The sequence below is a fragment of the Bacillus cereus group sp. MYBK95-2 genome (genome assembly GCF_051915225.1).
Classification (GTDB): Bacteria; Bacillota; Bacilli; order Bacillales; family Bacillaceae_G; genus Bacillus_A; species Bacillus_A cereus.
In genome coordinates, this window is sequence record NZ_JBQAEH010000002.1 from 115343 (window position 1) to 172041 (window position 56699).

A 56699-nucleotide genomic window follows, 5' to 3' on the forward strand; every position below is an offset into this window, starting at 1 on the left:
ATGGGTTGGAAGGAAAATTATAATTGCAATTACGAAGCCACTTTCGCAAATGGAGCGGGTTGCAAATCATTTGGCTACGGGAGATTTTTCGGAGCGGATTACAGTTTCTTCAGAGGATGAAATTGGACGATTAGGAAAAGCATTTAATAAAATGGCAAATTCATTAGAAACAGAAGATGTAAAGCGTAAGGAATTTTTAGCAAATGTTTCGCATGAACTTAGAACACCACTTAGTTATATAAAAGGGTATAGCGAGGCTATTTTAGATGGTGTTGCAAAGGGACCGCAGCAGGAAAAAGTAACGCAGCTAATTCATAAAGAAGCAGGTCGTATGCAGCGTCTCGTTCATGACTTGTTAGACTTAGCACAATTAGAAGGTGAGCACTTTCCGTTAAAGAAGCAACCTATCGTTTTTTCACAGCTGATTGAAGACGTATTAGATACGTATGAGATTAAGTTTATAGAAAAGGAAATTCATATTTCAACCAATTTAAATCCAGAGGTCATTGTCATGATTGATGAGGATCGTATGCAACAAGTGCTTCATAATGTGTTAGATAATGCGATACGGTATACAAATCAAAAAGGAAATATCGTTATAACTTTAGAGCAAATCGATGATTACTGTGAATTAAAAATAAAAGATACAGGAATTGGTATTGATATAGAACATTTGGAGAATCTTGGAGAACGCTTTTACCGAGTTGATAAAGCGAGAAGTCGTCAACACGGTGGAACAGGTTTAGGCCTTGCTATTGTGAAACAAATTGTTCATATACATGGTGGACAGTGGAAAATTGAAAGTGAAAAAGATAAGGGAACAACGGTTATTATTAAACTGAATGTACAGGATGAGGGGAGCATGTTCTAATTTTTAGGACATGTTCTTTTTATTGAAGAAAATATTTATCCCGCTATTCGCCGGGCAGTAAGACACTCACCTCAAAATTCAACGGAAGCAAAGAAGTTAGGTGGAGGCCCTGCTGCCCGTAAAAGCCCGATTGGTGAGAGCTAATAATCAGTGGGCGATGAACAAAACCCCACTGATTAAAGTTTCACTTTACACGTAAAATATAAATTAATATGTAATAAATATCGAAAATTTGACTATTTTATGAACAAAACATTTGTACTTCTTATCAATTCGGTCTAAAATAGTTATGATGCAAAGTTCTTATAAATCGTTTCAATTGTTGTTTGGAAGATACTGAGGTGATTTAACTGGAGTACAAATCTATTAAACCGAAAAAAATTTACGAAGAAGTATCTGAAGCTATTTTAACAATGATTAAAAATGGTACGTTAAAACCTGGTGACAAACTACTCCCTGTGCATCAATTAGCTGAGCAGTTTCAAGTTGGCAGATCTGCTGTTCGTGAAGCGCTAAGTGCGCTAAGAGCGATGGGCTTAATTGAGATGAAACAAGGAGAAGGTACATATGTGAAGAACTTCGATTCTTCTTCATTAACGAAATCATTAAACAATAGATTATTAATGAAGAAAGAAGATATTTTGAATTTATTAGAAGTACGAAAGGTGCTTGAAGTGGGGGCAGTTCGAGTAGCGGCGGCAAAACGTACGGAAGATAACTTACAAAATATGAAACATTGGTTAGATGAAATGGCAAAGAGCATTGGAGATGAAAAGGCTGGCGAAAAAGCCGATTTTCAATTTCATATGGGAATTGCAGAGTCTTCGCATAATAACATTTTGCTTGAACTCATGAATCATGTTTCAGAGATGATTGCTGAAACAATTGGTGAATCAAGACGCATTATTTTATATGGTGAACAAACGACATCAGAACGACTTATAGAAGAGCATCAAGTTATATATGATGCGGTGTTAAAACAAGATGTAGAATTAGCGCAGCAAGCAATGCTAGATCATTTAACAAATGTAGAACATATTGTCACAGGTAAAAACGATATAAATTCGTAATTTAATCTTTTAAAAATTTAATTTTCTGATAAAATAGAGAAAGATTAAGTAAGCGTTTTCTTTAGAAGAGGGAGAGGATAGGCCATGGTTGAGCCTATTTCTTCTCTACTAAGTCATCTGATGACCATATGTTTGTTGGTGAAGTTGTAAAAAGGGGGAGTAATAGTTATGAAAGTTACTTTATTTGTTACTTGTTTAGTCGATATGTTTGAAACAAATGTCGGCAAAGCAACAGTTGAAGTGTTGGAGCGTTTAGGTTGTGAAATTGAATTTCCAGAAGCACAAGTTTGTTGTGGGCAGCCTGCTTATAATAGCGGCCATGTAGAAGCAGCAAAAGAAGCGATGAAACATATGATTGAAACTTTCGAAGATGCAGAATATATTGTTACGCCATCTGGTTCTTGTGCGACAATGTTTCATGAGTATCCGCATGTTTTCAAAGATGATCCAAAGTGGGCTAAACGTGCACAAAAAGTTGCTGATAAAACTTATGAATTTACACAGTTTATTGTAGATGTTTTAAAAGTTACAGATGTTGGTGCAAGTTTACCAGGGATAGCTACTATTCATAAATCATGTCATATGACGCGTATGCTTGGAGTAAAAGAAGCACCAGGAATTTTATTATCAAATGTAAAAGGATTAACTGTGAGAGATTTGCCAAACGTGCAAAATTGTTGCGGGTTTGGGGGAACGTTTTCAGTTAAGATGACTCCAATTTCTGAGCAAATGGTAGACGAAAAAGTAGATAGTGTCATGGAAACAGGTGCAGATTATTTAATCGGTGCAGATTGTGGGTGTTTGTTAAACATTGGCGGACGTATTGAGCGTTTAGGAAAAGAAGTAAAAGTAATGCATATTGCTGAGGTACTGAATAGTCGCTCATGAAGGGGGAACATAAGCTATGTCTATGAAAATCAGTGAGAAAAAATTTAATGATCGCGTTGGTGATGGAATTCAAGATTCGTTTATGCGCGGAGCAGTATCTTCTGCACAAACGCGTTTATATACGAATCGCTTAAAAGCTGCAGATGAATTAGGAAACTGGGAAGAGTGGCGTGAACTAGGTGAACAAATTCGTCAACATACGTTAGAAAATCTGGATTATTACTTAATGCAGTTAAGTGAAAATGTATCAAAAAGAGGCGGACACGTGTACTTTGCGAAGACGAAAGAGGAAGCTGCAAAGTATATTCAAGACGTTGCCAAAAAGAAACAAGCGAAAAAAGTAGTAAAATCAAAGTCGATGGTAACAGAAGAAATTAGTATGAACCATGCGCTTGAAGAGATTGGCTGTGAAGTATTAGAGAGTGACTTAGGAGAGTATATCTTGCAAGTAGATAATGATCCACCTTCACATATTATTGCACCTGCACTTCATAAAAATAGAACGCAAATTCGCGATGTATTTAAAGAAAAGCTAGGCTATGAAAATTCTGATGACCCATATGAAATGACAAAGTTTGTTCGTAAACAACTTCGTGAGAAATTTATGGATGCAGAAATTGGTGTAACTGGTTGTAACTTTGCTGTTGCCAATACTGGATCTCTTTGTTTAGTAACGAATGAAGGTAATGCAGATCTTGTTATGTCAATTCCTAAAACACAAATTGCGGTAATGGGTATGGAACGTATGGTTCCGACAATGGAAGAATTAGATGTTTTAGTTGGTTTACTATGTCGTAGTGCAGTAGGTCAAAAATTAACAAGTTATGTAACAGTAGCAGGACCAATTCAAGAAGAGGAAGTTGATGGACCTGAAGAATTCCATTTAGTGGTTGTTGATAATGGTCGCTCTCAAATTCTTGGATCTGAATTCCGTTCCGTATTACAATGTATTCGTTGCGCTGCTTGTGTTAACGTATGTCCTGTATATCGTCACGTTGGTGGACATTCATATGGATCGATTTACTCAGGACCAATCGGTGCGGTATTAACACCGCTTCTAGGTGGATATGATGATTACAAAGAGCTTCCTTATGCATCTAGTTTATGCGGAGCATGTACAGAAGCTTGTCCAGTAAAAATTCCATTGCATGATTTATTATTAAAACATCGTCAAGTCATCGTTGAGCAAGAAGGTCGTGCACCACTTGCAGAAAAACTAGCGATGAAAATGTTTAGTATGGGTGCTTCTTCAGCTGCTTTATATAAAATGGGTTCAAAAATGGCACCAGCGGCAATGAGTCCATTTACATCTGGTAATCGTGTATCAAAAGGTGTTGGACCACTTAAAAACTGGACGGATATTCGTGAATTCCCAGCTCCAAGTAAAGAACGATTCCGTGATTGGTATAAAGATCATAAGAAAGGCGGGGATAAATAATGACAGGATTAATTCAAAACCGTGATGCCTTTCTAGATAACATTGCAAAAGAACTTGGGCGCGCACGTAAAACAGAAGGTGTAGAGCGTCCAGTATGGAAAAGTAATGTGAATATAGAAACGTTAAAAGATTATTCACAAGAAGAATTACTAGAAGTGTTTAAAAAGCAATGTACAAACATTCATACAACTGTAGTAGAAACGACAAATGACCGTTTAGGTGAAGACCTTCAAAAAGTAATCATGGAAAACGGCGGGGGACCTATTTTATTATCAGCAGATGATCGTTTTGATGCATATGGTTTAACATCTTTATTTAAAGAAGAACTTCCAAAGCGAGACGTTGAAGTAAACGTATGGGATCCAGAGAGAAAAGACGAAAATATGCGTTTAGCTGAAAAAGCGAATATTGGTATTGCATTTAGTGATTATACATTAGCCGAATCTGGTACAATTGTTGTACAAAGTCATAAAGGGCAGGGACGTTCTTTACACTTTTTACCGACTGTATATTTTGCTATTATTCCACGTGAAACACTTGTGCCTCGTATTACACAAGCAGTTCAGGATATGAACTCACGCGTAGAAAATGGGGAGACAGCGGCATCTTGTATTAACTTTATTACAGGGCCAAGTAACTCGGCTGACATTGAGATGAATCTTGTTGTCGGAGTACATGGACCATTAAAAGCAGTATATTTCATCGTATAAAAGAGGGGAAAGCAGGCCGGAAAATGGCCTGCTTTTTTAGTAGAATAAAGGATAATATGAAGTAGAAGTTCTCTCCTTTTTTTGCTATGTTTTTTGGGAAAGGAGAGGAAGGGATGTTCACTTATTTATATGCACTGTTAGCAGGGATGGTGTTTGGTTCTTTTTTTATGTTAGTTGCGGTGAGGGTTCCATTAGGTGCGTCTATTATTACCCCGCGTTCACATTGTTATTATTGCAAATATGTGCTAAGGCCAAAAGAACTAATCCCCATCATTTCATTTTATATACAAAGAGGCTGTTGTACGAATTGTAAGAGGAAAATTCCAATTATATATGTAGCATTTGAATGTATAACAGGAAGTATATTTCTTCTTACCGTGTATATGATTGGAATAGAACGAGAACTTATTATCATTTTATCCCTTTTTTCGCTACTTCTTATTATTTCAGTTACAGATTACTTATATATGTTAATTCCTGATTGTATTTTAATTTCGTTTGCGGTTTTACTCATTCTCGAAAGTGTTTTTGTACAATTAGTTACTTGGACAGATAGTATAGTTGGTAGTGGTGTTATATTCCTTTTGTTATATTGCATGCAAAAGATATATCCAGAAGGGCTTGGCGGAGGAGATATAAAACTACTTTCGTTACTTGGTTTTATAGTAGGAGTGAAGGGAGTTTTTATCGTTTTATTTTTAGCATCTTGTTTTAGTCTTTGTTTTTTCGGGATTGGTATCGGATTAAAACGTATAGAAGTACGAAAGCCAATTCCATTTGGTCCTTTTATTAGTCTTGGGGCAATGTGCTATGTATTAGCTGTTTATTCAAATTAGAGAGGGAATCGAAAATGAACGTATATATGGATGATCAAAGAAGTTGCCCGTTCGGGTATGTGTCCGCAACTACAGTAGAATGTGCCTTGCAAATGGTTCGGGATTATGATGTGAATATTCTTTCCCTTGATTATAATATGGGCTGGGGAGCAAAAAATGGACTAGATTTTGTAGAAGCTTTTTGTACAGAGGGATTATATGTAAATGAAATTCACCTTCATACGAATGATGTCATCGGTATGCACAAGATGAAACAGAGAATGGATAAGGGAAAGGAAGAAGGAGAAATTAATCCTCACCTTGTTGTTAAATACGTGGGAAGCTAAAAACTCCAAAGTAAAACTTTGGAGTTTTTAGTGTTTCATATGTGCTTGTAAAGGAATAATCTCTTCTTGTTGAGCTACTGCGATTTCAGTTTCTTCCTGTTGAACTTCAGGTGTTTTCTTTGTTAAGTAGTGGTATACCATACCGACAAATACTGATCCGCCAATAATGTTACCGATTGTAACAGGAATTAAGTTATGAATAGCACCTGAAAAAGAAATTGTCTCAGGATGCGGTGAAACTAAAGATAAAGCAAAGAGTGATAAGTTTGCAATACTATGTTCGTAACCAGATAAGAAGAATGTGAAAACAAGTAGCATCATGACTATTATTTTTGCTGTGTCACCTTTAACCTGAGAAGGTAAGAAACAAGCAAGACATACGAGCCAGTTACATAAAATGGCTTTAAAGAATAACTGCATTGTAGGTGTGTTCATCTTTCCTTCAACGACTTTATTCATTAAGTGACCGTGATCAATTGCTTCAAAAATTCCAGTTGCGTAAAATAGTAAGGCAAAGAATAACGCGCCGGCTAAGTTACCTGCATAACAAGCAACCCAGTTACGTAGTGTATCAGAAATCGTTGTTTCTTTTCTTAAAGTTGCTACAGTAAAGTACATTGTGTTCCCAGTAAACAATTCAGCACCGCCATATATAATAAGTACGAGAGCAATCCCGAAAAACATAGAAGCAGCTAAATAAGTTGCTGGTGAATCTGCAATGTGAAAAAAGTTACCTAATTTAAAACATAGTACAATAATAAAACCGATATAAATACCCGCAAGTGCAGCACGAATGAAATATTGCATTGGGTTTGTATCTAGTATTTTCTTTTTGCTTTTAGCCAGTTTGACAACATAATCTAGTCCTTGTTCTAGCATGAGTAATACGCTCCTTTAGTAAATCTTCTATAAATACTCCTTATATGAATAAAGTACATGGAATTGTTCTCACTTTCAATAAGTTTGTGCAATGTTTCACAAAAAGGACATACATACATTAAGAAAACGTTTACAAAAGGTAGTATAATGGAATTTTTTCTGGACATTGAGAGGAAGAAAGAAAAAAGAAAAAGCGCTGTAATTACAGCGCTTTTTCGTCTAAATTCTTTTCTACTTTTACTTCTACTTCTTTTGAGAAGAACCAACCACCAACTGCGATTCCGACTAATACAATCCAGAATGTAAGCTTCCACGGAGTGGATTCTGGGAATGAATGTGGAATTACATTTAATGCAGGGTGTGCTAATGTATAAACTGCTAGCTTCACACCAACCCAACCTACAATTAAGAATGCTGCGGTTTCAAGTCCTGGTTTACGTTTTAAGATTTGTACGAAAGCAGTTGCTGCAAATCGCATAATGATTAATCCGATAAGTCCACCTACAAAGATAACAGCGAATTGCCCAGTATCAAGACTACCAATTGTACCTAATCCTGTTTTTGGTAAAGTCATTGCTAGTGCAACAGCAGCTAAAATTGAATCAACTGCGAAGGCGATATCAGCAACCTCAACTTTAAATACAGTCCACCAAAAGTTCTCTTGTTTTTTCTTTGCTTCTTTTTCTTCTGTTTCTTCATCTGTATTCTTTTCAACATATGTTTTAAATAAGTGATTACCAGCGATAAACATAAGGTAGATGGCACCAATTGCTTGCACTTGCCATACATCGACTAAGAACGAAATCATAAATAACGATCCAAATCGGAAAACAAATGCCCCCGCTAATCCATAAAATAGTGCTTTCTTTCGTTTTTCTTCTGGTAAATGTTTTACCATAATTGCAAGAACAAGAGCGTTATCAGCCGCTAAAATCCCTTCAAGTGCAATTAGGATGAGTAATACCCAACCATACTCCAATAATAATGATACATCCATGTACATTCTCCTCTCATTTCTATAAGTTCTAAATAAGTGAAGAATTTCCCCACTATTTAGTTTCCCCATACTCCTGCCTATTAACTTTGGAAAAATCTGGAAGTGAATGCAAAAAAGACCTCTGCCGTTAATAGGCAAAGGTCTTGCTAGACATATGTAATAAAAAATGCCAACAAAGCCGGAAGAACTAAGTTCTACGTAATGACGACTTTGTTTCCAAGAAATATTCTTGGACGCTACTCCCCTTTGGAGATATGTTATTGTATTCTCATTATATGGATAATTTATACGGTTGTCAACCTGTTAAAATATCTTCATTCGGATATTTTATTTTCAGGTTCTTTTTACGAGCAAATGAAAAAGCCAATGTTAAAGGACCCATTTTCCCGAAAAACATCATAAAGATAATAATAGCTTTTCCGATTATAGTTAAGTGGGGTGTTAAATTCATACTGAGGCCAACAGTCCCAAATGCTGAAAATACTTCGAAAGCACTCATCAATAGAGGAACTCGCTCAGTAATACTCAAAATTAAAATAGCAAAAAAGATAAATGAAATGGAAATAATAGTAATGGTTAATGATTTGACAATGAGAGTATCTTTAATGGATTTTTTAAATACGACAATATCCTCTTGTTCTTGTAAAAATTTAAATACGCCAAAAAATATGATTAAAAATGTTGTTAACTTAATCCCACCACCAGTTGAAGCGCTACCAGCACCAATAAACATAAGGAGCATCATTAATAGGAGAGAAGGTTTTGACAATGTAGAAATATCAACAGTATTAAACCCGGCAGTTCGCGTTGAAATTGCTTGAAAATAAGAGGCCAATCCTTCTTCAAATGGGGTAAAACCTCTCATAGAAAGGGAGTTATGGAACTCGAATATAAAAATAAAAAGGGTAGCAATAATGTTGACGATTAGAGTAGAAGAGAGCATAAGTTTTGAATGTAGTGTAAGGTTTTTAAAGTTTTTCTTTCTTTTTATGTCTACGATTACTGTAAAACCAATTCCACCTAAGATGATGAGAGAGGAAATGACGAGATTGACAAGAATGCTATGAGAATGGGACATTAAATTATCGCTCCACACAGAAAAGCCAGCATTGTTAAAGGCTGAGATTGAATGGAAAAAACTATAATAGATCCCTTTCATAACCCCATATTTTGGTACCCATTCAAAAGAAAGAATTATAGTAGCGATACATTCGACTGTAAAAGAGAATAAAAATAATGCTTTGGCAAGACGGATGATGCCGCCGATATTCGTTTGATTTAATGCTTGTTGCAGTAAAATTCGATTTTGAAGACCGATTTTTCTTCCGAGCATAATCGCAATTAAGACAGCAAAGCTCATAATGCCAAGCCCGCCAACTTGTATAAGCGTTAAAATGACACATTGTCCAAACAAAGTAAATACTTTTCCAGTATCTACAACACCAAGCCCAGTAACAGTACAAGCGGAAACGGTTGTAAATAAGGCATCGAGCCATGAAATGGACGTTGTCGTAGCAATGGGTAGTTTTAATAAACATGTGCCGACAACTGATAATACAAGAAAAGACAAAGTAAGAACGCGGGGAGGGCTCATGCTAATATTAATCCGTTTCATTTTACAGATCGCTCCTTTCGTTTTGATTAGTATGTGAAAAAGCACCATTATGTATGTTGAAAATAGAAAGAGGCAGAGAATATCTGCCTCTAAGCCATATGTTATATTATTATCCACGTAATTGTTGTTGAGCTAAAGCAACAAGACGTTTTGTTACTTCACCGCCAACTGAACCGTTAGAACGAGATGCTGTATTAGATCCTAAGCTTACACCAAATTCTTGTGCAATTTCATATTTAAATTGTTCAAGTGCTTGTTCTGCACCTGGAACTAATAATTTGTTTGTTTTTACCATGTTGATACACATCCTTATGAGTAGTCCAGTTCAGCTAAGTTCTTATCTAAACTGGTAACGTTATTTTATGTGGAAACGACGTACTCATACGCGGAAGTAATCGGTGCGATTAGAAGTTCTTGGATAGAAAAAAGAGTAGCAAATTTGCTACTCTTTTTTTAGTATTGTCGCTGTTCCTTCCACGACAATATCATCTGATTGATTATATATGTTTGTTTGCAGCGTAATGATTTTTTTATCATCACGCTTTTTAATAACCTCTGCCACAACGCGAAGTGTATCACCGATTTTGACAGGGGCACGGAATGAAACATTTTGGGATAAATAAATCGTATTTTTGCCTGGGAGTTTCGTTCCAAGGATGGTAGAAATAAAACTCGAAACGAGCATACCGTGAGCAATACGTTCTTTAAACATTGTCGTTTTTGCAAAAGAATCTAAAATGTGAATAGGATTCACATCCCCAGTCAATTTTGCAAAATTGATAACATCTTCATCTGTAATTGTTTTTGTAAGGGATGCTTGATCACCGACTTGAATCTCATCATAGCGAAGCTCCGGAACAGTTTGTGCTTCTTGAAATGGATTCATTTTGTCCTCCTTCTTTTCCATATCGAAAAATGTTAGCCATCTTGATGTAGTAGGAGGAAGAAAGAGTTTTGTTTGTGCTGCGGTTAGCTCCCACATTTTTCTTACTTGATGGAAGTAAATAGATTTTTTGAGTTTTCCTCGAACTTTTTTGCGAGTTCCAACTGTTTTGACTTGAACTCTTCCAAAAAACCCTCTAACTGTTTTTGAGCCTCTTCACGTTGTAATTGTTGTTGCTCAATAAATTGTTTTGTTGTTTCTTCAAATTGGCCGCTTGTTTGGGTAAGAATTGACAATGATGTTTTTGTAGGAGAAACAGTAAGCTGATGCATATGAGCAGAAAGTTCCTTCCATTTGTCCTGCCACTCGTTAATTTGATCATTTAAGGAGTTTCCAGTTAATTGTTTCACGTAATCTGTATATTGGTTATTGAACTGAGCAGTGAGTTGTTGTAGTTCTTTTTCTAGTTCATCTACTCCTGATGTTAATTTATGCAAAGCGTCTTGTTGTTGTTTTAATGTTTCTAAAGTAAGTTGCTCTAATTGCTTCCCAGCTGAAGAGAAAAGGGAAAGTGATTGAGACCAGTTTTTCCAAAATGCATCGACTAATTCGTATGGTTTAGTTTCCATTGTTTGACCCCCAAATGTTTTTTTGCATATTGTGAACGCAGATTACTCTGCTGTACCACCAGGTGAAGATGAAGAATCCTTTTCATCCTTTTCTGGAGAAGTAGAAAATGGAAAGAATGCATTGGTGTATAACGTGAAAAACGTTCGCAACATATTTTGATAATGTTCAAAAGAAGTCGCACATGTTGTTAAATATTGCTCTCCATATTCAGTTAAAGAATAAATTCTTTTTGCCGGCCCTCCATCGCTTGTATCCCAAGTAGAAGAAATAAGGTTTTCTTTTTCTAATTTGCGTAGTGTTCTATAAACATTACCTTGGTCAACAGAAGAAAAGCCGATATCCATTAGCATTTGAATAAGTTTGTAACCATGAAGACTCCAGTCTTTTAGACAGAGAAGTAAGAAGGGAACTAAGAAGTTTTTTGGCATGGAGTTTGGTTGTTTCGCTTGGTTGCTCTCCAAACTTTCGCGTTGTTCTGGTTCATTTTGTAGCATGATTGTGCATCACCTCATGAATCAGTTAGATGGAATTTTTTGCTTATAAGTGCAATTTACACCTATCTGTTTTTAAAGTCAACACATTTGTTAGAAAATAGAAAAAAATAAAATATAGACTTGAAGTTTTATTCAGAATATTAGAAAATAGTGAATAGGTTGAATTGTTTCAAAAACGAAAAAGGGAGTGTAGGTAAAGTGATTGATCAAAAATTCGATCCACTACAAGCATGGAAAAATGCTTATGAACAAACCGAAACATTTTGGGGAAAAGCGCTCAATGAAACAATTAAAACAGAAGAATATTCTGCTTGGATGGGCAGCGTTCTAGATTTGAATTTGTTTTATCAAAAAGCATTAAATGATACGACAAAAAACTATTTAGAACAAGTAAATGTGCCGACGAAAGAGGATATCGCAAGAGTGGCTACGCTTGTTATTAACTTAGAAAATAAAGTAGATAACATTGAGGAGTTTCTAGAGGAGAAAGTAGATTCTTTAGGGCAAGCTCCTACATTAAAGCGTGATGTAACGAAAGTAAAACAAGATATTCGTACGCTTGAAACAAAAGTAGATCAAATTTTAGAATTGCTAGAAAAGCAAAATGCAGTACTAGCTAAACTACAAGTACCTGTAAAAGAAGAGGTAAAGCCTGCGAATAAACCAGAAAATAAAAAATGATAAAAGCGCTTGTTTATAACAGATAAAAGAGAGAGGGAGAATCTCTTTTCACGTATAAACAGCGAAACATAATTATATATGGACTCTATAGTATGAGTACCAAAATGATTCATAACAATCGTTCACAAATTCATTTAAGGGGGAAAAGAAATGGTTCAATTAAATGGAAAAGTAGCAATCGTAACAGGTGGAGCAAAAGGAATTGGAAAAGCAATTACAGTAGCATTAGCACAAGAGGGAGCGAAAGTAGTTATTAACTATAATAGCAGTAAAGAAGCAGCTGAAAATTTAGTAAATGAATTAGGAAAAGACGGACATGACGTTTATGCAGTGCAAGCGGATGTTTCTAAAGTAGAAGATGCAAACCGACTTGTAGAAGAAACTGTGAATCATTTTGGTAAAGTTGATATTCTTGTTAATAATGCTGGTATTACAAGAGACCGTACATTCAAAAAGTTAAATCGTGAAGATTGGGAGCGCGTAATTGACGTGAATTTAAGCAGCGTATTTAATACGACAAGTGCGGTTCTTCCATACATAACGGAAGCAGAAGAAGGAAGAATTATTAGCATTTCTTCTATTATTGGTCAAGCAGGTGGATTTGGCCAAACAAACTACTCAGCAGCAAAAGCGGGTATGTTAGGATTTACAAAATCATTAGCGTTAGAACTTGCAAAAACAAATGTCACTGTAAATGCTATTTGCCCAGGATTTATTGATACTGAAATGGTAGCAGAAGTACCAGAAGAAGTACGTCAAAAAATCGTTGCAAAAATCCCGAAAAAACGTTTTGGTCAAGCTGATGAAATTGCAAAAGGTGTAGTATACCTATGCCGTGACGGTGCGTATATCACAGGTCAACAATTAAACATTAACGGCGGATTATATATGTAATGAAGTAAGAAAAAAGTGCATATCCATAGCAGGAATGCACTTCTTTTTTTTAAGAAGGAAATCGACCAAAAAGGAGATAGAAAAATGACTACATTCGCAACAGAATGGGAAAAGCAATTAGAGCTATACCCAGAAGAGTACCGAAAAGCATACCGCCGAGTGAAAAGGGCGAGTGAAATTTTATTACGTGAACCAGAGCCGCAAGTCGGATTAACGCCGAAAGAGGTTATTTGGACGAAGAATAAGACGAAGCTTTATCGCTACATTCCAAAACAAGAAAAAACACAAAGAGTTCCAATTCTGTTAATATATGCTCTTATTAATAAACCATATATTATGGATTTAACTCCTGGAAATAGTTTAGTGGAATATCTAGTGGATCGTGGTTTTGATGTATATATGCTTGATTGGGGCACATTTGGTTTAGAAGATAGTCATTTGAAATTTGATGATTTCGTGTTTGATTATATTGCAAAAGCAGTAAAAAAAGTAATGCGAACTGCAAAATCGGACGAGATTTCTTTACTTGGTTATTGCATGGGTGGAACGCTAACTTCTATTTATGCAGCGCTTCATCCGCACATGCCAATTCGTAATTTAATTTTCATGACAAGTCCTTTTGATTTCTCTGAAACAGGATTGTATGGTCCTTTATTAGATGAGAAATACTTCAATTTAGATAAAGCGGTTGATACATTTGGAAATATTCCGCCAGAAATGATTGATTTCGGAAACAAAATGTTAAAGCCAATTACGAACTTTGTTGGTCCATATGTTGCTCTAGTAGATCGTTCAGAGAATGAACGCTTCGTCGAAAGCTGGAGATTGGTTCAAAAGTGGGTTGGTGATGGTATTCCGTTCCCAGGTGAATCATACAGACAGTGGATTCGTGATTTTTATCAAAATAATAAATTGGTTAAGGGTGAACTCGTTATTCGCGGACAAAAGGTAGATCTTGCAAATATTAAGGCGAATGTCTTAAATATTTCCGGGAAACGTGATCATATCGCTTTGCCATGTCAAGTAGAAGCATTACTAGACCATATTTCTAGCACAGATAAACAATATGTATGTTTACCAACAGGGCATATGTCTATCGTTTACGGTGGAACAGCTGTAAAACAAACATATCCGACGATTGGAAATTGGCTTGAAGAGCGTTCTAATTAAAAATAAAAAATCCAACTAGCCTATGTTAGTTGGATTTTTTTATGAAAAATAACAAAACATAGAAAGGAGAAATTTATATTTTAGGAGTATAATTATGAAACTTATGACAGGTAAGTTGTTTTGGAATACAGGAGTTTCAGTACCTTGTTATCCACCGTTAGGAAATGATATGATATGTGATGTGCTTGTAGTCGGAAGTGGCGAAGCAGGTGCCCATATAGCGTATTCTTTAGCGAAAATAGGTATGAGTGTAATGCTTATTGAAAAAAGAGAAATTGCATGTGGTAGTACATTTGCAAATGTAGGTGTATTACAGTTTCTTCATGATAAATCGTTAACCTCACTTATCCATACATTTGGTGAAGAAAAAGGGGTACGAGCATATAAACTGTGTTACGAAGCGTTACGGACAATGGAGAAAGTGGTACCTACTCTCGATATTGATCCCTATTTTATTCCGAGAAGTAGTTTATATTATGCAAGTAAAAGTGAGGATGTCTCATTTTTACAAGAGGAGTACAATACGTTACAGAATTATGGATTTCCTGTTGAGTATTTTACAGAATCTGATATTAAGAAACGTTATCCTTTTATAAAACAAGCGGCATTATATACACACGGTGATGCCGAGGTGAATCCGTATTTATTAGCGCACAGTCTTTTGCATAAAGCAAATCAAATGGGAGCTAATATATATGAACATACAGAGGCAATACATATAAAAAAACGTAAAAATGATTTAATTTGTTACACGAAAACAGGAAATCAAATTGTAGCAAAGAATATTATTATGGCGACAGGTTATGAAGCGCTTTTTGGAAAGAAAGAAAGAAAAAATACAACAGTAGACACCTCTTATGCAATTGTAACAAATGAAATAGATCAGTTTGAAGGCTGGCATGAGCGATCGTTAATTTGGGAAACGGCACGGCCCTACTTATATTTTCGAACGTATCGAAACCGCATTATTGTAGGCGGATTAGATGAAGCGCTGCAAATTCAAACAATTGGTGATACGAAATTATTGCATAAGCGTGATATCCTTATTAATATTGTAAAAGAGATGTTCCCGCAGTATAAAAATATACAGGCAGACTACTATTGGGCAGCCGCGTTTGGTGGTACTCATGATGGTCTCCCCATTTTAAAAGAAGACGAAAAGATACATAATTTGTTTTACGCATTGCCGTATGGAGGTAATGGAACTGTATATGGAATGGTCTTTGCCAAATTATTTGAGCAGTTATTTACAAATAAAGAAAGTAAAGATTTTTCTTTATTTAATCGATAGAAAAAAGGTAGCGAAGTGATGGAATGAGAGATATAAAAAAGTTTTTACAAAAATTACGTCCTGTACAACTCATCGTTTTGTTTTATTTGTTAGCAGTAGTTGTATCGGTGATATTGCTTAGTTTACCGTTTGTTACGAAGCCTGGTGTGAAATGGACATTTATAGATGCGCTTTTTACATCGGTTAGTGCGGTAAGCGTTACGGGACTGTCTGTTATTACGATTTCAGATACGTTTACTACAGCAGGAATTATTGTCTTAGCCCTTATTCTACAATTAGGCGGCTTAGGAATTATGGCGCTTGGTACATTTGTTTGGATCATTACGGGGAAAAAGATTGGTTTGCAAAGAAGAAGATTAATTATGGCAGACCATAATCAAGGGAATTTATCGGGTCTTGTAGAATTGATGCGTTCTATTTTGATTGTAATTATTTCAATAGAACTTATTGGAGCAATCCTATTAGGTACAAGATTTTTACTTTACTTTCCGACTTGGCAAGAAGCTTATTTTCACGGTTTCTTTGCAGCTGTTAGTGCGACTACGAACGGCGGATTTGATTTAACAGGACAATCATTAATTCCTTATAAAAAAGATTATATTGTTCAAATGATTCATATGTTACTAATTATTTTAGGAGCGATTGGTTTCCCTGTGCTAATGGAAGTGAAACAATTCCTTAGTAAAAGGAGACAACAATTATTCCGTTTTTCATTATTTACAAAATTGACGACAACAACATTTTTTGCACTCGTTGTTGTTGGTACAATTATGATTTTTTTACTGGAGAGAAATCATTTTTTAGTAGGAAAGTCATGGCATGAAACTGTATTTTATACATTATTCCAATCTGTGACGACGCGAAGTGGTGGACTTGCTACGATGGATATACGTGAATTGTCACAACCGACGCTTTTATTTATGAGTATATTAATGTTTATAGGGGCATCTCCAAGTTCGGTTGGGGGCGGAATACGTACAACAACATTTGCTGTTAGTATATTGTCACTATATACCTTTGCAAGGGGTGGTAGAACAGTTAGAGTCTTCAAACGTCAGCTACATGAAGAGGATGTACTGAAAGCATCTGTCGTTATGACGATGGGGATTTTGTTATGTGCTACTGCGCTATTCATTTTATCTATTACGGAAAATGTACCGCTTATGAGCTTAATTGTTGAAGTTTGTTCTGCTTTCGGAACGACGGGACTATCAACAGGTGTTACGCCTGATTTAACAACTGTTGGGAAACTTGTACTTATTGTGCTTATGTTTATCGGACGCGTTGGTATTTTAACATTTATTTTAGCTAGTGGTGGAAGGGAACAACCACCTCGCTATAAATACCCGAAAGAGCGGATTATTATTGGATAGTATGAAACCATTCTACCTACGTTAGGTAGAATGGTTTTTTAGTCGTTAATTCCAAATTGTGGATGCATAAAAGCTTCATTTTTATTATCCGCTTCGTTTTTTAGCAACTCTTGATTTTCTTCTGAAATCCACCCAATATCATTTGTAGGATGGATCCACTCATCGCCAGCCATAATGGCAGGATCTATTTTATCACTCCAATTGTTAAGTGGACTGTTCTCGGAATTATATTTACTGTCTCCAATTACAACATCATATTGATTCACAAAAGGTTGTTGCATCGTTTTTCCTGTTCCTTTAAAAGATGGAAAATTCATTTGATGCGGGAGCGTTTCGTCTAAAATTGGTGATTGAATCTTTTCTTTTTTCTTCAAAATTATCGCTCCTTTTTATAATGATTTCTTCATACGTAGTATTTCCATCTAACGCCTCTTATGTACTTGTTAACACTTGCCAGTAATAATTATTTTAAGTTGTTTCAAACTAGAGTAGAAAGTGATTTCTTGAGAGCAGGTGAATGTATTGGTAAAAAGAAAAGTGAAACAAAATGCGGCAATCAATAATAATAAAACTCCGAAAGAAAGCTTACCAGATGCAGAATTTGCATTAGAGTATGAAGGAGAAAATAGCGCAAAGTATGCTAATCGTAATTCAAAAAAAGGGAAACAAAAATGAGGCGTTTTTTACAAACGCCTCATTTTTTTGTGGGATTATAAAGGTTTTTTTAATTATTTGTAAATTTAGTGTTTTCTATTAGCAGAAAAATGCGAAAAAACATAGAAGTAGCAACGTATTACACAAAAACAAACAACAAACAAAAGATTAATGTTGGTTTAATACTGCTTTTACACTAGTTGTTTATATTTGAGTTGTACATAAGATTTGTAAAAGGAGAGAGAAACAGTGAAAAAAACAATCTTTAAAGCTGTAGCGACTGGAATGGTATTTTCGTTATTAATGGGGTGTGGTGCAAAGAAGGAAGAAAGTGCTGGAGCGAAAGTGAAAGATGACAAATTATCTGGATCATTAACTGTTTACACAGCAATTGAAGAAGAGCTTGTACCAATTTATCTTGATTCCTTTAAAAAGAAATATCCTGATGTGAAATTGAACATTGTACGTGATTCAACAGGAGTTATTACTGCGAAATTGCTAGCTGAAGGGAAAAGTACACAAGCAGATGTTGTATGGGGAACTGCGGCATCAAGTCTATTAGCTTTAGATAAAAAAGATATGTTAAAAGGATACTCTCCAAAAGGAGCAGATCGTGTTCTTCCGCAATTTAAAGATGATAAGCAACCTGAAAAATGGGTAGGAAATACTGCATTTATGACGGGGATTGCTGTAAATAAAGAAGAGTTAAAGAAGAAAAATTTACCGATGCCAGAATCATATGAAGATTTAACGAAACCAGAGTATAAAGGAACACTTGTTATGCCACATCCAGCATCATCTGGAACAGGATTTTTAACAGTTTCTGCATGGCTACAAATCATGGGTGAAGATAAAGGCTGGGATTACATGAAGAAACTTCATGATAATATGGCAAGTTATACGCATTCAGGATCAAAACCAGCGAAATTAGCAGGAGCAGGTGAATATCCAGTCGGTGTATCAATGGTTTATAGTGCTTTAAAAGAGAAACAAAAAGGTGCACCAGTTGAAGTTGTACTGCCGAAAGAAGGATTAGGGTGGGAAGTAGAAGCGAACGCACTTATTAAGAAAGATAATGCGAAAAATGATAAATTAGCACAAGCATTTTTAGATTGGGCAATTACTGATGATGTAATGAAGTTATACTTTGAGAAAAATGGATTTGCGACAATTAAAAATGATTATAAACTTCCAGAGGGATTCCCGAAAGATGTTACTGAAAAATTATATAAAAAGAATGACTTTAAATGGGCAGCAGAAAATCGTGACAAAATTTTAGAAAAATGGGAAAAAGAGTTTGGCCAAAAAGCAGAACCGAAAAAGTAAGTGAGTGGGAGAGAGAAAAATGAGCGAATATTTATCAATTCAACACATTCAAAAACAGTTTGATGCATTTACAGCGTTAAAAGATATTTCTTTTACTGTGAACAAAAATGAGTTTGTTTGTTTATTAGGCCCGAGTGGCTGTGGGAAAACGACGTTGCTTCGCATTTTAGCGGGACTAGAGGAACCAACGACTGGCAGTATAGCTGTGAATGGAAAAGATATTACAGCATTGCCTCCTGGAAAGAGAAACTTCGGAATGGTTTTCCAATCGTATGCTTTATTTCCGAATTTAACAGCACTTGAAAATATTGAATACGGCTTAAAGACAAAAAAATATGGGAAAGCAGAAGTGAAAGAGAAAGCGCTAGATGCGTTAAAACTTGTAGATTTGCTGAATGTAAAAGATAAATATCCTGCTCAAATGTCTGGTGGACAACAGCAGCGAGTAGCACTTGCACGTGCGCTCGCTCTGTCTCCAGATATTTTGTTACTCGATGAGCCGTTATCAGCTTTAGATGCAAAAGTGCGTGAAAAATTACGTAGGGAAATGCGTGATTTGCAAGAGAAAATAGGAGTAACGACGATTATGGTAACGCATGATCAAGAAGAGGCATTAACAATGGCTGATAAAATTGTTGTAATGAATCATGCGGAAATTATGCAGATTGGAACACCAGAGGAGATTTATCAAAGACCAGCCAATCCGTTTGTGGCAGATTTTATTGGTTCTATTAATTTCTTTTCGAAAAATAACGAAGAACATGCAATTCGTCCTGAACATGTAACAATTGTACAAAAGGACGGTATTAAAACAGTTGTGGAAAGTATGGAATTTCGCGGATCTGTATATCGGACGGAAGTGCGAGTCTTAGAAGAAAACACACACCTTTATAATGAGAAAATTGTAGTGGATATATTAGCATCAGAAGTAGAAGCAACGGCTATTAGAAAAGGAAAGCCGATTCAAATCTCTTTCTCAGAAAATCATATGTTGTCATATGGAAAGAAGGTCATTGTATAGATGGAGATGTTAGAAAACTATAAGGTAGAAAGTACGAAAAAAAAGATTAAGAGAAGTATAGGGAAAGAGGAATGGATCCAACGGCTCGTAATTATCGGTATGATTTTTTCTTTCCTTATCATACTTGTATTACCGCTATTACAACTATTTACACAGGCTTTTTATAATAAAGATGGAGTTTTCGTTGGTTTAGCGAATTTCAGTAAATATTTCACAACACCAACTTTAGTTCAGTCTTTACAAAATACAGTATGGATTTCGGGCGCAACAACAATTATTTCAGTTGCAATCGCATTCGTTTACGCATATGCAATTGCCCGTACGAATGTTTTTGGAAAGCGTGTATTTCAGTATGTAGCGTTATTACCATTGTTCGCACCAACGATGATGCACGGTATAGCACTTACATATTTATTTGGTAATCAAGGGCTAGTAACGAAAGGAATGTTTGGTTTATTTGAAGGTATACAAATCCCTTTATATGGACCAGTAGGAATTGTAATAGCTGAAGTTATGTATACATTTCCACAAGCCTTTCTTATATTGCTAATTGCCTTCCAAGGATCTGATTATCGTTTATATGAAGCTTCTAATATGTTAGGGGCGAGTAAAACAAAGCAATTTTTCACGGTTACTTTACCTAGTGTAAAGTACGGATTAATTAGTGCAATGTTTGTTGTGTTTACACTTAGTTTTACTGATTTTGGGGCACCAAAAATTGTTGGTGGTCAATATAATGTGCTTGCTACTGACGTATACAAACAAGTAATTGGACAGCAAAATATGCCGATGGGTGCAACTGTCGGAATGATTTTATTAATCCCAGCTATATTCGCATTTGTAGTTGATCGTATTACGCAAAGAAAGCAGGCGAATTTCTTATCTTCAAAAGCAGTACCATACAGAATAATAGCTAATAAGAAAAGAGATGTAATCTCATTCATATATTGTAGTGTGATTACACTTATGATCATTCTATTATTTGTTGCAGTTGGTATTGCTGCAAGTGTGAAAGTATGGCCATATAATATGAGTTTTACATTTGAGCATTTTAATTTTTCAAGTTTAACAGGAGATGGACTTGAAGCATTTAAAAATAGCGTAATTGTTTCAGCAGTTACAGCAGTTATTGGGGCGATTTTAACATTTGTATTCGCATATGCAATTGAGAAAATAGACCAGCTACAATTTTTCAGAAAAACAGGTTACTTTTTCTCTATAGTGCCGTTAGCGATACCAGGTTTAGTACTCGGATTAGGATATGTCTTTTTCTTTAGTCAACCAACGATTCAAATTCTTGGACTATCAGTAACGAATCCGTTTCATTCTTTATACGGAACAATCGCTGTATTAGTACTAGTAAATATCATTCATTTTTATTCTGTAACATTTGTCACGGCAACGACTGCCTTAAAGAAATTAGACCGAGAGTTTGAGCTTGTTTCGCAGTCGATGGGTATTCCGTTTTATAAAACATTCTTCCGAGTAACAGTACCAATGTGTTTACCAGCAATTTTAGAAATGGTAATGTACTACTTCGTAAATTCAATGGTAACTGTATCGGCAGTTGTATTCCTATATGCAGCTGATTTTAAACTAGCTGCCGTATCAATCGTAAATATGGATGATGCAGGAAATGTAGCACCAGCAGCTGCAATGAGTGTACTTATTGTTGTTACAAATATTGTAGTGAGAGTTGTATATGAATGGGGAACGAAAGCACTTCGTAACCGAACTTCACAATGGCAAAAAAGATAAGTAAGAAGGGTGATGGACAGAATGAAAATTGAAGCAGTTATTTTTGATTGGGCAGGTACGACGGTTGATTACGGATGTTTTGCACCGCTAGAAGTATTCATGAAGATTTTTCAAAAACGCGGCGTTGAAATTACAGCAGAAGAAGCACGTAAGCCAATGGGATTATTAAAAATAGATCATGTAAGGGCACTAACAGAAATGCCTCGTATTGCGGATGAGTGGAAGCGTGTCTTCGGTCAATTACCAACAGAAGCAGACATTCATGAGATGTATGAAGAGTTTGAAGAAATTCTCTTTTCTATTTTACCAAGTTATGCTACGCCGATTGATGAGGTAAAAGAAGTAATCGCTTCTTTACGTGAGAGAGGCATTAAAATCGGTTCAACAACGGGCTATACGAGAGAAATCATGGAAATTGTAGCAAAGGAAGCAGCGTTACAAGGATATAAACCTGATTTTCTTGTTACGCCAGATGATGTTCCAGCAGGCCGTCCATATCCATGGATGTGCTATAAAAATGCAATGGAACTTGGTGTGTATCCGATGAACCATATGATAAAAGTAGGGGACACAGTATCAGATATGAAAGAAGGTAGAAATGCTGGAATGTGGACAGTTGGTGTAATTCTTGGAAGTAGTGAGCTTGGTTTAACGGAAGAGGAAGTGGAGAGTATGGATTCGGTAGAGCTTCGTGAAAAAATAGAAATAGTTCGTAATCGGTTTGTTGAAAATGGGGCTCATTTTACGATTGAAACGATGCAGGAGCTCGAAAACGTAATGGAACATATCGAGAAACAAGAACTTATTATTTCATAAAAGGGGCACGGGATCATGAATGAAAATCACTACTTATTATTAACACCAGGACCATTAACGACAACAAAATCAGTAAAAGAAGTTATGCTATGCGATTGGTGTACGTGGGATGATGAATATAATACGATGGTACAAGAAGTAAGAGCTAAACTTGTATCGTTAGCGACGAAGGAAGAAGAGAAATATACAACAGTATTAATGCAAGGAAGCGGTACGTTTTCAGTTGAAGCAGTAATTGGTTCTGTTATTCCGGCAAATGGGAAGCTTCTCGTTTGTACAAATGGTGCGTACGGTAAGCGAATTGTGCAAATGGCAGAGATGTTACAGATTGATGTAGTGATCAGTCAAACAGAAGAGTGGGAACCTACTAATATTGTAGAAGTAGAAAAGTTATTGCAAGAAGATAAAGAGATTACGCATATTGCAGTTGTTCATTGTGAAACAACGACAGGAATTATAAATCCAATTGTAGATGTATGTAAATTAGGACAACAGTATGGAAAGGTTACAATTGTTGATGCGATGAGTAGTTTCGGCGGGATTGAAATAGACATTGCTGATTTACAAATTGATTTTTTAATTAGTAGTGCAAATAAGTGTATTCAAGGGGTTCCTGGATTCGGATTTGTAATCGCAAAACGTGATGAATTATTGAAGTGTAAAGGGCAAGGACGCTCTTTATCTCTTGATTTATATGATCAGTGGGAAACGATGGAAAAACAAAATGGGAAATGGCGTTTTACTTCACCTACACATGTTGTACATGCTTTTTATCAAGCGCTACTTGAGCTAGAAAAAGAAGGTGGAGTAAGAGCACGTTACAATCGATATTACAACAATCAAAAACTACTAGTGAATAGAATGGGAGAAATCGGATTTAAGCCACTAGTAGATAAGAAATATCAATCTCCTATTATTACATCTTTCATTTATCCAAAAGAGGGGTTTGAGTTTCAACAGTTATATAACGAATTAAAATGCTATGGATTTGTTATTTACCCTGGGAAAATTTCGAAAGTAGATACGTTCCGGATTGGAAATATAGGTGATGTACATGAAGAAGATATTAATCGCTTAGTTGATAGTATTGCTAAAGGAGCTGTTATTGGGTGAAAGTATTTTGTTTAGGTGGAGCAGGTAAAATTTGTCGTGAAGCTATTTTGGATTTAGTTCAATTTTCATCTTTTGAGACGATTACTGTAGCCGATTTTAACGAGGAAGAAGGCCGTAAAGTAGTAGAATGGCTCAACGATCCTCGTGTTGATTTTGTAAAAGTAGATGTAACGAATCACGAGGATACGGTTGCAAAAATGAAAGGTTATGACATTGTATTGGATGGTACGACGATAAAGCTAAACGGATTGTCGACTCGCTGTATTGCAGAAGCAGGCTGCCACGGTGTGAACTTAAATGGATTTGGTGAAGAAAATGAATCGCATGCTATATTTGTTCAAAATGAAAAAACATGTTTACCTGGATTTGGCATGACGCCAGGTGTAACGCAAATGATGGCAATGCATGCAGCGAATCAACTGGATACTGTAGAGTCCGTCCGTGTAAGTCACGGTTCGTATCGTCCGATTGCTTTTTCTGCTTCAATTACAGAGACAACGACATATGAATATGATCCACATTTACCATCGCGTACAGTGTATGAAGATGGTGAATTTAAACAAGTACTTCCGTTTGCGCGTCCGAGAGAAATAGAATTGCCAGCGCCTTATGGTAAGGAAACGCAGTATATCATTCCGCATTCTGAAACGATTACGTTAGCAAAGGCACTAGAAAATAAAGGTGTCAAACTGATAGAGACGAGAGGAACTTGGCCGAAGCAAAATATGCAACTTGTACGTGCTTTATATGATTACGGCATATTGCGTAATGATCAGATTGAAATAAACGGGAAAGAAATAGGAATTATGGATTGTATTTCGCAGTATTTATTGCAATCGAAAGAAGGTCAAGAAACAGAGCTTTATGGTTATGCACTTCATGTAGAAGTAATAGGTATGAAAAATAATGAGAAGCAAAGACATGTGTTATATCATACACATCCGTTATCTGATGGTTCTGTTGTAGGATGGGAAAAATTAAGAGCGTATACGAGAAACGTCGGTATTCCATTTGGGATTGCTGCAGAGTTAATTGCAACTGGAAATGTAAGTAGGGTGGGTGTTGTTACGCCTGAAGAAGCTTTTGAAAATCCACAATTAATTTTTGATGAACTAGCAAAGCGCGGTATTCATATTCATGAAGAAGTTTCTACTTACAAAGAAAATTATAACTTTGTATAAGCAAGGAAGCTTATGAGGGAGATATAAATGAGGTGAATCTATGTCTGTAGTAGGAGAAGAAAGAAAGCGAACCATTCTTGAAAAGGTAGAATTTAAAGGAAAAGTAAAGGTTTCAGAATTAGCGAGAGAATTTGCTGTATCAACAGAAACGATTCGTCGATATTTAGAAGAATTAGATCGTGAAAAGAAGCTGAAAAAAGTGTATGGTGGAGCTGTTCAACTTCCAGGCGCTGGGGTAGAGGCGCCAATGTTAGAAAGAGAAATGCTACATATAGAAGAGAAGAAAAGAATTGGTTATAAAGCAGCGACATTTGTAGAAGATGGTGATGTCATTGCAATTGATGATGGAAGTACACCGCTTCAAATGGTTCCATACCTTGTTCATCGTAAAAACTTAACGATTGTAACAAGTTCATTTCCAGTCGCAACACAATTAATTTCTTCTATTAATAAAAAGATGTTTCACGGTGAAGTTTTATTTATAGGTGGAAAAGTATCTCCAAAGCATTCGCGTGTATCAGGGTCTATTTCTCAGCAAGTCATACAGCAATTCCATTTTCATAAAGCGTTTGTTTCGATTGATGGGTTATTACCTAGTTTTGGAGTTTCCAGCTTTGAATTAGAGAAAGCAAAATTGTCAGAGGCGATGATGAAATTAGCTGAGAAAACATATATTTTATGTGATCATACGAAGGTAGGCGTGAAAGGGAATTATCGTATAGCAGCAATTTCGCGTATTCAACACGTAATTTGTGATAAAAAAATGCCATATAGCTTTGAAGAAGAACTTATGAAGCATAATATTCAGTGGACAGTTTGTTAAATACAGTGAAAGCGCATAAACTCCCACCTAATTTTTAGGAGGGAGTTTTATTATCTGTAAATCGTAAAATAAAAGATTTGCAGTTATGCAAAAAGTGGACACATTTTCTCACCTCTTTCATATAATTTACCAATACAAAAAAAGTTGGTCGAAGGAAAGAAGGGAGAACATGTCAGAACGAATATATAATAAACTTGTATTGTACGCGAATATTTTGCAAAAAATAGGTGTCATCAATGAAAAGGAAAAAAGTGAAATTCTTCATACGATAGGTAAAAAAGCCCTTTGAATAAAGGGCTTTTTATTTTTTATCTTTAAAAATATAAATTTAATGTAATATTCTCATTGACAATGATAATGATATTCATTATCATTTATTTGTGGGTAATTGATAAGGGTTATCAATTATAAAAATTGTATATGATAGGGGATATTATTTTGAAAAAAAATTATATGAAGGCGCTAGTAGTAGCGACAACATTAGCAATTCCATTTGCTACGTATTCTACTCCAGCATTAGCGGCATTAAAAGTTGAAGCAAATCAATCGGTAGCAGCAGCGAGTGATCGCACGTATGATACTGAAATTAAAATATATAAGGACCAAAAAGACGAGCCATCTATGGTTTCTCAATATATAAAAGATCCTAAAGTAACGATTGCAGCTGGTAAAAAAATTGTCACTGTAACAATGCAAGATAGCGATTATTTTCAATATCTTAGAATAGAAGATAGAAACCAGCCTGGTGTATTTCATGATGTGAAGGTTTTGTCAGAAGATAAGAGGAAGAACGGAACGAAAGTAGTCCAATTTGAAATTGGCGAGTTTGAGAAGAAGCACAATATGCAAATGCATATACTTATTCCAGCTATTGGATATGATCACAAATATCAAGTTCAATTTGAAATTAAAGATCCAACTGTAGGTAACAAAGAAACAGAGAAACCAGATGATAACTCTAATTCAGGAAATATGGAAACGGATAATCCAGTTGATAATCAAAATATGATAACAGATAACAAATTAAGAGAACTTGTGAATAAAAAAGTATTTAATAGAAAAGATTTAAATACACCAATTACGAAAGAAGAGTTATTACAAGTAAAGGATTTATTTTTAAATACAAATGAGATACTTGATTATAGTGCATTAAAATATATGCCAAATTTAAAATCTTTAACAGTTGCGAATGCGAAGATAAAAGACCCGTCGTTCTTTGCGAACTTAAAGCAATTAAATCATTTAGCTTTGCGTGGTAATGAATTTGCAGATGTAACGCCACTTGTTAAGATGGATAATTTAGAATCTCTTGATTTAAGTAATAATAAAATTACAAACGTTGCACCACTAACTGAAATGAAAAATGTAAAAAGTTTATATCTATCAGGCAACCAAATAGAAGATGTAACAGCATTAGCGAAAATGGAACAACTAGATTACTTGAATTTAGCAAATAATAAAATTACGAACGTTGCTCCATTAAGCGCTTTGAAAAATGTAACATACTTAACTTTAGCAGGTAATCAAATTGAAGATATTAAAGCGTTATATTCATTACCTTTAACAGACTTAGTATTAACACGTAATAAAGTTAAAGATTTATCCGGCATTGAGCAAATGAAGCAATTAGAAGAATTGTGGATCGGGAAAAATGAAATAAAAGATGTTACTCCTCTAAGTAAGATGACACAGTTAAAACAATTACACTTACCTAACAATGAGTTAAAGGATATTACTCCATTATCAAGTTTAGTAAACTTACAAAAGCTTGATTTAGAAGCGAATTATATTTCAGACTTATCACCAGTTAGTAATTTAAAAAAATTAGTATTTCTAAGTTTTGTTGCAAATGAAATCCGTGATGTCCGACCAGTTATAGAACTAAGTAAGACGGCTTATATTAATGTCCAAAATCAAAAAGTATTTTTAGAGGAAACAGAAGTAAATAAAGAAGTAAAAGTACCTATATATGAAAAAGATGGTGAGATTTCTACGAAAATCCGTCTGAAGAGCGATAATGGTACGTATAGTAATGGTGTAGTGAAATGGAGTACACCAGGTGAGAAAGTATATGAATTTGGTGTGAAAGATCCATTCGCGGATACAGGAATCTTCTTTACAGGATCTGTTATTCAAAATGTAGTAGAAAGTAAAGACGGTAATACATCTAAAGAAGATGAGAAAACAGAAGTGGTAGAATTTAAAGATGTACCAAAGGGACATTGGTCAGAAGAAGCAATTAATTACTTAGCGAAAGAAAAATTATTTATAGGCTATGGAAATGGTGAATTTGGATTTGGTGATAACATTACTCGTGGACAAGTAGCACTTCTAATACAAAGGTATTTAAAATTAGAAAATAATCTAGAACAAAAAACGGCATTTACAGATACGAAAGGAAATATGTATGAAACGGCTATTGATGCAGTGGTTCAAGCGGGAATTATGACAGGCTATGGAAATGGTATGTTCCGTCCGGATGGAGTATTAACTCGATATGAAATGTCAGTAGTACTACAAAGAGTATTTCAGTTAAAAGAAAATGAAAATAGTGCAGAGAATTTTAAAGATGTACCAAATGGCCATTGGGCGAAAGGATATGTGAAAGCTTTAGTGGATAATAAAATATCAAAAGGCGACGGGGAAGGGAATTTTTTAGGAGATAATTTCGTAACACGTGAACAATACGCGCAGTTTTTGTATAATGCAATAAAGAAATAAAGTGAAACTTTATTCAGTGGGGGTTTTGTTCATTCCCCACTGATTAGTAGCCCTCACCAATCGGGCTGCCCGTTAATGCGGAATAAAAAATGAGGAAAATACGCTATTCTTTAATTAAAGAATAGCGTATTTTTTATGTGCAAAATGAAATAGATAGGAATATAGACATATGAATAGCCTATTTTAAAGAAGAACCACGAAACTATATTGACAAAAAAGCGTTCTCATGTGATAATTCAATTAAATTTTTAGAATAATCAAAAAATATCCCTTTTACATAGAAAGGATTCGAACCTTATATGAATATTATGCCGGGGGTGACGAAATGTTATTTTTTCTGAAGAAATGGAATGAATTAAAAGATGTGAAATCTGAATTGGCACTTCGTGATTGGTTTTATGGTACCAAAATTAGCTTATCGCTATGTACGTCAAAAGAGCCGTTAACATTCTTAGTAAATGTTGAGGGAAGAGATAAAGGGCTATTTTCGGAAGAAGATTTTATTGTCGTAAATTGCATGTGCGAGTCAGTATTTGAAAATGAAGAAAAACCAGCTGCAGAGTCATTTATGCATGCGGATATTTATAAAAAAAGTAGTGCAGGATGTATTTTACAAGTGCAGACTGTAGATAGTCATTTAATATCAGAGTTATATGGGGAAGAAGGAGAAGTAACGTTCGATAAACGCAGTGTGGAGCGTGTTTTCGGAAAAGAAGGTATAACAGAAATGACAATTCCAATTGTAGAAGATGAAAAAAAATTCGCTGATTTATTAGAAAGCAATGTTCCGAATTTTATTGAAGGTGGAGGAGTAGTTCTTGTTCATAATTACGGCATGATTGTGTGGGGAAAAACGCCAGAAGAAGCGAAAAAATGGCTAGAGGGTATAGAATATTTAATGAACTATCATGTAAAGTTATTAATGATTAAGGGTGCAAGGAGCTCTGTTATATAAAAATGGATGTGATATGGCTACAAGTTAATAAACAAATGAAAGCGTTTTAAAAATAATTTCACTCATAAAATATAGGTCTCCTTATTATATATAGATTACATGTTGACATGTAAGGAGGAACATATTTTGCGAGTTAAATATCATTTTCTGCCAAAGCAGCAAGTAACATTTTGCAAGATAAATGATTCTGGTGAAGAGGCACTGCAAATGATGAACGAAACGGGATTTCGAGCCATCCCGGTATTAGCAGAAGATGAGAAGAAATTCACGGGGATTATTTATAAAGTAGATTTATTAGAAAAAAAATGCAATAGCGGATTAGAGCATGTAAGTGCAGGGGATATGCTTGATGATTCCAATGCATTTATTTTTGAAAAGGATTCATTCTTCAGAGCTTTTTATGTAATTCGTCGGCTTCCGTTTTTAGCCGTGCTAAATGATTATAATGAATTTGTCGGTATGTTAACGCATTCGAATATATTTGATGTTATTGAAGATTCATTTGGTATGCGAACAGGTGGTTATATATTAACAATTGCAACACAAGATTGTAAGGGAACGATTAAAGAGCTTGGGACATTGTTAAAAGCATATAATATCGGTGGCCTATTTACGTTAGATAACGGTGATCAATATATCCGTCGCGTTATTGTAAATATATCAGATGAGTTAGATGAAACAAGATTAAAGCAATTAATCGGAAAAATAGAGAAAAAAGGATTCAGAGTGAGTCATGTAGATTATATTTAAGTTAAAAAAAGTACCTATCTGTTATATATAGATAGGTACTTTTTTGTCCCGCCATTTGTGGGCAGTAAAATCCGCGCCTCAAAATTCAGCGCAAGTAAAGAAGTTAAGTGGGGGGACGGATTGCCCATAAAAGCCCAATTGGTGAGGGCTGATTAAAGTTTCACTTTATGTGAGTAATGAACTTTATTTTGAAACAGGAGGCGGGGATAATGCTAGATCAGATAAGAAAATAAAGTCTGCATGCTCACGAATTTTAGGGATAGAAGTTTCAATAACGCGTGATGTAATTTCACCTGGAGGGCCCACATGCCCGATAGCTACCATAATAGGTTTTTCTTGAATTTTTTTGATGAGTAATTGGGCTTGTTTTGAAATATGTCCTGCTGTATACACATCATCAAAAAATAGTTGGTTTTCAATAATAGGAACTCCTAATTCTTTTCCGATTTTTGGGACGACACTATTAGGATTCGTTTTACTATCTAAGTAAAATAAACCGTGTTTTTTACAAGCAGCAAGTATAAGGCGAACAATTCTTTCATCCGCTGTTACTTTTGACCCCATATGATTGTTCATTCCAATTGCATGCGGTACTTCTTGAATCGCTTGTTCAAGTCGGTTGTTTATTTCTTCATCGCTTAAATCAGTTGTAATTGCTTTCGGCCCAAGCCATTCTTTTTTACCTTTTATAGGTTCCATTGGCATATGTATAATAACTTCATGGCCTTTCTTATGGGCAGCTATTGCATCTTCTTTTGTGGAAGGAAGAAAAGGCATAACAGCAACAGTGAGTGGAATGGGAAGTGATAACATTTGATTAGTCCCCTTCATATTATTTCCGAAATCATCAATGACAATAGCAACTTTATTCGTATGAGCATTTGCTTGAATAGGAAATAAGAAGGACGGTAAAAACAAAACAATGATGAATAATGCAATCGTATATTTTCGCATATAAATATTTCCTTTCTATTGTTATCCCGCTATTTGTGGGGAGTAAGACTCCCACCTCAACATTGGGCTGGATAGGTGGGAGATTCACTGCCTACCCGATTGGTGAATGCTAATAATCAGTGGGGGCTGAACAAAAAACACTGATTAAAGTTTCACTTTATCAATCATCATTATGTTTTGCTTTTTTATATAAATTAAACAAAAAATGTCGAAGAAAAGTAGGTGGAAAATTAAGAATCCCCGGTTTACGTAGCATTTATAAAAAAACAAGATGAAAAAAATGTCTATTATTGCGAATGTATTTACAAAGATAGAATAATTTGTAATAATTCTCAAAGTGAGGGTAAAGATTTGTAAATTACAGGGAGAAAATGTTAAAATTTCTGATTCTTCAAATTTGCATATGATTAAGTAGTTAAAAAAGTCAATGGAGAAGTGAAGTTAAGAGCATGGAAGTATAATAAGGGGGATATGGATGTTTACTGTAAAAAGGAAGTACACATTAGAAAAGCTTTCACGTGATATTCATATGAAACGTGAAGAAATGATTCAACTAGGATTAACAAGTGGGCTAAATAGTAGGGAGACAATTCAAGTTAGTCAAGAATTGGACAAGCTTATTTTACAATATCAATGTTATAAAGAAAAACAAACACCGAAATGGTTTTCAATTATAAAAATACCTATTTTCCAAATCGGGTATGAAGGAAAATCAAATAATTTTTGGCGAATGCTTGTGGCTGGTTTTATGAAATAAGTATAATTACCCTTATAGGATAAGGATAATTATACTATGTGTAACGGAATTTCGATATGAACTGTTGTTCCTTCGTTTTCTGTACTGTCAATAAAAATATGCCCATTATACATCTCTACAATTCGTTTACATATGACAAGTCCAAGACCTGTTCCAGTATCTTTATTAGTAAAGAACGGATGAAAGAGGTGTTTTTGAATATGTTGCGGAATCCCTTTTCCAGTATCTATAATCTGCAATTGTGCGTGTGTTTCATTGTTTTTTACTACAATGGTTAGTGTATCACTAGAAGTCATGGCCTCAATTGCATTTTTTGTAATGTTTAAAACCACTTGTTTCATATGGTCTTTCGAACAACGGATATGAACAGGATGGTCTGGCAAATGTAAATGGAATACAATGTTATGTAAATTCGCCTCAGATTGAATAATTAATGCTACCTCATTTAGAATTTTTCTTACATCATACGTTTGTTCGATGATGGCGGTTGGCTTTCCGAGAATAAGAAATTCACTTACAATTTCATTGATTCGCTCTATTTCTTGTTCAATTACGGAAAAGTAGAACTGATCTTGCTCATCTTTATATTTCTCTTTTAATAGAGCGACGAGTCCTTTAATTCCAGTAAGAGGATTACGGATTTCGTGTGCTGTACTCGCTGCAAAAGTTCCAACTAATTCAATTTTTTGTAGTTCATTTTGTTGCCTTTCAATTTTTGTTTGACGTTTTAACAACATATATTGAGCAAGTAAAAATAAAATAGACATTAAAAATAAAGTAGCTATACACTCTATTGCAACCCACTGGTATAAGGTTTTTTGATGAATAGGTAATGGAGAAACAGAGACCTTCCAATTTAATCTTTGGAGTGGAGTAGTAAGCATATTAGAATGCGTATCACTTGTGTCGTTATTATCATCGGTTAGAAAAACTACATCATGTTTATCAGTTACCTCAAAATGGTATTGTGGTTTAATGGCATTTAAAGAAGATGAAATGTAATCAAAGCGTAAACTAGCTAATAATAATCCTGAGAGCTCCTTCTGTTTATTAAATATGGGGGCAGCAATCATAATAGCTTTATGTCCAAGAACGCGATCAGTAATGACTGATGATACAGTGGTTTTTTTAGTTTGGAGCGCGTCTTGAATATATTTACGGTCTGAAACATCTATAGGCTTTGATTCATCTTCAGATGCGATTGTAATGACTCCTTCTGGTGTAGCGTAATATAGACCAGAAAAGCGTGCATCGTTTCCATCCGTATCATGTACAATTTGTTTAATACCATTTATATTACCAGTCTCGGTGCCTACAACTTTTGCAAGCATGTCTAAAGCAGAAATTGCTTCACCAAGATGATGATCCAAATAATCTCTATATAAAAAGAGAACTGTATGAGCAGATAATTTGTTTTCCTGTTTCATTTTATATGTATGATACGAATAAAATGTAGCACCAATCCCTATTGTCGGTAGGATAACAAGCAATATATATACAATTATGCTTTGGAATTTGACTTTCAAATGTGGTACTCCTTCTTTTTTTATTATCATTATATATAAACTATGTTAAAATTGTCATGTTTTTATTCAAGAATGATTCTTAATATATTAGGGGAGAGGAAATGGATGAGTGAATGCTCATTCGGAATCCACAGGAAGTATGAACTGGCATTTTCTTTTTATTGCTGAGAATTTAAGTGAAGGGTTGAAAGTTGTATGACATCAAATAATGAACGAGAAGATATTTCTCAATCTTTAAAAGTATTTATTGCATTATCTCGTGTACATCGTTCTGTTATGGATACTACAAATAAATCTATACAAAGTAACGGGTTAAATCCAACTGAATTTGCTGTATTAGAACTGCTATATCATAAAGGCGGTCAACCACTTCAGCAAATTGGTGAGCGTATTTTAATAGCTAGTGGCAGCATTACATATGTTGTAGATAAGCTGGAGAAAAAGGGATTAGTAAAGAGAATTCCATGTCCGAATGACAGACGTGTTATTTACGCGCAATTAACTGAGTCTGGCGAGAACTTTATTGCTTCTATTTTTCCGGGGCATGAGAAAGTTATACATCAGTCTTTTGAAATGTTAACGAAAGATGAAAAAGATGAATTACTTGATTTATTAAAAAAAATTGGGAAGTATGAAAAATAATATGTTCCAAAGGAGCTTTGGATAAATAAATCCAAGGCTTTTTTATTTGTAATGAGCTCAGGGCAATCACTGCCGAAATTTGTTGAAAATTAAGAGGGAATTCAAGAATACGTATTGAATTATAATAAAGGTATGTAATGGAGAGGAGGCTCGTTCATGTCATTTAAAGACTATGAATATAAACGCCCAAATATTGAAGAGTTAAAAGAGAAATTTACTGTTGCTTTAGAGAAGTTTGATAACGCAAAAACTGTAGAAGAACAAAAACAAGTCATTCATTCAATTAATGAGATTCGCAACGATTTTGGTACAATGGGAAACCTTTGTTACATTCGCCATTCTGTTGATACGACGGATACTTTTTATAAGGAGGAGCAGGATTTCTTTGATGAATTCTCTCCAGTTGTACAAGGATATGGTACAAAATATTATAAGGCACTCATTAATTCTCCATTTCGTGAAGAATTAGAGGCGTATTATGGAAAACAATTATTTGCTCTAGCAGAATGTGATTTAAAAACATATTCAGATGAAGTCGTGAAAGATTTACAATTAGAAAATAAATTATCATCGCAATATACACAGTTATTAGCATCTGCAAAAATTGACTTTGCTGGAGAAGAAAGAACGTTATCGCAACTGATTCCGTTTATGCAAGGAAAAGAAAGAAGCGAACGTAAAGCAGCAAGTGAAGCATACTACGGATTTTTAGCTGGAAATGAGGAAGAACTAGATCGTATTTATGATGAGCTTGTTAAAGTGAGAACGAAAATCGCAAAATCTTTAGGTTTCAAAAACTTTGTTGAACTTGGATATGCAAGAATGTACCGTACAGATTATAATGCGGAGATGGTGGCTAATTACCGTCAGCAAGTGCTAGATTATATCGTTCCCGTTACAACGGAATTAAGAAAGCGACAACAAGCACGTATCGGTGTAGAGAAGTTAGCTTATTACGACGAAAACTTTGAGTTTGCTACAGGTAACCCAACTCCAAAAGGAGATGCGGATTGGATTGTTGATCATGGAAAGACAATGTATAAAGAGTTATCGGCTGAAACAGATGAATTTTTCAATTTCATGCTAGATAATGATTTATTAGATTTAGTTGCGAAAAAAGGAAAAGCTGGTGGCGGATATTGTACATATATTGAGAATTATAAAGCGCCATTTATTTTCTCAAACTTCAATGGAACATCTGGTGACATTGATGTATTAACACATGAAGCAGGTCATGCTTTCCAAGTATATGAAAGTCGTAAATTTGAAATTCCAGAATATAATTGGCCAACATATGAGGCGTGTGAAATCCACTCTATGAGTATGGAATTCTTTACATGGCCATGGATGAAGCTATTCTTTGAAGAAGATGCAGATAAATATTACTTCTCTCACTTAAGTTCAGCACTTCTGTTTTTACCTTATGGTGTATCTGTTGATGAATATCAACATTATGTATATGAAAATCCTGAAGCATCACCTGAAGAGCGTAAGACAGCATGGCGTAACATAGAGAAGAAATATTTACCACATCGTGATTATGAGGAGAATGATTATTTAGAGCGCGGTGGTTTTTGGCAACGTCAAGGGCATATTTATAGCTCACCGTTCTATTATATTGATTACACGCTTGCTCAAATTTGTGCGCTACAATTTTGGAAACGTGCAAGAGATAATAGACAAGAGGCGTGGGAAGATTATGTGAATCTGTGCCAACAAGGTGGAAGTAAATCGTTCTTAGAATTAGTAGAGGTTGCAAATTTAACATCACCATTTGCTGAAGGCTGTGTGAAAAGTGTTATTACAGAAATTGAAGCATGGTTACATGCGATTGACGACACAAAATTGTAAAAAACATGCGCTTTTTTTCACATGTTTAACATCGACATAATGGGAAAATGATGAGATAATAAAAGAAAATTCAGAATACTAAAGGGGTGTTTCTAATAAGGAGCACCTCTTTTCACCAACAAAAGGGGGGAACAAGTATGCTTCAATCTAATATGGATGTAAGTTTAGAAAGTTTAGTAAACTCATTACAGGCTACTCGAAGCACGCTATTATCAGAAATTGAAATGTTAAATGACACAGAAGTGAATGTAAAGCCACGCCGTGATAAATGGAGTATTATTCAAATTTTACACCACTTGCATTTAGTTGAACAATCTGTCACGTCTGCCCTTGTATATGCTTTACAAAAAAATGAAAGAAACATGACTCCATTTAAAGACCTCCAACTTACGCTTGATCGCACACATAAACGAGAAGCTCCTCAGCAAATGCAACCAACAGAAACTTTAATGAAAAAACAGCAAGGAATTCAATTGCTAGAACATTCACGCCAAGAACTATTACACGCGCTTCATAGTGTTATAGATGAAAAAGATCTATTTGAAAATGGATTAAAGCATCCTGTTTTTAATGATCTGAATTTGTATCAATGGGTTCAATTTCTTGATTTGCATGAACAAAGACATCTTACGCAGTTAAAAGAGGCGAAACATGCAATTTTGCAACGCTAAAGTGGAAGAAGTGGGAAACCACTTCTTTTTTGATACGTGCATAGTTTTCTTTCTTATTTTGGAATACTACATGGAGAAATAAGAAAGAAAAGAAGGAGTTGAAAAACATGTCTAAGAAGAAGCGAGAAGAAGAGCGCGCCTGGAAAGCACGTAAAGAAAATCAACAACCGCACGGAAAAGTGAAAGCTTTTGCTGAATTAGTTGAAGGAACAGAAAAAACGTGATGAGTATTTCATCACGTTTTTTGTATGAGTGGAAAAGTTAATAAAAAGGTTGTACCGATTCCTTTTTCACTTATAATATCAATTTTTCCATTCATAGCTTGAACAACACTGAATACGACCATCATTCCAAGTCCAGTACCTTTTTCTTTCGTTGAATAAAAGGGCGAACCAAGACGTTTTACTTGTTCTGAATCCATACCGACTCCTGTATCTTTTATATATAACTGAATATGCTTATGATCAGGAACTAATGTGAAATAAAGATCACCGCCTTTTGGCATAGCCTCAATGCAATTTTTTAAAATATTTAATAAACATTGATTTAGTTTTTGCTTTTCTCCAGCGATAAAAAAAGAAGTGCTTTGCTTTATATAATGAGTACGTACATTTGTTAAATTAGCAAGCGGTGTAATTAGCGACAATGCATGTAGTAATTCTTCTTCTAACTGTAATATTTGTTCTTTTTCAATGCTTGGTTTAGCAAAGGTTAAATAATCTGTAAGAACATGATTTGCTTGTTCGATGCCATTAATGGCAATGTCGATATATAATTTTCGTTCCTGCTCAGTGCATGTATCTGATTGTAACAGTTGTAAAAAACCTTTCGTTGAAGTTAATGGATTGCGAATTTCATGAGAGATAGACGCTGCCATTTCACCAATTAAATGAAACTTTTCAGCATTTATAAGTTCATTTTGGAGACGAACTTGAGTTTGTAATATGTGTAGTAAATATAAAATTAGAATCGTACCAAGCATTGAACATAATTCATACACAATAATATGCGGTATATAATCAGTCTTATTTGTAACCTTTGAAAGGAAGAAGGGTATCCAACTAAATCCGTATGTGAGACTGTAGATAATAGCAAGTGTTATTTTTATACGATTAGAAGTTCGATTGAAAAATTTATATGTTAATAATAGAACAATAAATAGAAGAACAGAACCGATAAGAGATGGGAAAACACCTACCCCACCTAATAATAAGCGATATATGTTTAATACAACTAAGATAGAACCACCAGCAATAGGCCCTCCCGTTAATGTACCGACAATTAATACAATATGGCGCATATCAAATTGAAAACCATTATTTGTTTTTGCTGCAAATGTAATACAGAGTACGGTAGCGAGGCAACAGAGTACAATGAATATAGCTGAATTTAATTTAGGAGAGCGTTTCCCTTTTTGATTCCAAAATAAATGATATACGAGCATTGTAATCAGGATGAATAATATATTTAAAAAGAGATAAATAATAAAGGATTTCAGTGGGATGCCTCCTCTCTTCTTATATTAAATTAATCATACTATAAAATGAAAGAAATGAAATAATAAATAGCGGAAAAATCAGAAATTTTTACGCTAGTATACAATATGTTACAATAAGCTATGTCAATGAAAGAAGAAATTCCGTGCACCGCGCGGGAGAGGTTCGCGAACTCCCTCTATAAAAAACTATGGAAACAACAATATCCTTAGGTATTGTTTTGTTTTTTTATTGTGACAGTTCAAGAACGTTCTTTCTTCTTATTTATAGTAGAGAAGGAGAATGAGTGAAATGAAAAAAGAAAAAGCAGTTGTTGTTTTTAGTGGAGGACAAGATAGTACGACATGTTTATTTTGGGCAATAGAGCAGTTTGCAGAGGTAGAAGCTGTAACGTTTAATTACAATCAACGTCATAAGCTAGAAATTGATTGTGCAGCGGAAATTGCAAAAGAACTAGGAATAAAGCATACGGTACTAGATATGAGTCTATTAAATCAACTTGCTCCAAATGCGTTAACGAGAACGGATATGGAGATTACACATGAAGAAGGTGAATTGCCATCGACATTTGTAGATGGACGAAATTTACTCTTCTTATCATTTGCTGCTGTATTAGCAAAACAAGTTGGAGCACGTCATATTGTAACGGGTGTATGTGAAACTGATTTCAGTGGTTATCCAGACTGCCGTGACGTGTTTGTGAAATCGTTAAATGTTACTTTAAATTTATCTATGGATTACCCGTTTGTCATTCACACGCCACTTATGTGGATTGATAAGGCTGAAACATGGAAATTATCAGATGAACTTGGAGCATTTGAGTTTGTTCGAGAAAAAACATTAACATGTTATAACGGAATCATTGGTGATGGTTGCGGTGAATGTCCAGCATGTCAACTTCGTAAAGCAGGATTAGATACGTACCTACAAGAACGCGAAGGAGCGAACAACTAATGGATAACTTTTTTGGATTTCGCATCGTAGAGAATTTGCAAAAAATGGACAAGGATATTCAGCGTAAACAACTCAAATACCATAATAAAAGAGTAATGGTCAGCAAGGAATTTACATTTGATGCAGCACACCATTTACACTGTTATGAAGGGAAATGTAAAAACTTACATGGTCACACATATAAAGTTGTATTTGGAATTAGTGGATATGTAAATGAAATAGGTCTTGCAATTGACTTTGGAGATATAAAAGAAATTTGGAAGAATGAAATAGAAATTTATCTAGATCATCGTTATTTAAACGAAACGTTACCTGCAATGAATACGACTGCTGAAAATATGGTCGTTTGGATTTATGAAAAGATGGCAGAAGCACTAACAAAAGAGAATCGAGTGAACGAATATAAAGGAGCTCGCGTTGAATTTGTTCGTTTATTTGAGACGCCGACTAGTTATGCGGAAGTAAGACGGGAGTGGATGCTTGATGAGTAAAATCCCTGTCTTAGAAATATTCGGTCCGACTATTCAAGGTGAAGGAATGGTTGTAGGGCAAAAGACAATGTTTATCCGTACAGCTGGTTGTGATTATAGCTGTGCTTGGTGTGATTCTGCTTTTACGTGGGATGGATCAGCTAAAGATCAAATTAGACAGATGACACCAGAAGATATTTGGGATGAGCTTGTTGCAATTGGAGGAGAAAATTTTTCTCATGTTACGATTTCAGGTGGAAATCCGGCATTATTGAAAAATATTGAGTTTCTTCTTTCTATATTAAAAGAAAATGGAATGCGAACGGCAATTGAAACGCAAGGGAGTAAATGGCAAGATTGGTTACTTCAAATTGATGAGATAACAATTTCTCCAAAACCACCAAGTTCAACGATGAAAACAGATTTTCAGAGGTTAGATGCTATTATTCAGAAACTAGCAGGAAAAGATATTAGTTTAAAAGTAGTAGTATTCGATGATCATGATTTTGAATATGCAGTTAAGATGCACGAACGTTATCCAAAGGTACCATTTTTCTTACAAGTAGGAAACGATGATACAAAAACAGTGGATGATGCGATGCTTATAAAAAAATTATTAGATAAGTATGAATGGTTGATTGATAAAGCTGTAAATTGTAAAGAGATGAATGATGCAAAAGTATTGCCTCAGCTTCATGCGTTAGTATGGGGAAATAAGCGCGGCGTATAACGAGAAGGGATGTTTAAAATGACAGGAAGATTAGATGAAGATTTAAAAGATGTAACATTACTAGGGAATCAAAATACAAAATATTTATTTGAATATAGCCCAGAAATATTAGAGGTATTTGATAATAATCATCCAAACCGTGATTATTTTGTAAAATTCAATTGTCCTGAATTTACAAGTTTATGCCCGAAAACAGGACAACCAGATTTTGCAACAATTTATATTAGCTATATTCCAGAGCAAAAAATGGTAGAGAGTAAATCTTTAAAGTTGTATTTATTTAGTTTCCGCAATCATGGTGATTTCCATGAAGATTGCATGAACGTTATTATGAACGATTTAATTAAATTAATGGATCCACGTTATATTGAGGTATGGGGGAAATTCACACCACGTGGTGGCATTTCAATTGATCCATACTGCAACTACGGGCGCCCAGGGACGAAGTATGAACAAATGGCTGATTACCGCATGATGAACCACGATCTATATCCGGAAACAATTGATAATCGTTAATAGAAAGAAAGGGCCTGTATAGTATACAGGCCCTTTCTTTCTATTATATTATGCATTTTGATTAATGACAGTATAGTTTTTATGACTTACAACTGTAAGAGGTTCCATATCTAGTTCTCTAAAATTCTTCATAATTGTTATATCAACAATAACAGAGTTTTGATTTACTTTTTGAACACGGCCTTGCATTCCACCTTTAAATTCGATGATATCTCCAGTTTCTGCGATCTGCATAAGCAACTCTCCTTGTTACAGTTTTCCCAAAAAAAGAATAAATTTGGGTTTTTTTATTTCCTCCTATTTTGAACCATATTTCCTACTTTGTAAATGTTTCCAAAGTAAAAATTCGAAAAATATTCACTTTTTGTAAGAAAATATGTAGAAAATCCATGTTTTTTGAAAAAAATAGCAAAAATGCGAGAATCTTTATATCGAGGTATAATGAAAAAGTAGAATAACCTGCTGAAGTGGGAGAAATTAGAGGCGGTAAAATGATGTTTGAATTTGTGGGGAGTGTTATAGCTTTAATTTTATTTTTATTTTCTTATATGCATTTAAAAAAGATTCGTCAATATGATACGAGTACATATTTTGATGGGATGGATGGTATCCATGCTTCGATAACACATGATAGTGGTGGGGAGATGTAAAGGTATATAACTTTATTTTCTTGCGTGGTATGATGTTTAGAACTAGTGCATAATAGAGTTCATAAGTGATGAATGGAGAGTGAAAAGAATGAAGATTTCTTTTATTCGTCATGGTCGCTTAGATTGTACTATAGAACCAATGACGGTTACATCCTTTCATGAATGGATAAAAGGATATGACTTACATACTATAACAGAAAAACAACCTATACCATTGGAAACAAGAGAAGCGGTTGAAGTAGCGAAATTGATTGTAACGAGTGATCAAAAGTGTGCTGTACAGTCAGCAGCTGAATTAATGGATTCTTTATGTTTTATACAAAATTCTCTTTTTAGGGAAGCGGCAGTTCCGGCGAGCTTTTATGCGCCAAAATGGTTGAAGTGTAAACTTAACGTATGGATGTGTATTGGACGAGCATTATGGATACTTGGTTACCATAAAAATGTTGAATCTTATAAGGAAGTAAGAGAGAGGGCAAGGCAAGCAGCTTACGTATTACATCGTTATGCTCTCGTACATGGAAGTATTGCTCTTGTAGGTCATAATTATTTTAATTCGATGATTGGAACGGAGCTGAGGGCAATGGGATGGTCTGGTTCGCCTATTTTGCATAGAAAGCCATGGGGATGTACAACATATACGTTTCACGAGGCGATGGATGGAAATATATTAAATACGAATTTAACATAAAAGCACACGATTTATATAAATCGTGTGCTTTCTTTTTAAGATACAGAAATTTTGACGTTTAATGGTTTTACGAGATGAGCATAAGGTTCGCCTACTAGCATAACAATTTCATCTTTTTTATAACCTAACTTTTCGTATAGTGAATAGGCGCGTGTGTTTTCTAAATTAACAAGTAAAGCGATTTTTTCATGCCCTTTTTCAGTTGCATAGATTTCGGCAGCTTCAATTAATTTAGAACCGATACCTTTTCCGCCGTGTGCACTTGAAACTGATAGTGTATCAATGTAATACTCATCAAGCTCAGCTTCTTTTTCTAACGTAATTGATTCATCTTTATGTAATTCTCTTAAGTGATGTACAATTGGTGCGTCAAGCTGTGTTGCTTCACTACCGTGATAAGCGACAATAACTCCAACTGCACTCTCGTCTTGTTCATAGACAAAACAGTTTTCGTAGCTCAGACGGTTATTTTCTTTTGAGAACCATGTCTCAAGTCCTAGTAATACTTCTGCTTCATCTGTGCTACCTGTGATTTTTTCAGCAATTTCATGCAGAGCATTATACAATAAAGGAGCTATTGCCATTGCATCTGTCTTTTTTGCTTTCCGAATCATAGTATCCCTCCTAGTTCTATTTGTATATTGTAGCATAGTGGTATGGAACTTTGCATAATTGAATGCCGAAATGTTTGATATAGAGAAGTAGCTATGTTAGTATATGATATTTAGTGGACATATAGTAAAACGATATTGTTTGCGAAATAACGAAAATAAAATCATGACATAACAACGAGATAAAGTGAAACGTTAATCAGTAAGATTTTTTGTTCATTCCACGACTGATTAGTAGTCAACACCAATCGCACTACCTGCAAATAGCGGGATAAATTTACAGTTGTTGACCTATAGAATATACGATAAAATAAAATATTGCAGAGAGGTGAAATACATGGATAAAGAATTAGCAAATACAATTTTAGATCAGCTAAAAAATGGTGAAATAAAGGAGTATGTTGTTACGAAAGATGTATTTTATACGTTCAGAGAAGTTGTTGTAAATAGAGAAGACTTTAAGCATTTCATTGGTAACGCACAGCGAGGCGGGCAAGTGATTTATACATATTCAGAAACGCCACGTTCATAAAGAGGAATTTTGATCAGCAGGGCATCTCTCACTGATTAGTAGCCTTTCACCAATCGGACGTTTAATGCGGGATAAATAAAAGATAAAGGAGAGGGGAATTATGGGCGATTTTAAACAAGGCATTTTACCACATTGGGATTATATGTGGAAAGATAGAGCCGGCAATCGATTTATGGGAATGGTTATGTATCCAGAGAAACGAAAATGTTCAGCAAAAATGCTTCAGAAAATAAAAAGAGCATATGAAGAAGCAGTAGAAATTAAAGTAACTGTACAAGTTCGACATACATATCAGTACGTAGAAGGAATGATTGTATACTTTGATGAAGAGGCTCCGGTATGTACAATGATTGATAAAGATGAAAATCCGCATCATATATTTGTAAAAGATATTTTGCGCATTGAGCACTCTGAATAAACTTTTCATAAATAAATTGAAGTTCCATAATAATAATCTTTTTCTATAATAGTTATCTTTTAGTATGTAACGAGAAACGAAAGTATATGTATAATATATTTAATAAGGTAAATTTGATAAATGTAATCGTTTTTTAGAGCAGATTATAGTTTCATATCTGTTCTTTTTTGCGTGATGCTGGAGAAATATATTTCTTCAGCATCTACCGTTTTATGACAAAATATATTGTTAACTTTTTTAAAAATAAGGTTAAATTCGTTGACAACTTTTTTGAAAAGCACTTTATTGACATGAGTTTTAGAATGTTGTTTCATAGTCATTGTATTGAAAAAAAACGGCTATCATGTCGAAAAGTAAAAGTTAAAAAAAGAAAGAATTTATACATATATCTTGTGTCTTATTTTGAAACGTAATACAATATATAGAGAAATCAAGAACAACATATAGAGAATATAGATTTGAGAGGGAGGGTCGGAAATGTTAGTTGCATATGATTCTATGACAGGAAACGTGAAGCGTTTCATTCACAAATTAAATATGCCGGCCGTTCAAATTGATGAAGATCTAGTAATAGATGAAGACTTTATTCTTATTACGTATACAACAGGTTTTGGCAATGTACCAGAACGTGTTTTAGACTTTTTAGAGCGCAATAATGAAAAATTAAAAGGCGTATCTGCAAGCGGCAATCGTAACTGGGGAGACATGTTCGGTGCAAGTGCTGACAAGATTTCTACTAAATATGAAGTGCCTATTGTATCAAAATTTGAGTTATCTGGAACAAATAACGATGTAGAATATTTTAAGGAAAGGGTGCGGGAGATTGCGACACATTGAACTGAATAATGAAATCACGCAAATGCAGGACGGTTTTTATCAGCTTCATAAAGATAAAGAGGCATTAGAAGTCTTTATGGAAGAAGCTAGAGAGAATACCGTTCCTTTTAATAGCGTGGCAGAGCGAATGGAGTATATGAAAGAACATGATTACTATTACAACGTTCTGGACGAGTATAGCTTGGAGGAAGTAGAGGAAGTATATAACATCGCTTATGGTGAAAACTTCGAGTTCCAATCTTATATGGCAGCATCTAAGTTCTACAAAGATTATGCGTTAAAAACGAATGATCAAAAACAATACTTAGAAAGCTATGAAGATCGTGTAGCAATTGTTTCATTATACTTAGGACGCGGTGATGTTTCGAAGGCAAGACAATTCGCAAGCATGATTGTAAAACAAAACTACCAACCAGCGACACCAACCTTTTTAAATGCGGGAAGAAGCAGAAGAGGAGAAATGGTGTCTTGTTTCTTGTTAGAGATGGACGATAGCTTAAATTCGATCGGCTTTAACATTAATACTGCGATGCAATTATCGAAAATCGGCGGGGGAGTAGCTTTAAACTTATCTAAGCTACGCGCACGCGGTGAGCAAATTAAAGGTATCGACAACGCTGCAAGTGGCGTAGTACCTGTTATGAAATTGCTTGAAGATTCGTTTTCATATGCGAATCAGCTTGGCCAACGAAAAGGTGCCGGTGCAGTATATTTAAACATTTTCCATTGGGATATTATTGAATTCCTGGATTAATTGGTAGTCCCTCTACACAGTAATGTGTATGAGAAAACCTTGTGAACCTAACCAATAGGGTGTCGCATTAGCGGCTAACGGTATCAGTTGAATAAGGGGTAAAAGAAAAAGAACCCGCGAAGAAGCTGACTAAGAGAGCCTACGGTCCATGCAAGTGGATAGCAGGTAATACCGTGCCAAGCTTGAAAGAAATATTACTTGGGTGAAGTGGAATCTTATATTCACCGGAGGCGAGATTCCATGAACTGTGGAATTTATTTGATAATTAATAAGGAAAACAGGAAGTTTTATATTGGTAGTTCTAATAATTTTAAAGTACGATTTAAAACTCATAGAAATCAATTGAATGCTAATCGGCATCATAGTAAACATTTACAAGCAGCCTGGAATTTATATGGTGAGAATAAATTTGAGTTTAAAGGGATAATTGAATTACCAGATGATAAGGACATTCTTCATAAGATAGAGCAAAGTTTATTAAGTCAATATTATGGGAAACAGTATTGCTACAACGGACATCCTATCGCTAGAGGTGGGGCGTTGAGTGGGGAAAAGAACCATATGTATGGGAAAACCCACTCAAAGGAAGTAAAAAAGTTTCTTTCTGAAATTAATACTGGGCCTAATAATTATTGGTATGATAAACCTCAACATATGGAGAATATGAGATCTAAGATTACTAAACGATTTCATGGTAGAAAACATACTGATGAAACAAAAGAAAAAATGTCTAGATTTCGTAAAGGTAAAAAGCATACAAAAGAAACATGTATGAAGATAAGTAAAGCTCAAAAAAATCAATATAATTCAGGTAGAGAAAAACAAAAAAAGCCAATTGTTATAAATGACATTTACTATGAGTCTTTAGCAGAAGCCGGACGAGTGTTTAATGTACCTGCTAATACGATAAAATATAGAGTACTATCCAATAACTTTCCTAATTATCAATACTTTCAAGAAGGTGTAGAGACTATCGAACGCGCGTCATTAGACGAAAGCTAGTAGAGTAGGCTGGAAATAGGTACCAGTCGAAGTGCAAGGCAACCAGTTACAGGTTGATGATATAGTCCAACCTTCATAGAAATATGAAGACGAGTTGACCAAAAAAATAAATGCCGATGAGAAGAGCCGTATTCAGTCTCTATCAATCGGAATTATCGTTCCAAGTAAGTTCTTTGAGCTTGCTGAGAAAAACGAACCTTTCCATGTTTTCGCGCCTTACACGGTGTATAAAGAATACGGAAAGCATTTAGATGACATTGATATCGATGAAATGTACGATGAATTAATGAGCAATCCGAAAGTGAAGAAGAAGCCACTAGATATTAGTGCACGTGATATGCTTATTAAAATCGCTATGATTCAGCTTGAGTCTGGTTACCCATACTTAATGTTTAAATCAAATGCAAATAATCAACATCCATTGAAGGATATTGGAACTGTGAAGATGTCGAACTTATGTACAGAAATCTTCCAGCTTCAAGAAACTTCAGAAATAAATGATTACGGTACAGATGACATTATCCGTCGTGATATTAACTGTAACTTAGGATCGTTAAATATCGTAAACGTAATGGAAAATAAAGAAATTCGTGAAGCAGTTCATGCGGGAATGGAAGCTTTAACAGCTGTTTCTGATATGACGATTATTCCGAATGCACCAACTGTGAAAAAAGCAAATGACGAGCTTCATTCAGTTGGACTTGGAGCAATGAACTTACACGGATATTTAGCAAAAAATAAAATCGCTTATGAAAGTGCAGAAGCGAAAGAATTCGCTCGTACATTCTTTATGATGTTAAATTACTACTCTATTGAGAAAAGTATGGAAATCGCTACAGAAAAAGGCGAGACATTTAAGGACTTCGATAAATCTGATTATGCGAATGGCACATACTTCGAAAAGTATGAAACGACAGATTACAGCCCAGTAACTGAAAAAGTTCAGCAACTATTTGAAGGAATTCATATTCCAACAAAAGAAGATTGGACAAGTTTAAAAGAGCAAGTGCAGAAGAATGGTTTATACAACTCATATCGTCTTGCCATTGCTCCAACACAATCAATCAGTTACGTTCAAAATGCAACTTCAAGCGTAATGCCGATCGTAAGTCAAATCGAATCAAGAACATATGCGAATGCGACAACATATTATCCAATGCCGTATTTATCAAAAGATACGTTCTGGTACTATAAATCTTCTTACGATATGAATCAGTTTAAATTAATTGATTTAATCGCAGAAATTCAAGAACATATTGACCAAGGAATTAGTACAATTCTTTACGTTAATAGTGATATTTCAACACGTGAATTAGCACGTTACTACATCTATGCACATAAAAAAGGCTTAAAGAGTCTGTATTATACGAGAACACGTAAATTAAGCGTGGAAGAGTGTGTGGCTTGTACCGTTTAATATAAAAAGTGAGACATGATGAGCAGGGTTTTCTGAACCCTGCTCATGCTTAGTTATCATATTTAGAGAAGGGGCGATTTAATGCGTGCGGTAAACTGGAACAAAAAAGAAGATGATTTTAGTTTAATGTTTTGGAAGCAAAACATCGCTCAGTTTTGGACAGAAGAAGAAATTGCGGTTTCGTCTGACAAAAATACTTGGGTGCAATTATCGAAAGAAGAGCAAATTGCTTATAAGCGTGTATTAGGTGGTTTAACACTTTTAGATACGAAACAAGGTGGCGAAGGAATGCCACTTGTACTGGTTCATCTTGAAAATTTACAAGCGAAAAGTGTATTAGCTTTCATGGGAGCTATGGAAGAAGTACATGCGAAAAGTTATAGTCACATTTTCACAACATTAGCTACAGAAGAAGAGATTGATGATATTTTTGACTGGGTAGACAATCATCCGTTACTTGAGAAAAAAGCTGGTATTATTACTAGTTACTATCGTCGTTTATTAAAGCCTGAAGTAACAAAAAAAGAGTTATACATGGCAATGGTAGCAAGTGTGTTCTTAGAAAGTTACTTATTCTATAGCGGATTCTTCTATCCACTTTACTTAGCTGGTCAAGGAAAACTAACAGCAAGTGGTGAGATTATCAACTTGATAATTCGTGATGAGTCAATTCACGGCGTATTCGTCGGTATTTTAGCACAACAAATCTTCGCAGAACTTTCTGCAGAAGAGCAACAAGAAGTGCAAAAAGAAACACAAGAGTTATTAATGGAACTATATGAAATTGAAATGGCCTATACAGAAGAAATTTACACTTCTATCGGTCTTGTAGAAGATGTAAATCGTTTCGTTCGTTACAATGCGAATAAAGGGCTTATGAACTTAGGACTTGAGCCGAAGTTTGAAGAAGAAGAAATTAACCCAATCGTTTTAAATGGTTTACGTACAGATACGAAAAACCATGATTTCTTCTCTGTAAAAGGAAATGGTTACGTAAAAGCAACGAACGTTGAAAAGTTAGCTGACGATGACTTCGTGTTTAACTTTTAATATAGGATTATAAAGAAAAACTGTCTTATTCATTGATAAGACAGTTTTTCTTTATAATTTTGTTTACATAACACTATTATTTTTGTATAGCGATTTATATTTGGGAAGTTCTATTCGTTTAACGGATAGAACTTTTTTGTAATTAAATGGGTATTTACAAACTTTTTGTATCGGTGTATTATTTAACTAGTACACTGATACAAAAGGAGGGAAGAAATGAAAATAGAGTTTTCTCCAAATACACCAATTTACATTCAGGTAATGGAATACATAAAAAAAGAGATCGTAACAGGACATTTATTACCTGGTGATAAAATTCCCTCTGTCCGTGAATTAGCGAGTGAATTACAAGTGAATCCAAATACGATTCAGCGTACATTTCAAGAGCTAGAACGGGATGGAGTTGTTGTCACACGTAGAGGAATGGGACGGTATGTAACGAATGAAGGGGAGAAAATTATGGAGCTGCGAAAAGAGATGGCGAAAGAATTACTTCATTCTTTTATAGATGGAATGGACAATTTAGGTTTTTCAGAAGAAGAAATTCTTACAATTCTTCGTTCTTCATTACATGATAAGAGGGAGGAGAGCCAATGACAGAGCTATTGAAAATAGAAAACTTATGGAAGAGATACGGATTAAAAGCAGTGATCCGTGAATTAAACATAGAGATTACGGAAGGGAAAATCGTTGGGCTTGTTGGAGATAACGGGAGCGGGAAAACGACGTTATTGAAAATGATTGCAGGCTTGCAACACCCTTCTGAAGGTAGTATTACAATAGACGGTAAAAAGGTAGGGTTACAGACGAAAGAAATTGTTTCATTTATGTCCGATAAGCCAATCTTTGATGATTGGATGACTGTAAAAGACGCTTTATTTTTCTACCGAGATTTTTATAAAGACTTCGATATTCAAAAAGCGGTAGATACGATTGCAGAATTTAAAATACCGTTAGAAGAAAAAATTACAGCATTGTCAAAAGGTATGGTTGAGAAGCTGCAGATTATTTTAACGTTTTCTCGAAAAGCGAAGCTATATGTACTGGATGAGCCATTGGGCGGGATTGATCTTGTTTCTAGAGAACATGTACTTGAGTTAATACTTAAATTTTATCGTGAAGATTGTACGCTACTTATATCGACTCATTTAATAAGAGAAATCGAAAATATATTCGATGAAGTAATCTTTTTGAAAGATGGAGAAATAATATTGCATGAAAATGTGGAAGAACTACGATTTCAAAAGGGTAAAGCAGTACATGAGCTGTTTAAGGAGGCCTATGAGAAATGAGTCAGCTTTTTCTTTATCTATATAATTGTAATAAGAGAAAGATAGCCATTATTTACTTTGGTTTTATTACAGTTTCATTAATTCTTTTATTTAATATGAAAGGAGTTTCAGGAGTTAGAATTTCAGGTAGGCAAGATATAATTATTATTATATTCTTTATCGTACTAGGTATAAATGGATTTGCAATTCTTTTAACAGGTATATCGTCTTTTCGGAAAATGTTAAAAAACTCTATGCTACGTTATACTTCTATTTCAGCAAAAAAGTATATATGTGCAAATAGTTTATTCTGTGTACTACTCTTTATGATTTTGCTAGGAATAGGAATCATTTTTCTATACTATTTTTCTTTAAATATTTACAATGGAAAAACTAATTTAGGTATTCAGCAAGCAATACACAGTTTATATAATTATGGAATATTACATCATATGTTATCTATTTTCTTATGGGGACTAGATTTTCTTAATATGCTAGTTTCTATTTATTTCATTATAGTAATTGTAAAACTATTAAATGTGAAATCATCTATGAATAAAGTTGCTTGTTTAGTTTTATTCGTCATTTTTACCGCATTTAATGGAGGAATAACGTATATTTTTCAGCAAATAGAAAAGTATGTGTTTGCTATAAATAATATTGGATTTATAGATCAAAATGGTTTTTTAAATACATCATTTTATTCTGGTACAGAGGTTACAATTTTAAATCTATTTTTTAATTGTTTATTAACAATTATATTACTAGTAGTTACAGGTCACATAGTCGATAAAAAACTAGAAGTCTAAAGGAGGAATCAGCATTGGGAAACGTAGTAGTAAAGTTAGAGAATGTTCGAAAAAAGATTGGTGGAACGGAAATTATTCGTGGTTTATCATTTGAGGTTCGTGAAGGAGAAGTATACGGATTCCTTGGACCGAACGGTAGCGGTAAGACGACGACAATCCGTATGATGACAGGTCTTATTTCAATGACAGAGGGCGATATTACAATTTGTGGACATAGTATTCGCTCGGAGCGTGAAAAGGCACTAGAGCAAATTGGAGCGATTGTAGAAAATCCTGAACTATATGATTATATGACAGGAATGCAAAACTTAAAGCATTTTGCGAACATGGCCATTACACCAATTAGTAAAGAGCGCATTGCTGAGATTGTAAAGCTTGTTGAGTTAGAGCATGCGATTCATAAAAAGGTGAAAACATATTCACTTGGTATGAAACAACGTTTAGGAATTGCACAGGCATTACTGCATCAGCCGAAAATCTTAATTTTAGATGAACCGACAAATGGATTAGATCCAGCTGGTATTCGCCAAATTCGTGATTATTTACAACGTTTAGCGAAAGAAGAGAATATTGCTGTAATCGTATCAAGTCACTTATTGAGTGAAATTGAATTAATGTGTGATCGCGTCGTTATTATTAAACAAGGTGAGTTTGTACAAGAGTACAACTTACATGAAAAAGTGAAACATGATGAGGCAGTCGTTGTAGCGTTTGAAGTAGATGAAGTTCAGAAAGCAAATGAAATCATTAAAGGTAAAGCAAAAGGGAATGTAATTGTAGCATCTGTAACAAAAGACAACATTCCGCAACTTGTAAAAAAACTTGTTCATGCTGATGTGCTTGTATACGGAGTTACTGTTCAAAATAAAACGTTAGAGGATGAGTTCTTAGCGATTACTGGGGGAGTGAAAGCGTAATGTTTAAATTAATTCAAAATGAATTTTTAAAGTTGCATGCGAAAAAAGGTATGTATATTTTAATGGGTGTCATTGCGGCACTCGAAATTTTAGGTACTTTAGCAATGTTGAAGTGGGGAAAAGGTGATGAGTTTAAGGGATCATATTTAGATTATGCAAACTCAGAGATTGGCTTAATTGTTTTACTTACAACGATTTTTGGGATTACACTTGCTGCCCGTACTCTTACTGATGAGTTCCAAAAAGGTACAATTAAACAATTGTTAATCCGTCCAAGAAAAAGACTTGCAGTTTTATTTTCTAAATATATTACAGTGTTATTAGCAATGTTATTTATCGTATTAGCTGGTATGCTAATTGCAATGATTATTGGCGGTATTGTAATGGATGGTAGTAAAACAGAATTAACATTAGGAATCGTTATGAAGTCCACTTTATATCAACTACTTTCACCGTTCTTTTTTGCAACACTTGCATTTTTCCTAGCAAATGTCTTTAGAAAATCTGTATTACCATTAATTATTACGATGTTCCTATTCTTCTTACAAGGTGCAATTAATATGGTATTAATAATGTTTGCAAAAGGTGTAGCGAAGTTTGTAGTATTCAACCATTTGGATTTAAGAGCTTACGATAGTAATAAATTAATCAATGGTGGAATGGAACCAACATTTACAGAATTTACGTTTACAACTTCATTATTACTTGTAGCTGCATACTTTGTTGTGTTACTTGTAGCATCAAGTGCATTATTCCAAAAACGTGACGTATTATAATAAAAGAAATCCCCGCTTGTAAAAACGGGGATTTTTATTACATAAATTTCACTTGGATTGCAACTTGAAGAACAGCGATATGGTATTTTAAGAGCTATGTTGTTTGAAAGTAATTGAGAAAAATAGGAAGAGTTTCAACTATATTCATATTATAATGTAGTTATCCGACCATTTACTTTTACTATCTTTGGAGGTGTTCTATATGCACTATGCATTTTCACGTATAAGGCTACGTAGCTTTTTTGGATGGATGATTATAGGGGTGTTCCTTATAATGATACCATTAGGTCTAGCAAATGTTTCTGAGAATACGATGGAGGTTATTTCACAAATAACTGTATTTTTTGTATTTCCATTACTTTGGCTATACGTAAAAACAAATAAAAATAATATTGTATTTAACAGTTTTTTTGATAAGCCAGGACGTTTATCTTGGGGATTAATTGTATTAGCAACGATAATGGGGATGATTTTTTCAGTTGGCATATCTCAGATTCAATTTTACATATTAGCACATACGTTACCGAATTTCTTAGTTACTATGCTAGAAGACGGAAATGTTATTAATACGAGTAACGTATATATGACGATATTTACTTTCATTTCAGCATGTGTGTTAGCACCTATTATGGAAGAGGTTATTTTTAGGGGATTTTTCTTACAGCGAATGGCTCATAAATGGGGAATTAAAAAAGCTGTAATTATATCTTCAATTATTTTTGGCCTAGGACATTTTGATGTTATTGGTGCGTTCATGTTTGGTGTCGTTATGTGTCTTTTATACATAAAGACAAAAAATATATGGACGAATATAGCTGTGCACGCTCTAAATAATTTGATTGCAACAAGTATGCAATTTTTCGGTGGAGAAGAAAGTGGTACAATCTCAATTACTGAATTACAAGCGCAAAGTAATTTATGGATTGGTATCGGTCTTACAGTTGTTGGATTACTATGGTTAATTCCGTATGTTTGGAAACAATGGCGTACAGTAAAAGAAGTTGGCGTGCCACCAGTACGTTTTATAAATGAGCAAAAAGTAGTGAATTCATCACAAGAAAATGAAGTGTATAGTCAAGTGATCGTAACCGATAGATTAATGGCTGTAGAGCTACCAGATGAGGCTGTAAATAAGCTTCGGTTAGAAGAAAATGATTATGTAACAGTAGCTGTAGAAGAAGATAAAATCGTTATAAAGAAAGCACATAATAGATAATTAAAAAGTAGCTCTTAGGAGCTACTTTTTAATTTGTAATAATTTCTACACGAAAATTATTACCGTTCTTTACATATTTAATATCTGTAACAGTGCGGACTGTCTTTAAAATCTCCACTTTTTCACCAATTCGCGGGATGGTCGGAACATTGTCCCAAATACCAAGCAAGTCATCTAATTGTGCCGTTTTTTCATAAAACCAGATTTTCAATGTAAAGCCCCTTTCTCGAATATTATGTATTTTAATACATAATATATTATTTTTATTCTTATTGTAAGGGGTTTTTTTATAATTTATGAATAAAAATAAATTAATCTTCTGGGAAGATATGTTCAATATCAGGAGTAAGAGATACTTCTGATAATACGATATGAGAAACTGTCGTTGCATATGAAGAAACATCATTGATAAATTCTTCAAGTTCAACGAGTGAAGGAACAGAAATTTTTACAATGTAGCATAAGCTTCCTGTTACTCGGTAACAAAAACTTGCAGATGGATAAGACTGAATAAACTGTTGCATACGTGTTGTATCACCATTTTTTAAAGTGATTTCTAAAATACAATCTAAAACTAGTCCTGCTTTTTTATAGTCGATATCGATTGTATATTTTTGAATAACGCCTTCACTTTCAAGTTTACGAACACGTTCTGCAGTAGACGGAGCAGATAAGTTTACTCGTTTCGCCAATTCACGCATAGAAAGGCGACTATCATTATATAATTCATTTAAAATTTTTCGATCAACACGGTCTAGTTGCATTTGTAAATATACCTCCAGTAAAATAATGATTTTTGAAAAGGAAAAATATAAATTAAGATTCATATGAAATGTAAAGTGAACGTTATTTATTTTACAATAAAACAGAAGGAAATAGGAGGGGAAATGATGGAGAGAATTTCATTATCAAATGTAGGAGATACAAAGTTTCAAAAGTTATTAGGGCATAATTCGGATATATTACACTCGTGGAGTACGTTAGAAGATACACTGTACAATAAAGGAACTCTTTCAGCAGAGTTGAAGGAGCAAGTGAGAAGAACATTAGCGTATGGGAATGAATGTCCGTACTGTATGGCAAAGGGAAGACCTGATGATGTGCAAAAGGCAGAGGAGATTGGTGTAGCCGTTACTTTTGCGCATACATTTGTTCATGACCGAAAAGCAATAGATGATACTATGTTTCACGCTTTAAAACAATATTGGACAGAAAAAGAAATTGTAGAGCTTTGCGCCTATGTTTGCTTTATTACTGCGTCACAACAACTTGGTTTTCTATTTCAATTACAGCCAAATTAAGGGGGAAATGATGACAAATCAAATAGCACTTATCATAATCGATGTACAAAAGGCATTTCAATTACCAGATTGGGGCGAGAGAAATAATATTTTTGCTGAAGAAAACATGAGAATTTTGTTAGAAGAATGGAGAAAAAGGAAACGACCAGTTTTTCATATTCAACATGTAAATAAAGAAAATGCTCAGTCAATGTTTTATGAGAGAGCGGAAACGGTAAACTTTAAAGAAGAAGTGCAACCACTACTTGGTGAAGTGGTTATTCAGAAATTCGTTAACAGCGCGTTCATTGGGACAAATTTAGAAGAGCAATTAAGAAAGAACAAATGTAATGCAGTAGTGGTTGTAGGATTAACGACAAATCATTGCGTGGAAACTACGACACGAATGGCAGGGAATTTAGGATTTACAACATATTTAGTGAGTGATGCAACGGCTACTTTTAACCGTATAGGTTTAGATGGTAAAGAGTATAGTGCAGAAGATATTCACAATATGACACTTGTAAATTTACATGAAGAGTTTGCTACGATTGTGACGACAAAAGAAGTGTTAAAATTATTTTAAGAAAATAATTGCGAATTATGTAGAAAAAAATAAGAATATTTCGTATAATCTAAGTACAATCATTTTGAAAATAGGGGTGGCATCATATGGAGCAAATTTCAGTAAAGAAATTAGAAGAGGTACTTGTTGTAGCAGGGGATGATAAACAGAAGCAAAAGGAATTTTATGAATTGCTCTTATCTACTGAGTTTTATGTTGCTGGTTCACTAGAAGCAGAGGACGGGGCAACAGAAGGAATACTTCGTTTGCGTCATTTCCAAGGAGAAGGTAGATGGATCGTTCCGTTCTTTACACAAATGGAATTTGTAAAAGATGTGTTGCCAGAAGGAACGCCCCTTATTACGATACGTGGGAAAGAGTTATTTGGTAGCATTGAGAAAGATGCTACAGCTGTATTAAATGTTGGCACTGATATAAGTAAAACATTTATTCCAGAAGAAATTGCAGATATCGCATCTGGACGAATTTTTAATTATTATAAGTAAAAGGAAAAGCGTAATCGCTTTTCCTTTTACTTTTTAATTTGAATATGAAGTGGCTATACCAGAAGAAATAGAGACTGTTTTATTATTCGTGTTTATTGTCGCTGTAGCTCCAAGTGGAATACCGATGTTTGGACTTATATGTCCAATTGGTAAATCGAATAGGACAGGTATATGATATGGCGCGAAATATTCATATAATATTGTTTGCAATGATTGAGAGGGCTTTGAAGGAGTGCAGTCGTGACAACTTGTGAAAATAACGCCCCTGCATTCATTAAACTTTCCAGATAAAAGTAGCTGATTTAACATACGGTCAATGCGGTACGGTTCTTCACCAATGTCTTCAAGTAATAAAAGTGTATTGTTCGTAATTATCTCGTAGGGCGAGCCAATTATACTTGTTAACACAGCTAAATTTCCTCCAACTAACGTACTTGTAACTGTACTGTGAGAGCTAGGTACGATACATTCTGATGCAGATAAAATGGTTGAATACGGATGGAATAGCTGATTAAAAGAGGATAAAGATAGGGAATCAATACCTTTTCCTAGTTCTTCAATCATCGGACCATGAAATGTTATAAGCTTTGCATAACGTGAAACAGCAGTATGTAAAGCTGTAATATCGCTATATCCCCAAAAGATTTTTGGATTTTGCCTAATAAC

Annotated in this window: 64 protein-coding genes, 2 pseudogenes and 1 riboswitch (2 of these 67 running past the window's edge); of the genes and pseudogenes, 50 read left to right on the forward strand and 16 right to left on the reverse strand. The window is 34.6% G+C overall.

All coding sequences use genetic code 11. The features are described from left to right. The 7 genes from ACTFN4_RS07490 to ACTFN4_RS07520 form a co-directional block, all read left to right on the forward strand. On the forward strand, positions 1 to 871 hold the 3' portion of the coding sequence (locus tag ACTFN4_RS07490; RefSeq protein ID WP_000494796.1) for a sensor histidine kinase. The gene continues 530 nt to the left of window position 1, outside the view; 871 of the gene's 1401 nt are visible here — the last part of the coding sequence; the start codon falls outside the window, past its left edge; its stop codon occupies positions 869 to 871. Between the two features lie 380 nt (positions 872 to 1251). Beyond that, positions 1252 to 1941 (forward strand): FadR/GntR family transcriptional regulator, encoded by a 690-nt coding sequence (locus ACTFN4_RS07495; protein ID WP_254904515.1) that lies wholly within the window; start codon positions 1252 to 1254, stop codon positions 1939 to 1941. A 168-nt stretch (positions 1942 to 2109) separates the two neighbouring features. Beyond that, the gene (locus ACTFN4_RS07500) at positions 2110 to 2829 is read left to right on the forward strand and encodes a (Fe-S)-binding protein (protein ID WP_000869148.1); all 720 of its coding nucleotides are present in this window, start codon (positions 2110 to 2112) and stop codon (positions 2827 to 2829) included. Between the two features lie 16 nt (positions 2830 to 2845). Then, complete coding sequence (locus tag ACTFN4_RS07505; protein ID WP_000061930.1) at positions 2846 to 4267, forward strand: LutB/LldF family L-lactate oxidation iron-sulfur protein; 1422 nt, start codon at positions 2846 to 2848, stop codon at positions 4265 to 4267. Beyond that, positions 4267 to 4977 (forward strand): LutC/YkgG family protein, encoded by a 711-nt coding sequence (locus tag ACTFN4_RS07510; protein WP_000147187.1) that lies wholly within the window; start codon positions 4267 to 4269, stop codon positions 4975 to 4977. The genes ACTFN4_RS07505 and ACTFN4_RS07510 overlap by 1 nt, the downstream gene beginning before the upstream one ends. Positions 4978 to 5090: 113 nt before the next feature. Beyond that, complete coding sequence (locus ACTFN4_RS07515) at positions 5091 to 5813, forward strand: prepilin peptidase (RefSeq protein WP_000495726.1); 723 nt, start codon at positions 5091 to 5093, stop codon at positions 5811 to 5813. A 14-nt stretch (positions 5814 to 5827) separates the two neighbouring features. Then, positions 5828 to 6139: a cyclic-phosphate processing receiver domain-containing protein gene (locus ACTFN4_RS07520; RefSeq protein WP_001103770.1), complete on the forward strand. Its 312-nt coding sequence runs from the start codon at positions 5828 to 5830 to the stop codon at positions 6137 to 6139. A gap of 27 nt (positions 6140 to 6166) precedes the next feature. On the opposite strand, the gene ACTFN4_RS07525 is transcribed toward ACTFN4_RS07520, so the two are convergent. The 7 genes from ACTFN4_RS07525 to phaQ form a co-directional block, all read right to left on the reverse strand. Then, positions 6167 to 7018, reverse strand: a complete 852-nt coding sequence (locus tag ACTFN4_RS07525; protein ID WP_000893025.1) for a formate/nitrite transporter family protein — start codon at positions 7016 to 7018, stop codon at positions 6167 to 6169. Positions 7019 to 7220: 202 nt separating this feature from the next. Further along, a complete protein-coding gene (locus tag ACTFN4_RS07530; RefSeq protein ID WP_439962198.1) occupies positions 7221 to 8015 on the reverse strand; it encodes a TerC family protein in 795 nt (264 codons plus the stop codon). Positions 8016 to 8310: 295 nt separating this feature from the next. Next, complete coding sequence (locus ACTFN4_RS07535; protein ID WP_000822360.1) at positions 8311 to 9630, reverse strand: TrkH family potassium uptake protein; 1320 nt, start codon at positions 9628 to 9630, stop codon at positions 8311 to 8313. Positions 9631 to 9739: 109 nt separating this feature from the next. After that, a complete protein-coding gene (locus tag ACTFN4_RS07540; RefSeq protein ID WP_000241212.1) occupies positions 9740 to 9925 on the reverse strand; it encodes an alpha/beta-type small acid-soluble spore protein in 186 nt (61 codons plus the stop codon). 147 nt (positions 9926 to 10072) lie between these two features. Then, positions 10073 to 10516 (reverse strand): MaoC family dehydratase, encoded by a 444-nt coding sequence (locus ACTFN4_RS07545; protein ID WP_001067916.1) that lies wholly within the window; start codon positions 10514 to 10516, stop codon positions 10073 to 10075. Between the two features lie 101 nt (positions 10517 to 10617). Beyond that, a complete protein-coding gene (gene phaP, locus ACTFN4_RS07550) occupies positions 10618 to 11142 on the reverse strand; it encodes a polyhydroxyalkanoic acid inclusion protein PhaP (RefSeq protein WP_000448594.1) in 525 nt (174 codons plus the stop codon). A 42-nt stretch (positions 11143 to 11184) separates the two neighbouring features. Further along, positions 11185 to 11637 carry a poly-beta-hydroxybutyrate-responsive repressor gene (gene phaQ / locus ACTFN4_RS07555; protein ID WP_000939955.1) on the reverse strand — a complete coding sequence of 151 codons (453 nt, stop codon included), beginning with the start codon at positions 11635 to 11637 and terminating at the stop codon, positions 11185 to 11187. 198 nt (positions 11638 to 11835) lie between these two features. Between phaQ and phaR the strand changes: the two genes are divergently transcribed. The 5 genes from phaR (at position 11836) to ACTFN4_RS07580 (ending at position 17046) form a co-directional block, all read left to right on the forward strand. Next, positions 11836 to 12318: a polyhydroxyalkanoic acid synthase subunit PhaR gene (gene phaR, locus ACTFN4_RS07560; protein ID WP_000566942.1), complete on the forward strand. Its 483-nt coding sequence runs from the start codon at positions 11836 to 11838 to the stop codon at positions 12316 to 12318. A gap of 150 nt (positions 12319 to 12468) precedes the next feature. Next, complete coding sequence (locus tag ACTFN4_RS07565; protein ID WP_000250409.1) at positions 12469 to 13212, forward strand: acetoacetyl-CoA reductase; 744 nt, start codon at positions 12469 to 12471, stop codon at positions 13210 to 13212. An 84-nt stretch (positions 13213 to 13296) separates the two neighbouring features. Next, positions 13297 to 14382: a class III poly(R)-hydroxyalkanoic acid synthase subunit PhaC gene (gene phaC, locus ACTFN4_RS07570; RefSeq protein ID WP_000206336.1), complete on the forward strand. Its 1086-nt coding sequence runs from the start codon at positions 13297 to 13299 to the stop codon at positions 14380 to 14382. Positions 14383 to 14476: 94 nt separating this feature from the next. Then, positions 14477 to 15673, forward strand: coding sequence for an NAD(P)/FAD-dependent oxidoreductase (locus ACTFN4_RS07575; RefSeq protein ID WP_000772575.1), 1197 nt, complete (start codon positions 14477 to 14479; stop codon positions 15671 to 15673). A gap of 23 nt (positions 15674 to 15696) precedes the next feature. Further along, positions 15697 to 17046 carry a TrkH family potassium uptake protein gene (locus ACTFN4_RS07580; protein ID WP_001204707.1) on the forward strand — a complete coding sequence of 450 codons (1350 nt, stop codon included), beginning with the start codon at positions 15697 to 15699 and terminating at the stop codon, positions 17044 to 17046. Between the two features lie 38 nt (positions 17047 to 17084). Here ACTFN4_RS07580 and ACTFN4_RS07585 read toward each other — a convergent pair whose 3' ends face one another. Continuing rightward, positions 17085 to 17420, reverse strand: coding sequence for a DUF3905 domain-containing protein (locus ACTFN4_RS07585; RefSeq protein ID WP_000726025.1), 336 nt, complete (start codon positions 17418 to 17420; stop codon positions 17085 to 17087). A gap of 148 nt (positions 17421 to 17568) precedes the next feature. On the opposite strand from ACTFN4_RS07585, the gene ACTFN4_RS07590 reads away from it, so the two are divergent. The 11 genes from ACTFN4_RS07590 (at position 17569) to cbpA (ending at position 30164) form a co-directional block, all read left to right on the forward strand. Beyond that, positions 17569 to 17721, forward strand: coding sequence for a hypothetical protein (locus ACTFN4_RS07590; RefSeq protein ID WP_000240799.1), 153 nt, complete (start codon positions 17569 to 17571; stop codon positions 17719 to 17721). A gap of 228 nt (positions 17722 to 17949) precedes the next feature. Further along, positions 17950 to 19026 (forward strand): putative 2-aminoethylphosphonate ABC transporter substrate-binding protein, encoded by a 1077-nt coding sequence (locus tag ACTFN4_RS07595; protein ID WP_439962199.1) that lies wholly within the window; start codon positions 17950 to 17952, stop codon positions 19024 to 19026. 19 nt (positions 19027 to 19045) lie between these two features. Next, positions 19046 to 20047 (forward strand): putative 2-aminoethylphosphonate ABC transporter ATP-binding protein, encoded by a 1002-nt coding sequence (locus ACTFN4_RS07600; protein ID WP_000006197.1) that lies wholly within the window; start codon positions 19046 to 19048, stop codon positions 20045 to 20047. Continuing rightward, complete coding sequence (locus tag ACTFN4_RS07605; protein WP_000425521.1) at positions 20048 to 21805, forward strand: putative 2-aminoethylphosphonate ABC transporter permease subunit; 1758 nt, start codon at positions 20048 to 20050, stop codon at positions 21803 to 21805. It begins immediately after the preceding gene. 21 nt (positions 21806 to 21826) lie between these two features. Beyond that, positions 21827 to 22621 carry a phosphonoacetaldehyde hydrolase gene (gene phnX / locus ACTFN4_RS07610; RefSeq protein WP_439962200.1) on the forward strand — a complete coding sequence of 265 codons (795 nt, stop codon included), beginning with the start codon at positions 21827 to 21829 and terminating at the stop codon, positions 22619 to 22621. A 15-nt stretch (positions 22622 to 22636) separates the two neighbouring features. Then, on the forward strand, positions 22637 to 23734 hold the full coding sequence (gene phnW, locus ACTFN4_RS07615; protein ID WP_439962201.1) for a 2-aminoethylphosphonate--pyruvate transaminase: 1098 nt from the start codon (positions 22637 to 22639) through the stop codon (positions 23732 to 23734). Beyond that, positions 23731 to 24915, forward strand: coding sequence for a saccharopine dehydrogenase family protein (locus ACTFN4_RS07620; protein WP_439962202.1), 1185 nt, complete (start codon positions 23731 to 23733; stop codon positions 24913 to 24915). Before phnW ends, ACTFN4_RS07620 begins: the two co-directional genes overlap by 4 nt. A 40-nt stretch (positions 24916 to 24955) precedes the next feature. Further along, complete coding sequence (locus ACTFN4_RS07625; RefSeq protein ID WP_000117668.1) at positions 24956 to 25738, forward strand: DeoR/GlpR family DNA-binding transcription regulator; 783 nt, start codon at positions 24956 to 24958, stop codon at positions 25736 to 25738. A gap of 420 nt (positions 25739 to 26158) precedes the next feature. After that, positions 26159 to 28459, forward strand: coding sequence for an NEAT domain-containing leucine-rich repeat protein (locus ACTFN4_RS07630; RefSeq protein ID WP_439962311.1), 2301 nt, complete (start codon positions 26159 to 26161; stop codon positions 28457 to 28459). A gap of 325 nt (positions 28460 to 28784) precedes the next feature. Continuing rightward, entirely contained in the window at positions 28785 to 29414 is a 630-nt protein-coding gene (locus tag ACTFN4_RS07635) for a class II aldolase/adducin family protein (RefSeq protein WP_000896006.1), read from the forward strand. A gap of 126 nt (positions 29415 to 29540) precedes the next feature. Beyond that, the gene (gene cbpA / locus ACTFN4_RS07640; RefSeq protein WP_001264208.1) at positions 29541 to 30164 is read left to right on the forward strand and encodes a cyclic di-AMP binding protein CbpA; all 624 of its coding nucleotides are present in this window, start codon (positions 29541 to 29543) and stop codon (positions 30162 to 30164) included. A 183-nt stretch (positions 30165 to 30347) separates the two neighbouring features. Here the strand turns inward: cbpA and ACTFN4_RS07645 are convergent, their stop codons facing one another. Then, on the reverse strand, positions 30348 to 31118 hold the full coding sequence (locus tag ACTFN4_RS07645) for a divergent polysaccharide deacetylase family protein (RefSeq protein WP_001234107.1): 771 nt from the start codon (positions 31116 to 31118) through the stop codon (positions 30348 to 30350). 475 nt (positions 31119 to 31593) lie between these two features. Between ACTFN4_RS07645 and ACTFN4_RS07650 the strand changes: the two genes are divergently transcribed. Beyond that, complete coding sequence (locus ACTFN4_RS07650; protein ID WP_000495536.1) at positions 31594 to 31875, forward strand: aspartyl-phosphate phosphatase Spo0E family protein; 282 nt, start codon at positions 31594 to 31596, stop codon at positions 31873 to 31875. Positions 31876 to 31904: 29 nt separating this feature from the next. On the opposite strand, the gene ACTFN4_RS07655 is transcribed toward ACTFN4_RS07650, so the two are convergent. Further along, entirely contained in the window at positions 31905 to 33401 is a 1497-nt protein-coding gene (locus ACTFN4_RS07655) for a DUF3149 domain-containing protein (RefSeq protein ID WP_000865068.1), read from the reverse strand. 195 nt (positions 33402 to 33596) lie between these two features. Between ACTFN4_RS07655 and ACTFN4_RS07660 the strand changes: the two genes are divergently transcribed. The 4 genes from ACTFN4_RS07660 to ACTFN4_RS07675 all read left to right on the forward strand — a co-directional run bounded on the left by ACTFN4_RS07660 (position 33597) and on the right by ACTFN4_RS07675 (position 36789). Then, positions 33597 to 34043 (forward strand): MarR family winged helix-turn-helix transcriptional regulator, encoded by a 447-nt coding sequence (locus ACTFN4_RS07660; protein ID WP_000203336.1) that lies wholly within the window; start codon positions 33597 to 33599, stop codon positions 34041 to 34043. Positions 34044 to 34199: 156 nt separating this feature from the next. After that, positions 34200 to 35894: a M3 family oligoendopeptidase gene (locus tag ACTFN4_RS07665; protein WP_000008577.1), complete on the forward strand. Its 1695-nt coding sequence runs from the start codon at positions 34200 to 34202 to the stop codon at positions 35892 to 35894. Positions 35895 to 36031: 137 nt separating this feature from the next. Then, positions 36032 to 36565, forward strand: a complete 534-nt coding sequence (locus ACTFN4_RS07670; protein WP_000941961.1) for a DinB family protein — start codon at positions 36032 to 36034, stop codon at positions 36563 to 36565. Positions 36566 to 36672: 107 nt separating this feature from the next. Continuing rightward, a complete protein-coding gene (locus ACTFN4_RS07675; protein ID WP_000038355.1) occupies positions 36673 to 36789 on the forward strand; it encodes a DUF6254 family protein in 117 nt (38 codons plus the stop codon). Between the two features lie 11 nt (positions 36790 to 36800). Here the strand turns inward: ACTFN4_RS07675 and kinB are convergent, their stop codons facing one another. Next, positions 36801 to 38009 carry a sporulation sensor histidine kinase KinB gene (gene kinB / locus ACTFN4_RS07680; RefSeq protein WP_000964154.1) on the reverse strand — a complete coding sequence of 403 codons (1209 nt, stop codon included), beginning with the start codon at positions 38007 to 38009 and terminating at the stop codon, positions 36801 to 36803. A gap of 206 nt (positions 38010 to 38215) precedes the next feature. Beyond that, a riboswitch (PreQ1 riboswitch) is annotated at positions 38216 to 38259 on the forward strand. 93 nt (positions 38260 to 38352) lie between these two features. On the opposite strand from kinB, the gene queC reads away from it, so the two are divergent. From queC to queF, 4 genes are read left to right on the forward strand one after another with little or no spacing between them, the layout of a single operon-like run. Continuing rightward, positions 38353 to 39015: a 7-cyano-7-deazaguanine synthase QueC gene (gene queC / locus ACTFN4_RS07685; RefSeq protein WP_000711595.1), complete on the forward strand. Its 663-nt coding sequence runs from the start codon at positions 38353 to 38355 to the stop codon at positions 39013 to 39015. Further along, a complete protein-coding gene (gene queD, locus ACTFN4_RS07690; protein WP_000368414.1) occupies positions 39015 to 39506 on the forward strand; it encodes a 6-carboxytetrahydropterin synthase QueD in 492 nt (163 codons plus the stop codon). Before queC ends, queD begins: the two co-directional genes overlap by 1 nt. Beyond that, positions 39499 to 40215: a 7-carboxy-7-deazaguanine synthase QueE gene (gene queE, locus ACTFN4_RS07695; RefSeq protein WP_000036294.1), complete on the forward strand. Its 717-nt coding sequence runs from the start codon at positions 39499 to 39501 to the stop codon at positions 40213 to 40215. Before queD ends, queE begins: the two co-directional genes overlap by 8 nt. A gap of 18 nt (positions 40216 to 40233) precedes the next feature. Further along, positions 40234 to 40731, forward strand: coding sequence for a preQ(1) synthase (gene queF, locus ACTFN4_RS07700; RefSeq protein WP_001986050.1), 498 nt, complete (start codon positions 40234 to 40236; stop codon positions 40729 to 40731). Positions 40732 to 40779: 48 nt separating this feature from the next. Here the strand turns inward: queF and ACTFN4_RS07705 are convergent, their stop codons facing one another. Further along, entirely contained in the window at positions 40780 to 40965 is a 186-nt protein-coding gene (locus ACTFN4_RS07705) for a YkvS family protein (RefSeq protein WP_001165082.1), read from the reverse strand. A gap of 260 nt (positions 40966 to 41225) precedes the next feature. Here ACTFN4_RS07705 and ACTFN4_RS07710 point away from each other — a divergent pair, with 260 nt between their 5' ends. Then, complete coding sequence (locus tag ACTFN4_RS07710) at positions 41226 to 41381, forward strand: hypothetical protein (RefSeq protein ID WP_000461432.1); 156 nt, start codon at positions 41226 to 41228, stop codon at positions 41379 to 41381. Between the two features lie 88 nt (positions 41382 to 41469). Next, positions 41470 to 42072, forward strand: coding sequence for a hypothetical protein (locus ACTFN4_RS07715; protein WP_000703101.1), 603 nt, complete (start codon positions 41470 to 41472; stop codon positions 42070 to 42072). 35 nt (positions 42073 to 42107) lie between these two features. On the opposite strand, the gene ACTFN4_RS07720 is transcribed toward ACTFN4_RS07715, so the two are convergent. Then, the gene (locus ACTFN4_RS07720; protein ID WP_000619542.1) at positions 42108 to 42686 is read right to left on the reverse strand and encodes a GNAT family N-acetyltransferase; all 579 of its coding nucleotides are present in this window, start codon (positions 42684 to 42686) and stop codon (positions 42108 to 42110) included. A gap of 334 nt (positions 42687 to 43020) precedes the next feature. On the opposite strand from ACTFN4_RS07720, the gene ACTFN4_RS07725 reads away from it, so the two are divergent. The 13 genes and pseudogenes from ACTFN4_RS07725 to ACTFN4_RS07785 all read left to right on the forward strand — a co-directional run bounded on the left by ACTFN4_RS07725 (position 43021) and on the right by ACTFN4_RS07785 (position 53682). Then, a complete protein-coding gene (locus tag ACTFN4_RS07725) occupies positions 43021 to 43215 on the forward strand; it encodes a hypothetical protein (protein WP_000356684.1) in 195 nt (64 codons plus the stop codon). Between the two features lie 100 nt (positions 43216 to 43315). Next, positions 43316 to 43633, forward strand: a complete 318-nt coding sequence (locus ACTFN4_RS07730) for a hypothetical protein (protein WP_000502205.1) — start codon at positions 43316 to 43318, stop codon at positions 43631 to 43633. A gap of 477 nt (positions 43634 to 44110) precedes the next feature. Next, positions 44111 to 44470: a class Ib ribonucleoside-diphosphate reductase assembly flavoprotein NrdI gene (gene nrdI, locus ACTFN4_RS07735; RefSeq protein WP_000959447.1), complete on the forward strand. Its 360-nt coding sequence runs from the start codon at positions 44111 to 44113 to the stop codon at positions 44468 to 44470. Further along, positions 44457 to 45221, forward strand: a pseudogene (locus ACTFN4_RS07740) (ribonucleotide reductase N-terminal alpha domain-containing protein); the annotation flags it as partial. The gene nrdI and the pseudogene ACTFN4_RS07740, both read left to right, overlap by 14 nt. A 243-nt stretch (positions 45222 to 45464) precedes the next feature. Then, the gene (locus ACTFN4_RS07745) at positions 45465 to 46226 is read left to right on the forward strand and encodes a group I intron GIY-YIG endonuclease (protein ID WP_439962203.1); all 762 of its coding nucleotides are present in this window, start codon (positions 45465 to 45467) and stop codon (positions 46224 to 46226) included. A gap of 97 nt (positions 46227 to 46323) precedes the next feature. Beyond that, positions 46324 to 47643: pseudogene (locus tag ACTFN4_RS07750) on the forward strand (ribonucleoside-diphosphate reductase subunit alpha); the annotation flags it as partial. Between the two features lie 81 nt (positions 47644 to 47724). After that, positions 47725 to 48693, forward strand: a complete 969-nt coding sequence (gene nrdF / locus ACTFN4_RS07755) for a class 1b ribonucleoside-diphosphate reductase subunit beta (protein WP_001203029.1) — start codon at positions 47725 to 47727, stop codon at positions 48691 to 48693. 216 nt (positions 48694 to 48909) lie between these two features. Continuing rightward, entirely contained in the window at positions 48910 to 49290 is a 381-nt protein-coding gene (locus ACTFN4_RS07760) for a GntR family transcriptional regulator (protein WP_000687512.1), read from the forward strand. Then, positions 49287 to 49985 (forward strand): ABC transporter ATP-binding protein, encoded by a 699-nt coding sequence (locus tag ACTFN4_RS07765; RefSeq protein WP_000137738.1) that lies wholly within the window; start codon positions 49287 to 49289, stop codon positions 49983 to 49985. The genes ACTFN4_RS07760 and ACTFN4_RS07765 overlap by 4 nt, the downstream gene beginning before the upstream one ends. After that, complete coding sequence (locus tag ACTFN4_RS07770) at positions 49982 to 50773, forward strand: ABC transporter permease (protein ID WP_000080432.1); 792 nt, start codon at positions 49982 to 49984, stop codon at positions 50771 to 50773. The genes ACTFN4_RS07765 and ACTFN4_RS07770 overlap by 4 nt, the downstream gene beginning before the upstream one ends. A 14-nt stretch (positions 50774 to 50787) precedes the next feature. Then, entirely contained in the window at positions 50788 to 51690 is a 903-nt protein-coding gene (locus ACTFN4_RS07775; RefSeq protein WP_000528788.1) for an ABC transporter ATP-binding protein, read from the forward strand. Further along, positions 51690 to 52466 (forward strand): ABC transporter permease, encoded by a 777-nt coding sequence (locus ACTFN4_RS07780; protein ID WP_439962204.1) that lies wholly within the window; start codon positions 51690 to 51692, stop codon positions 52464 to 52466. The genes ACTFN4_RS07775 and ACTFN4_RS07780 overlap by 1 nt, the downstream gene beginning before the upstream one ends. A 202-nt stretch (positions 52467 to 52668) precedes the next feature. Further along, complete coding sequence (locus ACTFN4_RS07785) at positions 52669 to 53682, forward strand: CPBP family intramembrane glutamic endopeptidase (protein WP_065223924.1); 1014 nt, start codon at positions 52669 to 52671, stop codon at positions 53680 to 53682. Between the two features lie 28 nt (positions 53683 to 53710). Here the strand turns inward: ACTFN4_RS07785 and ACTFN4_RS07790 are convergent, their stop codons facing one another. Beyond that, the gene (locus ACTFN4_RS07790) at positions 53711 to 53893 is read right to left on the reverse strand and encodes a DUF3913 family protein (RefSeq protein ID WP_000707107.1); all 183 of its coding nucleotides are present in this window, start codon (positions 53891 to 53893) and stop codon (positions 53711 to 53713) included. A 100-nt stretch (positions 53894 to 53993) separates the two neighbouring features. Further along, complete coding sequence (locus tag ACTFN4_RS07795) at positions 53994 to 54446, reverse strand: Lrp/AsnC family transcriptional regulator (RefSeq protein WP_001175498.1); 453 nt, start codon at positions 54444 to 54446, stop codon at positions 53994 to 53996. A gap of 126 nt (positions 54447 to 54572) precedes the next feature. Here ACTFN4_RS07795 and ACTFN4_RS07800 point away from each other — a divergent pair, with 126 nt between their 5' ends. From ACTFN4_RS07800 to ACTFN4_RS07810, 3 genes are all read left to right on the forward strand, one after another. After that, positions 54573 to 54983 (forward strand): carboxymuconolactone decarboxylase family protein, encoded by a 411-nt coding sequence (locus ACTFN4_RS07800; RefSeq protein WP_000439756.1) that lies wholly within the window; start codon positions 54573 to 54575, stop codon positions 54981 to 54983. Between the two features lie 10 nt (positions 54984 to 54993). Next, a complete protein-coding gene (locus ACTFN4_RS07805) occupies positions 54994 to 55548 on the forward strand; it encodes a cysteine hydrolase family protein (protein ID WP_000184436.1) in 555 nt (184 codons plus the stop codon). A gap of 86 nt (positions 55549 to 55634) precedes the next feature. Continuing rightward, a complete protein-coding gene (locus ACTFN4_RS07810; RefSeq protein ID WP_000435265.1) occupies positions 55635 to 56033 on the forward strand; it encodes an SseB family protein in 399 nt (132 codons plus the stop codon). Between the two features lie 33 nt (positions 56034 to 56066). Here ACTFN4_RS07810 and ACTFN4_RS07815 read toward each other — a convergent pair whose 3' ends face one another. Beyond that, positions 56067 to 56699, reverse strand: the 3' portion of a protein-coding gene (locus ACTFN4_RS07815) for a S66 peptidase family protein (protein WP_000640079.1). The gene runs 288 nt beyond the window's last position; the window shows 633 of its 921 coding nt (coding positions 289-921); the start codon falls outside the window, past its right edge; its stop codon occupies positions 56067 to 56069.

What these genes read in the sequence shown, in the direction of transcription:
- ACTFN4_RS07540 (WP_000241212.1), bottom strand. Translation starts at nt 9,925, where the DNA reads ATGGTAAAAACAAACAAATTATTAGTTCCAGGTGCAGAACAAGCACTT.
- ACTFN4_RS07515 (WP_000495726.1), top strand. Translation starts at nt 5,091, where the DNA reads ATGTTCACTTATTTATATGCACTGTTAGCAGGGATGGTGTTTGGTTCT.
- ACTFN4_RS07710 (WP_000461432.1), top strand. Translation starts at nt 41,226, where the DNA reads ATGTTTGAATTTGTGGGGAGTGTTATAGCTTTAATTTTATTTTTATTT.
- ACTFN4_RS07665 (WP_000008577.1), top strand. Translation starts at nt 34,200, where the DNA reads ATGTCATTTAAAGACTATGAATATAAACGCCCAAATATTGAAGAGTTA.
- ACTFN4_RS07500 (WP_000869148.1), top strand. Translation starts at nt 2,110, where the DNA reads ATGAAAGTTACTTTATTTGTTACTTGTTTAGTCGATATGTTTGAAACA.
- nrdI (WP_000959447.1), top strand. Translation starts at nt 44,111, where the DNA reads ATGTTAGTTGCATATGATTCTATGACAGGAAACGTGAAGCGTTTCATT.
- ACTFN4_RS07530 (WP_439962198.1), bottom strand. Translation starts at nt 8,015, where the DNA reads ATGGATGTATCATTATTATTGGAGTATGGTTGGGTATTACTCATCCTA.
- ACTFN4_RS07715 (WP_000703101.1), top strand. Translation starts at nt 41,470, where the DNA reads ATGAAGATTTCTTTTATTCGTCATGGTCGCTTAGATTGTACTATAGAA.
- ACTFN4_RS07510 (WP_000147187.1), top strand. Translation starts at nt 4,267, where the DNA reads ATGACAGGATTAATTCAAAACCGTGATGCCTTTCTAGATAACATTGCA.
- queE (WP_000036294.1), top strand. Translation starts at nt 39,499, where the DNA reads ATGAGTAAAATCCCTGTCTTAGAAATATTCGGTCCGACTATTCAAGGT.
- ACTFN4_RS07545 (WP_001067916.1), bottom strand. Translation starts at nt 10,516, where the DNA reads ATGAATCCATTTCAAGAAGCACAAACTGTTCCGGAGCTTCGCTATGAT.
- ACTFN4_RS07745 (WP_439962203.1), top strand. Translation starts at nt 45,465, where the DNA reads ATGAACTGTGGAATTTATTTGATAATTAATAAGGAAAACAGGAAGTTT.
- ACTFN4_RS07800 (WP_000439756.1), top strand. Translation starts at nt 54,573, where the DNA reads ATGGAGAGAATTTCATTATCAAATGTAGGAGATACAAAGTTTCAAAAG.
- ACTFN4_RS07580 (WP_001204707.1), top strand. Translation starts at nt 15,697, where the DNA reads ATGAGAGATATAAAAAAGTTTTTACAAAAATTACGTCCTGTACAACTC.
- ACTFN4_RS07630 (WP_439962311.1), top strand. Translation starts at nt 26,159, where the DNA reads ATGATAGGGGATATTATTTTGAAAAAAAATTATATGAAGGCGCTAGTA.
- ACTFN4_RS07730 (WP_000502205.1), top strand. Translation starts at nt 43,316, where the DNA reads ATGGGCGATTTTAAACAAGGCATTTTACCACATTGGGATTATATGTGG.
- ACTFN4_RS07535 (WP_000822360.1), bottom strand. Translation starts at nt 9,630, where the DNA reads ATGAAACGGATTAATATTAGCATGAGCCCTCCCCGCGTTCTTACTTTG.
- ACTFN4_RS07765 (WP_000137738.1), top strand. Translation starts at nt 49,287, where the DNA reads ATGACAGAGCTATTGAAAATAGAAAACTTATGGAAGAGATACGGATTA.
- phnX (WP_439962200.1), top strand. Translation starts at nt 21,827, where the DNA reads ATGAAAATTGAAGCAGTTATTTTTGATTGGGCAGGTACGACGGTTGAT.
- ACTFN4_RS07565 (WP_000250409.1), top strand. Translation starts at nt 12,469, where the DNA reads ATGGTTCAATTAAATGGAAAAGTAGCAATCGTAACAGGTGGAGCAAAA.
- phaC (WP_000206336.1), top strand. Translation starts at nt 13,297, where the DNA reads ATGACTACATTCGCAACAGAATGGGAAAAGCAATTAGAGCTATACCCA.
- nrdF (WP_001203029.1), top strand. Translation starts at nt 47,725, where the DNA reads ATGCGTGCGGTAAACTGGAACAAAAAAGAAGATGATTTTAGTTTAATG.
- ACTFN4_RS07675 (WP_000038355.1), top strand. Translation starts at nt 36,673, where the DNA reads ATGTCTAAGAAGAAGCGAGAAGAAGAGCGCGCCTGGAAAGCACGTAAA.
- ACTFN4_RS07720 (WP_000619542.1), bottom strand. Translation starts at nt 42,686, where the DNA reads ATGATTCGGAAAGCAAAAAAGACAGATGCAATGGCAATAGCTCCTTTA.
- phnW (WP_439962201.1), top strand. Translation starts at nt 22,637, where the DNA reads ATGAATGAAAATCACTACTTATTATTAACACCAGGACCATTAACGACA.
- ACTFN4_RS07760 (WP_000687512.1), top strand. Translation starts at nt 48,910, where the DNA reads ATGAAAATAGAGTTTTCTCCAAATACACCAATTTACATTCAGGTAATG.
- ACTFN4_RS07605 (WP_000425521.1), top strand. Translation starts at nt 20,048, where the DNA reads ATGGAGATGTTAGAAAACTATAAGGTAGAAAGTACGAAAAAAAAGATT.
- phaP (WP_000448594.1), bottom strand. Translation starts at nt 11,142, where the DNA reads ATGGAAACTAAACCATACGAATTAGTCGATGCATTTTGGAAAAACTGG.
- ACTFN4_RS07660 (WP_000203336.1), top strand. Translation starts at nt 33,597, where the DNA reads ATGACATCAAATAATGAACGAGAAGATATTTCTCAATCTTTAAAAGTA.
- ACTFN4_RS07805 (WP_000184436.1), top strand. Translation starts at nt 54,994, where the DNA reads ATGACAAATCAAATAGCACTTATCATAATCGATGTACAAAAGGCATTT.
- ACTFN4_RS07770 (WP_000080432.1), top strand. Translation starts at nt 49,982, where the DNA reads ATGAGTCAGCTTTTTCTTTATCTATATAATTGTAATAAGAGAAAGATA.
- ACTFN4_RS07650 (WP_000495536.1), top strand. Translation starts at nt 31,594, where the DNA reads ATGTTTACTGTAAAAAGGAAGTACACATTAGAAAAGCTTTCACGTGAT.
- kinB (WP_000964154.1), bottom strand. Translation starts at nt 38,009, where the DNA reads ATGCTCGTATATCATTTATTTTGGAATCAAAAAGGGAAACGCTCTCCT.
- ACTFN4_RS07725 (WP_000356684.1), top strand. Translation starts at nt 43,021, where the DNA reads ATGGATAAAGAATTAGCAAATACAATTTTAGATCAGCTAAAAAATGGT.
- ACTFN4_RS07625 (WP_000117668.1), top strand. Translation starts at nt 24,956, where the DNA reads ATGTCTGTAGTAGGAGAAGAAAGAAAGCGAACCATTCTTGAAAAGGTA.
- ACTFN4_RS07705 (WP_001165082.1), bottom strand. Translation starts at nt 40,965, where the DNA reads ATGCAGATCGCAGAAACTGGAGATATCATCGAATTTAAAGGTGGAATG.
- ACTFN4_RS07645 (WP_001234107.1), bottom strand. Translation starts at nt 31,118, where the DNA reads ATGCGAAAATATACGATTGCATTATTCATCATTGTTTTGTTTTTACCG.
- ACTFN4_RS07810 (WP_000435265.1), top strand. Translation starts at nt 55,635, where the DNA reads ATGGAGCAAATTTCAGTAAAGAAATTAGAAGAGGTACTTGTTGTAGCA.
- ACTFN4_RS07670 (WP_000941961.1), top strand. Translation starts at nt 36,032, where the DNA reads ATGCTTCAATCTAATATGGATGTAAGTTTAGAAAGTTTAGTAAACTCA.
- ACTFN4_RS07525 (WP_000893025.1), bottom strand. Translation starts at nt 7,018, where the DNA reads ATGCTAGAACAAGGACTAGATTATGTTGTCAAACTGGCTAAAAGCAAA.
- ACTFN4_RS07505 (WP_000061930.1), top strand. Translation starts at nt 2,846, where the DNA reads ATGTCTATGAAAATCAGTGAGAAAAAATTTAATGATCGCGTTGGTGAT.
- ACTFN4_RS07520 (WP_001103770.1), top strand. Translation starts at nt 5,828, where the DNA reads ATGAACGTATATATGGATGATCAAAGAAGTTGCCCGTTCGGGTATGTG.
- ACTFN4_RS07575 (WP_000772575.1), top strand. Translation starts at nt 14,477, where the DNA reads ATGAAACTTATGACAGGTAAGTTGTTTTGGAATACAGGAGTTTCAGTA.
- queD (WP_000368414.1), top strand. Translation starts at nt 39,015, where the DNA reads ATGGATAACTTTTTTGGATTTCGCATCGTAGAGAATTTGCAAAAAATG.
- ACTFN4_RS07635 (WP_000896006.1), top strand. Translation starts at nt 28,785, where the DNA reads ATGTTATTTTTTCTGAAGAAATGGAATGAATTAAAAGATGTGAAATCT.
- ACTFN4_RS07795 (WP_001175498.1), bottom strand. Translation starts at nt 54,446, where the DNA reads ATGCAACTAGACCGTGTTGATCGAAAAATTTTAAATGAATTATATAAT.
- queF (WP_001986050.1), top strand. Translation starts at nt 40,234, where the DNA reads ATGACAGGAAGATTAGATGAAGATTTAAAAGATGTAACATTACTAGGG.
- ACTFN4_RS07785 (WP_065223924.1), top strand. Translation starts at nt 52,669, where the DNA reads ATGCACTATGCATTTTCACGTATAAGGCTACGTAGCTTTTTTGGATGG.
- queC (WP_000711595.1), top strand. Translation starts at nt 38,353, where the DNA reads ATGAAAAAAGAAAAAGCAGTTGTTGTTTTTAGTGGAGGACAAGATAGT.
- ACTFN4_RS07780 (WP_439962204.1), top strand. Translation starts at nt 51,690, where the DNA reads ATGTTTAAATTAATTCAAAATGAATTTTTAAAGTTGCATGCGAAAAAA.
- phaQ (WP_000939955.1), bottom strand. Translation starts at nt 11,637, where the DNA reads ATGCTACAAAATGAACCAGAACAACGCGAAAGTTTGGAGAGCAACCAA.
- ACTFN4_RS07600 (WP_000006197.1), top strand. Translation starts at nt 19,046, where the DNA reads ATGAGCGAATATTTATCAATTCAACACATTCAAAAACAGTTTGATGCA.